At 37.7% G+C, this 56,748-nt stretch carries 67 protein-coding genes, 3 pseudogenes, 1 riboswitch and 1 other annotated feature (2 of these 72 running past the window's edge); of the genes and pseudogenes, 5 read left to right on the plus strand and 65 right to left on the minus strand.

Going from position 1 to position 56,748, the window contains the following annotated elements:
- Both H8700_RS04005 and H8700_RS04010 read right to left on the minus strand, forming a co-directional pair.
- On the minus strand, positions 1 to 132 hold the 5' portion of the coding sequence (locus H8700_RS04005; protein ID WP_249303313.1) for a hypothetical protein. It extends 108 nt beyond the left edge of the window; only the first 132 of its 240 coding nucleotides appear in the window; the start codon lies at positions 130 to 132; its stop codon lies off the left edge, out of view.
- Between the two features lie 152 nt (positions 133 to 284).
- Positions 285 to 1,628, minus strand: a complete 1,344-nt coding sequence (locus H8700_RS04010; RefSeq protein WP_249303320.1) for an MATE family efflux transporter — start codon at positions 1,626 to 1,628, stop codon at positions 285 to 287.
- A 343-nt stretch (positions 1,629 to 1,971) separates the two neighbouring features.
- Between H8700_RS04010 and H8700_RS04015 the strand changes: the two genes are divergently transcribed.
- On the plus strand, positions 1,972 to 3,240 hold the full coding sequence (locus H8700_RS04015; RefSeq protein WP_249303329.1) for a glycoside hydrolase family 27 protein: 1,269 nt from the start codon (positions 1,972 to 1,974) through the stop codon (positions 3,238 to 3,240).
- A 187-nt stretch (positions 3,241 to 3,427) separates the two neighbouring features.
- Here the strand turns inward: H8700_RS04015 and H8700_RS04020 are convergent, their stop codons facing one another.
- From H8700_RS04020 to H8700_RS04040, 5 genes are all read right to left on the minus strand, one after another.
- The gene (locus H8700_RS04020) at positions 3,428 to 5,296 is read right to left on the minus strand and encodes an ABC transporter ATP-binding protein (protein ID WP_249303334.1); all 1,869 of its coding nucleotides are present in this window, start codon (positions 5,294 to 5,296) and stop codon (positions 3,428 to 3,430) included.
- Positions 5,289 to 7,235, minus strand: coding sequence for an ABC transporter ATP-binding protein (locus tag H8700_RS04025; RefSeq protein WP_249303338.1), 1,947 nt, complete (start codon positions 7,233 to 7,235; stop codon positions 5,289 to 5,291). The genes H8700_RS04020 and H8700_RS04025 overlap by 8 nt, the downstream gene beginning before the upstream one ends.
- Positions 7,236 to 7,293: 58 nt before the next feature.
- Positions 7,294 to 7,656, minus strand: coding sequence for a hypothetical protein (locus H8700_RS04030; protein ID WP_249303346.1), 363 nt, complete (start codon positions 7,654 to 7,656; stop codon positions 7,294 to 7,296).
- A 99-nt stretch (positions 7,657 to 7,755) separates the two neighbouring features.
- Positions 7,756 to 8,769 (minus strand): bile acid:sodium symporter family protein, encoded by a 1,014-nt coding sequence (locus H8700_RS04035; RefSeq protein WP_249303349.1) that lies wholly within the window; start codon positions 8,767 to 8,769, stop codon positions 7,756 to 7,758.
- Between the two features lie 97 nt (positions 8,770 to 8,866).
- Positions 8,867 to 9,114: a binding site (T-box leader), on the minus strand.
- Positions 9,115 to 9,292: 178 nt separating this feature from the next.
- The gene (locus H8700_RS04040) at positions 9,293 to 9,835 is read right to left on the minus strand and encodes a histidine phosphatase family protein (RefSeq protein WP_249303353.1); all 543 of its coding nucleotides are present in this window, start codon (positions 9,833 to 9,835) and stop codon (positions 9,293 to 9,295) included.
- A 235-nt stretch (positions 9,836 to 10,070) separates the two neighbouring features.
- On the opposite strand from H8700_RS04040, the gene H8700_RS04045 reads away from it, so the two are divergent.
- On the plus strand, positions 10,071 to 10,589 hold the full coding sequence (locus H8700_RS04045; protein WP_249303356.1) for a DUF6273 domain-containing protein: 519 nt from the start codon (positions 10,071 to 10,073) through the stop codon (positions 10,587 to 10,589).
- A 5-nt stretch (positions 10,590 to 10,594) separates the two neighbouring features.
- Here the strand turns inward: H8700_RS04045 and H8700_RS04050 are convergent, their stop codons facing one another.
- The 13 genes from H8700_RS04050 to H8700_RS04110 all read right to left on the minus strand — a co-directional run bounded on the left by H8700_RS04050 (position 10,595) and on the right by H8700_RS04110 (position 20,769).
- Positions 10,595 to 10,912, minus strand: coding sequence for a hypothetical protein (locus H8700_RS04050; protein WP_249303359.1), 318 nt, complete (start codon positions 10,910 to 10,912; stop codon positions 10,595 to 10,597).
- Positions 10,913 to 11,161: 249 nt separating this feature from the next.
- Positions 11,162 to 11,515 carry a DUF2500 domain-containing protein gene (locus H8700_RS04055; RefSeq protein WP_249303362.1) on the minus strand — a complete coding sequence of 118 codons (354 nt, stop codon included), beginning with the start codon at positions 11,513 to 11,515 and terminating at the stop codon, positions 11,162 to 11,164.
- A gap of 88 nt (positions 11,516 to 11,603) precedes the next feature.
- The gene (locus tag H8700_RS04060) at positions 11,604 to 12,773 is read right to left on the minus strand and encodes a glycerate kinase family protein (RefSeq protein ID WP_249303365.1); all 1,170 of its coding nucleotides are present in this window, start codon (positions 12,771 to 12,773) and stop codon (positions 11,604 to 11,606) included.
- The gene (locus H8700_RS04065; RefSeq protein ID WP_249303370.1) at positions 12,770 to 13,189 is read right to left on the minus strand and encodes a GNAT family N-acetyltransferase; all 420 of its coding nucleotides are present in this window, start codon (positions 13,187 to 13,189) and stop codon (positions 12,770 to 12,772) included. Before H8700_RS04065 ends, H8700_RS04060 begins: the two co-directional genes overlap by 4 nt.
- Before the next feature lie 175 nt (positions 13,190 to 13,364).
- Positions 13,365 to 13,760 (minus strand): arsenate reductase/protein-tyrosine-phosphatase family protein, encoded by a 396-nt coding sequence (locus tag H8700_RS04070; RefSeq protein ID WP_249303384.1) that lies wholly within the window; start codon positions 13,758 to 13,760, stop codon positions 13,365 to 13,367.
- Complete coding sequence (locus tag H8700_RS12610; protein WP_249303387.1) at positions 13,753 to 14,463, minus strand: S24/S26 family peptidase; 711 nt, start codon at positions 14,461 to 14,463, stop codon at positions 13,753 to 13,755. The genes H8700_RS04070 and H8700_RS12610 overlap by 8 nt, the downstream gene beginning before the upstream one ends.
- A gap of 388 nt (positions 14,464 to 14,851) precedes the next feature.
- Positions 14,852 to 17,704 carry a leucine-rich repeat domain-containing protein gene (locus tag H8700_RS04080; RefSeq protein ID WP_249303394.1) on the minus strand — a complete coding sequence of 951 codons (2,853 nt, stop codon included), beginning with the start codon at positions 17,702 to 17,704 and terminating at the stop codon, positions 14,852 to 14,854.
- Between the two features lie 279 nt (positions 17,705 to 17,983).
- A complete protein-coding gene (locus H8700_RS04085) occupies positions 17,984 to 18,772 on the minus strand; it encodes a LytR/AlgR family response regulator transcription factor (RefSeq protein ID WP_249303405.1) in 789 nt (262 codons plus the stop codon).
- A 165-nt stretch (positions 18,773 to 18,937) separates the two neighbouring features.
- A complete protein-coding gene (locus H8700_RS04090; protein WP_249303412.1) occupies positions 18,938 to 19,171 on the minus strand; it encodes a helix-turn-helix domain-containing protein in 234 nt (77 codons plus the stop codon).
- Positions 19,172 to 19,399: 228 nt separating this feature from the next.
- A complete protein-coding gene (locus tag H8700_RS04095) occupies positions 19,400 to 19,606 on the minus strand; it encodes a hypothetical protein (RefSeq protein WP_249303414.1) in 207 nt (68 codons plus the stop codon).
- A gap of 34 nt (positions 19,607 to 19,640) precedes the next feature.
- Complete coding sequence (locus tag H8700_RS04100) at positions 19,641 to 19,808, minus strand: hypothetical protein (RefSeq protein ID WP_249303700.1); 168 nt, start codon at positions 19,806 to 19,808, stop codon at positions 19,641 to 19,643.
- 143 nt (positions 19,809 to 19,951) lie between these two features.
- Entirely contained in the window at positions 19,952 to 20,401 is a 450-nt protein-coding gene (locus tag H8700_RS04105; protein WP_249303423.1) for a hypothetical protein, read from the minus strand.
- 50 nt (positions 20,402 to 20,451) lie between these two features.
- The gene (locus tag H8700_RS04110) at positions 20,452 to 20,769 is read right to left on the minus strand and encodes a DUF2651 family protein (RefSeq protein ID WP_081733101.1); all 318 of its coding nucleotides are present in this window, start codon (positions 20,767 to 20,769) and stop codon (positions 20,452 to 20,454) included.
- 310 nt (positions 20,770 to 21,079) lie between these two features.
- Here H8700_RS04110 and H8700_RS04115 point away from each other — a divergent pair, with 310 nt between their 5' ends.
- Positions 21,080 to 21,316 carry a DUF6061 family protein gene (locus H8700_RS04115; RefSeq protein WP_055057071.1) on the plus strand — a complete coding sequence of 79 codons (237 nt, stop codon included), beginning with the start codon at positions 21,080 to 21,082 and terminating at the stop codon, positions 21,314 to 21,316.
- Between the two features lie 203 nt (positions 21,317 to 21,519).
- Here the strand turns inward: H8700_RS04115 and H8700_RS04120 are convergent, their stop codons facing one another.
- The 28 genes and pseudogenes from H8700_RS04120 to H8700_RS04255 form a co-directional block, all read right to left on the minus strand.
- On the minus strand, positions 21,520 to 22,296 hold the full coding sequence (locus H8700_RS04120) for a protein-ADP-ribose hydrolase (RefSeq protein ID WP_072522433.1): 777 nt from the start codon (positions 22,294 to 22,296) through the stop codon (positions 21,520 to 21,522).
- Positions 22,293 to 23,237, minus strand: a complete 945-nt coding sequence (locus H8700_RS04125) for an SIR2 family NAD-dependent protein deacylase (RefSeq protein WP_072522434.1) — start codon at positions 23,235 to 23,237, stop codon at positions 22,293 to 22,295. Before H8700_RS04125 ends, H8700_RS04120 begins: the two co-directional genes overlap by 4 nt.
- Positions 23,234 to 23,848: a 4Fe-4S binding protein gene (locus tag H8700_RS04130; RefSeq protein WP_118498512.1), complete on the minus strand. Its 615-nt coding sequence runs from the start codon at positions 23,846 to 23,848 to the stop codon at positions 23,234 to 23,236. Before H8700_RS04130 ends, H8700_RS04125 begins: the two co-directional genes overlap by 4 nt.
- 99 nt (positions 23,849 to 23,947) lie before the next feature.
- Positions 23,948 to 24,059, minus strand: a riboswitch (FMN riboswitch).
- Between the two features lie 20 nt (positions 24,060 to 24,079).
- Positions 24,080 to 24,475 (minus strand): pyridoxamine 5'-phosphate oxidase family protein, encoded by a 396-nt coding sequence (locus tag H8700_RS04135; RefSeq protein WP_004844992.1) that lies wholly within the window; start codon positions 24,473 to 24,475, stop codon positions 24,080 to 24,082.
- 211 nt (positions 24,476 to 24,686) lie between these two features.
- Positions 24,687 to 25,121 carry an Rrf2 family transcriptional regulator gene (locus H8700_RS04140; protein ID WP_249303429.1) on the minus strand — a complete coding sequence of 145 codons (435 nt, stop codon included), beginning with the start codon at positions 25,119 to 25,121 and terminating at the stop codon, positions 24,687 to 24,689.
- Positions 25,122 to 25,275: 154 nt separating this feature from the next.
- Positions 25,276 to 25,902: pseudogene (locus H8700_RS04145) on the minus strand (DUF6040 family protein); the annotation flags it as partial.
- A 5-nt stretch (positions 25,903 to 25,907) separates the two neighbouring features.
- Positions 25,908 to 26,428, minus strand: a pseudogene (locus H8700_RS12285) (PDDEXK nuclease domain-containing protein).
- A gap of 615 nt (positions 26,429 to 27,043) precedes the next feature.
- Complete coding sequence (locus H8700_RS04155; protein ID WP_249303694.1) at positions 27,044 to 27,592, minus strand: hypothetical protein; 549 nt, start codon at positions 27,590 to 27,592, stop codon at positions 27,044 to 27,046.
- Between the two features lie 124 nt (positions 27,593 to 27,716).
- Positions 27,717 to 28,532 (minus strand): HipA domain-containing protein, encoded by an 816-nt coding sequence (locus tag H8700_RS04160; RefSeq protein ID WP_249303437.1) that lies wholly within the window; start codon positions 28,530 to 28,532, stop codon positions 27,717 to 27,719.
- A gap of 4 nt (positions 28,533 to 28,536) precedes the next feature.
- A complete protein-coding gene (locus tag H8700_RS04165) occupies positions 28,537 to 29,085 on the minus strand; it encodes a helix-turn-helix domain-containing protein (RefSeq protein WP_249303443.1) in 549 nt (182 codons plus the stop codon).
- Positions 29,086 to 29,518: 433 nt separating this feature from the next.
- Positions 29,519 to 29,767, minus strand: a complete 249-nt coding sequence (locus H8700_RS04170; protein ID WP_022142265.1) for a GNAT family N-acetyltransferase — start codon at positions 29,765 to 29,767, stop codon at positions 29,519 to 29,521.
- Between the two features lie 84 nt (positions 29,768 to 29,851).
- Entirely contained in the window at positions 29,852 to 30,706 is an 855-nt protein-coding gene (locus H8700_RS04175; RefSeq protein WP_249303454.1) for a carbon-nitrogen hydrolase family protein, read from the minus strand.
- A 30-nt stretch (positions 30,707 to 30,736) separates the two neighbouring features.
- Entirely contained in the window at positions 30,737 to 31,243 is a 507-nt protein-coding gene (locus H8700_RS04180; RefSeq protein ID WP_249303460.1) for a P-loop NTPase family protein, read from the minus strand.
- A 39-nt stretch (positions 31,244 to 31,282) separates the two neighbouring features.
- Positions 31,283 to 32,416 (minus strand): type II toxin-antitoxin system HipA family toxin, encoded by a 1,134-nt coding sequence (locus tag H8700_RS04185; RefSeq protein WP_249303463.1) that lies wholly within the window; start codon positions 32,414 to 32,416, stop codon positions 31,283 to 31,285.
- Complete coding sequence (locus H8700_RS04190) at positions 32,403 to 32,681, minus strand: helix-turn-helix domain-containing protein (protein ID WP_249303470.1); 279 nt, start codon at positions 32,679 to 32,681, stop codon at positions 32,403 to 32,405. The genes H8700_RS04185 and H8700_RS04190 overlap by 14 nt, the downstream gene beginning before the upstream one ends.
- Positions 32,682 to 33,103: 422 nt before the next feature.
- Positions 33,104 to 33,262 (minus strand): type II toxin-antitoxin system RelE/ParE family toxin, encoded by a 159-nt coding sequence (locus H8700_RS04195; RefSeq protein WP_249303714.1) that lies wholly within the window; start codon positions 33,260 to 33,262, stop codon positions 33,104 to 33,106.
- Positions 33,259 to 33,504 (minus strand): type II toxin-antitoxin system RelB/DinJ family antitoxin, encoded by a 246-nt coding sequence (locus H8700_RS04200; RefSeq protein ID WP_249303483.1) that lies wholly within the window; start codon positions 33,502 to 33,504, stop codon positions 33,259 to 33,261. Before H8700_RS04200 ends, H8700_RS04195 begins: the two co-directional genes overlap by 4 nt.
- Positions 33,505 to 33,615: 111 nt before the next feature.
- A complete protein-coding gene (locus H8700_RS04205) occupies positions 33,616 to 34,131 on the minus strand; it encodes a GNAT family N-acetyltransferase (RefSeq protein ID WP_249303495.1) in 516 nt (171 codons plus the stop codon).
- A 184-nt stretch (positions 34,132 to 34,315) separates the two neighbouring features.
- The gene (locus H8700_RS04210) at positions 34,316 to 35,233 is read right to left on the minus strand and encodes a nucleoside hydrolase (protein ID WP_249303507.1); all 918 of its coding nucleotides are present in this window, start codon (positions 35,231 to 35,233) and stop codon (positions 34,316 to 34,318) included.
- 14 nt (positions 35,234 to 35,247) lie between these two features.
- Positions 35,248 to 35,388, minus strand: a pseudogene (locus H8700_RS04215) (ketopantoate reductase family protein); the annotation flags it as partial.
- Positions 35,389 to 35,511: 123 nt separating this feature from the next.
- Positions 35,512 to 36,303 carry a class I SAM-dependent methyltransferase gene (locus H8700_RS04220; RefSeq protein WP_249303517.1) on the minus strand — a complete coding sequence of 264 codons (792 nt, stop codon included), beginning with the start codon at positions 36,301 to 36,303 and terminating at the stop codon, positions 35,512 to 35,514.
- 246 nt (positions 36,304 to 36,549) lie between these two features.
- Positions 36,550 to 37,194: an AAA family ATPase gene (locus tag H8700_RS04225; protein WP_249303528.1), complete on the minus strand. Its 645-nt coding sequence runs from the start codon at positions 37,192 to 37,194 to the stop codon at positions 36,550 to 36,552.
- A gap of 601 nt (positions 37,195 to 37,795) precedes the next feature.
- Positions 37,796 to 38,632: an alpha/beta hydrolase fold domain-containing protein gene (locus H8700_RS04230; protein ID WP_249303539.1), complete on the minus strand. Its 837-nt coding sequence runs from the start codon at positions 38,630 to 38,632 to the stop codon at positions 37,796 to 37,798.
- Positions 38,633 to 38,719: 87 nt separating this feature from the next.
- Complete coding sequence (locus H8700_RS04235; RefSeq protein ID WP_249303562.1) at positions 38,720 to 39,175, minus strand: GNAT family N-acetyltransferase; 456 nt, start codon at positions 39,173 to 39,175, stop codon at positions 38,720 to 38,722.
- A 276-nt stretch (positions 39,176 to 39,451) separates the two neighbouring features.
- Positions 39,452 to 40,213: a nucleoside phosphorylase gene (locus H8700_RS04240; RefSeq protein ID WP_249303572.1), complete on the minus strand. Its 762-nt coding sequence runs from the start codon at positions 40,211 to 40,213 to the stop codon at positions 39,452 to 39,454.
- A gap of 94 nt (positions 40,214 to 40,307) precedes the next feature.
- Positions 40,308 to 40,469 carry a Fic family protein gene (locus H8700_RS04245; protein ID WP_249303583.1) on the minus strand — a complete coding sequence of 54 codons (162 nt, stop codon included), beginning with the start codon at positions 40,467 to 40,469 and terminating at the stop codon, positions 40,308 to 40,310.
- Between the two features lie 281 nt (positions 40,470 to 40,750).
- Entirely contained in the window at positions 40,751 to 41,185 is a 435-nt protein-coding gene (locus H8700_RS04250; protein WP_249303592.1) for an NUDIX hydrolase, read from the minus strand.
- Between the two features lie 43 nt (positions 41,186 to 41,228).
- Positions 41,229 to 41,861: a GyrI-like domain-containing protein gene (locus tag H8700_RS04255; protein ID WP_249303608.1), complete on the minus strand. Its 633-nt coding sequence runs from the start codon at positions 41,859 to 41,861 to the stop codon at positions 41,229 to 41,231.
- Positions 41,862 to 42,195: 334 nt separating this feature from the next.
- On the opposite strand from H8700_RS04255, the gene H8700_RS04260 reads away from it, so the two are divergent.
- On the plus strand, positions 42,196 to 42,435 hold the full coding sequence (locus H8700_RS04260; RefSeq protein WP_118282254.1) for a DUF6061 family protein: 240 nt from the start codon (positions 42,196 to 42,198) through the stop codon (positions 42,433 to 42,435).
- A gap of 121 nt (positions 42,436 to 42,556) precedes the next feature.
- On the opposite strand, the gene H8700_RS12405 is transcribed toward H8700_RS04260, so the two are convergent.
- From H8700_RS12405 to H8700_RS04295, 8 genes are all read right to left on the minus strand, one after another.
- On the minus strand, positions 42,557 to 42,805 hold the full coding sequence (locus tag H8700_RS12405; RefSeq protein WP_334294467.1) for an HTH domain-containing protein: 249 nt from the start codon (positions 42,803 to 42,805) through the stop codon (positions 42,557 to 42,559).
- Between the two features lie 46 nt (positions 42,806 to 42,851).
- Positions 42,852 to 43,601: a DUF6033 family protein gene (locus H8700_RS04265; protein WP_249303615.1), complete on the minus strand. Its 750-nt coding sequence runs from the start codon at positions 43,599 to 43,601 to the stop codon at positions 42,852 to 42,854.
- A 37-nt stretch (positions 43,602 to 43,638) separates the two neighbouring features.
- On the minus strand, positions 43,639 to 44,589 hold the full coding sequence (locus H8700_RS04270) for a hypothetical protein (protein ID WP_249303623.1): 951 nt from the start codon (positions 44,587 to 44,589) through the stop codon (positions 43,639 to 43,641).
- A gap of 27 nt (positions 44,590 to 44,616) precedes the next feature.
- Positions 44,617 to 45,516, minus strand: coding sequence for a hypothetical protein (locus H8700_RS04275; RefSeq protein ID WP_118375749.1), 900 nt, complete (start codon positions 45,514 to 45,516; stop codon positions 44,617 to 44,619).
- Between the two features lie 29 nt (positions 45,517 to 45,545).
- Positions 45,546 to 46,301, minus strand: a complete 756-nt coding sequence (gene fliD / locus H8700_RS04280) for a flagellar filament capping protein FliD (protein WP_117465675.1) — start codon at positions 46,299 to 46,301, stop codon at positions 45,546 to 45,548.
- A gap of 21 nt (positions 46,302 to 46,322) precedes the next feature.
- On the minus strand, positions 46,323 to 47,099 hold the full coding sequence (locus H8700_RS04285) for a FlxA-like family protein (protein WP_249303629.1): 777 nt from the start codon (positions 47,097 to 47,099) through the stop codon (positions 46,323 to 46,325).
- A 200-nt stretch (positions 47,100 to 47,299) separates the two neighbouring features.
- On the minus strand, positions 47,300 to 48,670 hold the full coding sequence (locus H8700_RS04290; RefSeq protein WP_249303631.1) for a GHKL domain-containing protein: 1,371 nt from the start codon (positions 48,668 to 48,670) through the stop codon (positions 47,300 to 47,302).
- Positions 48,667 to 49,380 (minus strand): LytR/AlgR family response regulator transcription factor, encoded by a 714-nt coding sequence (locus tag H8700_RS04295; RefSeq protein ID WP_249303633.1) that lies wholly within the window; start codon positions 49,378 to 49,380, stop codon positions 48,667 to 48,669. Before H8700_RS04295 ends, H8700_RS04290 begins: the two co-directional genes overlap by 4 nt.
- 313 nt (positions 49,381 to 49,693) lie before the next feature.
- On the opposite strand from H8700_RS04295, the gene H8700_RS04300 reads away from it, so the two are divergent.
- A complete protein-coding gene (locus H8700_RS04300) occupies positions 49,694 to 49,864 on the plus strand; it encodes a winged helix-turn-helix transcriptional regulator (RefSeq protein ID WP_330606291.1) in 171 nt (56 codons plus the stop codon).
- 486 nt (positions 49,865 to 50,350) lie between these two features.
- On the opposite strand, the gene H8700_RS04305 is transcribed toward H8700_RS04300, so the two are convergent.
- The 9 genes from H8700_RS04305 to H8700_RS04345 all read right to left on the minus strand — a co-directional run.
- Complete coding sequence (locus H8700_RS04305; RefSeq protein ID WP_249303644.1) at positions 50,351 to 51,016, minus strand: hypothetical protein; 666 nt, start codon at positions 51,014 to 51,016, stop codon at positions 50,351 to 50,353.
- Entirely contained in the window at positions 51,016 to 51,750 is a 735-nt protein-coding gene (locus H8700_RS04310) for a hypothetical protein (RefSeq protein ID WP_249303656.1), read from the minus strand. Before H8700_RS04310 ends, H8700_RS04305 begins: the two co-directional genes overlap by 1 nt.
- Positions 51,751 to 51,892: 142 nt before the next feature.
- Positions 51,893 to 52,480 (minus strand): hypothetical protein, encoded by a 588-nt coding sequence (locus tag H8700_RS04315; RefSeq protein WP_055231201.1) that lies wholly within the window; start codon positions 52,478 to 52,480, stop codon positions 51,893 to 51,895.
- Between the two features lie 382 nt (positions 52,481 to 52,862).
- Positions 52,863 to 53,627, minus strand: a complete 765-nt coding sequence (locus H8700_RS04320) for a class I SAM-dependent methyltransferase (protein WP_249303659.1) — start codon at positions 53,625 to 53,627, stop codon at positions 52,863 to 52,865.
- A gap of 54 nt (positions 53,628 to 53,681) precedes the next feature.
- Positions 53,682 to 54,590 (minus strand): radical SAM mobile pair protein B, encoded by a 909-nt coding sequence (locus H8700_RS04325; protein ID WP_249303670.1) that lies wholly within the window; start codon positions 54,588 to 54,590, stop codon positions 53,682 to 53,684.
- Positions 54,578 to 55,267: a radical SAM mobile pair protein A gene (locus H8700_RS04330; protein WP_249303680.1), complete on the minus strand. Its 690-nt coding sequence runs from the start codon at positions 55,265 to 55,267 to the stop codon at positions 54,578 to 54,580. Before H8700_RS04330 ends, H8700_RS04325 begins: the two co-directional genes overlap by 13 nt.
- Positions 55,264 to 55,701: a radical SAM mobile pair system MarR family transcriptional regulator gene (locus H8700_RS04335; RefSeq protein WP_005608550.1), complete on the minus strand. Its 438-nt coding sequence runs from the start codon at positions 55,699 to 55,701 to the stop codon at positions 55,264 to 55,266. Before H8700_RS04335 ends, H8700_RS04330 begins: the two co-directional genes overlap by 4 nt.
- 115 nt (positions 55,702 to 55,816) lie before the next feature.
- Positions 55,817 to 56,335, minus strand: coding sequence for a ClbS/DfsB family four-helix bundle protein (locus tag H8700_RS04340; RefSeq protein ID WP_117849504.1), 519 nt, complete (start codon positions 56,333 to 56,335; stop codon positions 55,817 to 55,819).
- Positions 56,336 to 56,389: 54 nt separating this feature from the next.
- Positions 56,390 to 56,748, minus strand: partial view of a Type 1 glutamine amidotransferase-like domain-containing protein gene (locus H8700_RS04345; protein ID WP_071144650.1) — the 3' portion only. Its footprint extends 244 nt past the window's final position; the window shows 359 of its 603 coding nt (coding positions 245–603); its start codon lies off the right edge, out of view; the stop codon is at positions 56,390 to 56,392.

Here is a 56,748-nt window from a genome sequence, read left to right on the forward strand (position 1 = left end):
TAATCCTGATGCAAACAGTCCTGCATCCCAGCTTGATACATTACTCATAAATATTGCCGCAGCCATATAACGTGCTGCCATAAAAATAGCTGCGATCAGACAAAATATACTTCCGATTCCTTTGTTATTCATATGCTTTCTCCCCTTTTTTTAACACTTTAGCAGATCATACAACATCATGCTTGTGTGTTTTATCGTTGTATTTTTTCCAAACACAGATTATACGCATTGTGCTTTCTTGTCAACTCCTTTTATTCCATGAAAAGTGCAACGTCAGCACGTTTTCAGGCATCGGACTTCTTTTTCAGCCATGCAAATGCCACCAGGCAGATGATCACCGATACCAAAGAACCGGCTGCCGTAGCAAGTCCCATTGGCAGCAGCGTTGCCGGAAAAAGTGTTGACATCAGATAGGCTCCCGGTACACGCACCAGACTGATCGATACTATGTTATGTACAAAAGACAAAATAGATTTCTGGCACGCACAGAAATAGCCGCTAAAGCTAAAATGAATCCCCGCAAAAGCACAATCCCAGATATAACCCTGTAAATACTGTCCACCCAGCCGGATCACCTCTGCTCCGCCTGAACTGTTCGTATCGGTAAATAAAGAAACAACCGGTTCTGCCACAAATTGCATTACAATCGCTACCACAAAACCAAAACCTGCTGCAATGGCGATCGCATACCATAAGGTCTGTCTGGCTCTTTCCGGTTTCTTTGCACCGATATTTTGTGCGCCCAGGGCAGATACCGTTGACAACATAGACGATGGTACAAGAAAAAGGAAACTAATGATCTTTTCTACGATTCCCACTGCTGCTGCATCATTTAAACCTCGATGATTCGCAATAATCGTGATCAAAAGAAAGGAAATCTGGATCAGTCCATCCTGAAAAGCGATTGGAATACCGATCGACACGATTTTCTTCATGATCTGACTGTCCGGTTTAAAATCCGTCTTTGTCAAGGTAATGCTGCGTTTCTTTATGATCACAACAAGCGATATAACGACGCTGATCGCCTGCGAAACCGTTGTGCCAAGTGCAGCTCCGGCTGCTCCTAAATCGAAAAAGCCGATAAACAAATAATCAAACGCAATATTGGCAACACAGGCAACCGCAATAAAATACATCGGACTTTTGCTGTCGCCCATTCCACGAAAGATGGCACTGATAATATTATATGCCGTAATAAACGGAATACCGATAAAACAGATTGTCAGATACGTTACTGTCTCATCTACTGCTTCTGCCGGAGTTGACATGATCTGAACGATCGGATGTACAAAGAACAATAAAAGTGCCATCAATGCGATGGAAACTGCCATAAATAAAATCACTGTATTTCCCACACATTTTGCTACCTTTTTGTGTTCCTTGCTGCCAACTGCCTGTGCTATACTGACAGTTGTTCCCATCGCAAGTCCAACAATCATCACGGTCAGCATGTGCATAACCTGCGATCCGATCGATACTGCCGTGATACCGACAACACTGTCAAACTGTCCTATGATGAACAGGTCTGCCATGCCATATAAAGTCTGTAAAAAATACGACAATAAATATGGCATTGAAAACAAAATAACATTTCGAAACACACTGCCGGTTGTAAGATCTCGCTCCATGGTCACTTCTCCTTTTTCATCAATCTATTTAAAAATTTCTCTATACGCTAATAAAACTTTTTCAATAATATTATATTTCCGAAAATTGTTCAATACACAGATTCTCATGATGCATTTGCCATATAAAGTATCAAATATTGCTATTGCATCATATATAACACTTCTATCTTATAGATTATATAATTTTTCTGCTTTCTATCGCTTTACTTATAAGATTATTTTTTATTATACTATAATCAGTGATAAGCAATATCCGTTCTAACGCAAAAAACATCTGCCCTCAAAACTTCCAAAGGCAGATCAGATAAAAATAAGATAGGACAAAACAAAAGGAGATTACAAAATGATAGCACAAACACCACCAATGGGATGGAACAGTTGGGACTGTTATGGCGCTGCCGTAACCGAAAAAGACGTAAAAGCAAATGCCGATTATATGGCAAAGCACCTCAAACAATATGGATGGGAATACATTGTTGTAGATATCGAATGGTATCAGCCGACAGCCGCTTCTCATGCCTACGAACCATTTTCTGACTTATGTATGGATGAATATGGTCGTTTGCTGCCTGCCGTAAATCGTTTTCCAAGTGCCACAGACAATGCAGGATTCAAACCGCTTGCCGATTATGTACACAGTCTTGGTTTGAAATTTGGCATCCATATTATGCGTGGAATGCCACGTATGGCAGCGCACAAAAACCTTCCGATCAAAAACAGCACCTATACAGCAAGACAGGTTGCCAATCCAAACTCCATCTGTGAATGGAATCCTGATATGTACGGATTAAAATGTGACGATCAAACAGAAGGTTCTCTGGATTACTATAAAAGCCTTTTTGATCTATATGCAACGTGGGGCGTTGACTTTGTAAAAGTAGATGATATTGCAAGAGAATATCCTCATTGCCGACGCGAGATCGAGCTGATCAGCCAGGCAGTCAGAGAATGTTCCAGAGATATTGTATTAAGTCTTTCACCCGGTCCTGCTCCACTTCACGAAGCAGAACATTTGAAAAAATATGCCAATATGTGGCGCATCACCGATGACTTTTGGGATGACTGGAATTTATTGCTCAGTATGTTTGATCGTGCCGAAGAATGGTGTACCCATTCCGGTCCCGGACATTGGCCTGATGCCGATATGCTCCCGGTTGGTGCTTTGCGTGTCGTATATGAAGAAAATACATGGACAAAATTTACCAAAGCAGAACAGATCACGATGATGACACTTTGGTGCATGATGCGCTCTCCATTGATGATCGGTGCCGATCTTCCAAGAAATGATGCATTTACGCTTTCTTTATTAACAAATGCCAAGGTTCTTGCAATCGCAAAAGATACGTTTTGCGCTCATCAGCTTTACCGCACCCAAAACGAAATCGCATGGATCGCACCAGATAAAAAAGACAGTTCGGTCTATATCGCACTGTTTAATATAACAGACAAGTCACAAACATTGACCTTTGATCTGTCTGCTTATGATCTTGCAGAGTATACCGGTGCAAAAGAGCTATGGTCCGATACAAGCATTTCCGTTGCGGATTCACTTTCTTTTGAAGTGGATGCACACGGTGCCTGTGTATTTAAGCTGACAGCTCCAAAAGCATAACAATGCAGAGCCTATATATGGTCATGTTGGCTAATAAATTTTATATCTATCAGCACAAATAACCGCTCAGATTACTTCTGGCGGTTATTTGTGTGCATCTTTTTATCTATAATATTGTACTATGTATGTAGCAATGATACTACCTGCTGTCTTTTTCTTAAATCACATCCCTCTGATCCCCTTCATACTATTGATAATTTTGTGCCTGTGCATTCCACATCATCGCATAAATGCCATCTCTGTCAATCAGTTCTTCATGGCTCCCCTGTTCCTGCACCTGTCCGTCTTTTAGTACAACGATCCGTTCACAGAAACGGCAGCTTGACATTCTATGAGATATGTATACAGCCATTCTGTCCTGGATCAAGCGATCAAAGCCTGAATAAATCTCATACTCCGCCATAGGGTCTAACGCACTGGTTGGTTCATCCAAAATAATGAATGGTGCATTCTTATATAATGCACGTGCAATGGCAATTTTCTGTGCCTCACCGCCAGACACCTCAACACCTTTTATACCAACATTATACAACGGATTGTGGATTCCATGTTCCATTTTTCGGACACGATCCCAAATTCCGGCTTTCTCCAAAACCTCTTCTATTTTCTGTTCATCATACTCTTCACTTGCCGCAACATTTTCTGCCACCGTCATAGCAAACAGCTTGAAATCCTGAAATACCACACCAAACATTGCCAAATATTCTTCATAATCATATTCACGAATATCAATTCCATTTAGCAAAATCCGTCCCTGTGTCGGTTCATACAATCTGCATAACAGTAAGATCAGGGTTGTTTTTCCTGCACCATTTGGACCTACCAGAGCAATTTTCTCTCCATAATGAAATGTGAGATTAATATGCTTCAGACTATCCTTTTTACTTCCGGGATATTGAAAACTTACATCCTCAAAGGTAATCACCAGCTCCTGCGGTTTTAAGTCGGCTACAGACTTATCCCCTGTCTTTTTGTGATTTGGCAGTTGCAAATATTCATAATAGTGATGTAAATACTGCATATTGAGCAGCACTGTTTCAAAATGATCCACCATATATTGGCAGGCACCTCCCAGTGCTGTCAGTGCCGATACATATTTAACAACTTCCGCTCCTGTGATCATTCCATTGACACCTCTGACTCCGATCACCGTATAAGAAACCACCAGAAGCAATGCCTGCACGATCAGGTAACGAATTTTAATTTTTTCCTGAATATCCAGCTTTCGATCCTGAATGTCACATTTTTCGTTCCATACTTCTGTCATGTCGCGAAGCAGTAAATCCTTTAAAGCATATAGACGAATTTCCTTCCCTGTCGTGTATTTACTGAGAATTTCCCTGTAAAAATAATCATCCTTGCGAATTGCGTCCAGACTTTCCTCATAAATTTCATACTGCTTTTTGTTGCCCCTCTTGGATATCCACATAAAAAGGAACATAGAACACAGATTCAGCAGAAAAATAAGATATATGATCCACTTCGAGTTTAGAATTTGCATTGCACCATTTCCAACCAGGTGCTGTTTCTTTGTTAATATCGGGACGAGTACGATAAATGCATAGAAGATGGAGGCAACATCACCAATCAGCACTCCCAATTTATCGGAAAACCAATAAATGCCACCGCTCTCTTTCTCACCTTCTAATGCGGCAGTCAAAAGCTGCATACTCTCCTGCGATTCCAGTTCCTGATAATCCAGACTTGCCGCTTTGCCCGAAATGTCTGCCTTGATCCGATAACGGATACTATCGCGCATAGCATTTCCTGCCTTGTCCAAAATATGGTATAGAAGTGTCATAACAAAAGTAATTCCCAAAAGCTGATAAACCATGCTCATAATATTACTTTTCGCTTCCTGTGCCACTAATGCATTTAAGATATCACATCCATATACAATCCCCACATATGGCAGCCCCGCCATAATAATGTTTTTTCCAAGATTACATGGCAGGATCCATTTACATAATCTGTGATTGATCCCAATGACATGCATAAATTTCTTGAAAATTTTTCCTACAGATTCTTTTTCGTTACTGATCGCATGCTTACTCATCAGAATCACCACCTTTCTCATTATAATATTGACTTTGTATCTCAAACATTCTGGCATACGCACCGTTTTCTTTCATCAATTCATCGTGCGTGCCATCCTCTTTCACCTGACCGTTTTCGTAATAAATAATGCGGTTACAGAATTTGGTACTTGCCAGACGATGGGAAATAAAAATTGTCGTTTTTCCCTGTGATAACCGATGATACTGCTCATAAACCGCTGTCTCAGCCAACGGATCTAATGCACTGGTCGGCTCATCGAGCAATAAAAGCGGTGCATCCTTATATAAGGCTCTTGCCAGTAAGATACGTTGCAATTCTCCTCCTGAAAACGATACACCATCTTTGTCCAAAAAGTTGGTAACAGACGTCTTTTCTTTCCTTGGCAAAGAACAGATCTTTTCCTCAATATCCGCAAGCCGCATTGCTTGCCGCAGCTTCTGCTCGTCAATATCTTCCTGTTTCTCACAGGCGATGTTTTCTGCTACCGAAGTTGCCATCACCATCATATCCTGAAATACCGCACCCACCAGCTTACGGTACTCTGTCTCCGGATAATCAGAAATCTCCCTGCCATTAATAAGAATCTGCCCTTTATTCGGATGATAAAAGCCACACAAAAGTTTCACTAAAGTAGTCTTTCCGGCTCCATTTACACCCACCAGTGCAATATTTTCTCCTGCCTTCACTTTAAGATTCAGATTATGTATCACATCATGTTCTGCACCGGGATAACGAAAACATACATTTTTGAATTCAAGAGTGACACCTTTCTCCGTTTGATCTGTACCATCTTGGGGATAGATAGTTTTGGAAATTTCTTCTTGATCTGTATCATTTTTTTGATAGAGCGTTTTTGAAGTCTCTTCTTGATCCGCCTTTCTTTCCTGATTTTCTTTATCTGTATTATGTTTGGAATCCGGCAAGTCCATAAAACTGCGATAATCGTTAATGCCCCAGTTACAACGAATCATCTCGCTGTTAGCACGTACAAAGCCGTCTCCCATATTGCCACCATTTAACCACCCTGCAAATCCGGTAATAATTCCCAGATAAAATGTAAACGTGGTCGCATTTAATTCTCCCGCAAGAAATTGAGTCACCAGCACAGTATATGCAATGATGTCGCGCACGAACGACCAGATCGTGTCTGAAAGATGTGGCAGAAAATAATACATTTCCACGCGTTTCCATACCTTCATCCGCCTCTGAACTAATGTATTCATAACATCTACAAACCACTTTTCCATACGGTACAGACGAATATCTTTACCATCTGTAGCCGATGTACTTCTCTGGAAAAAATATTCCACTCTGGAATCCGTTTCCCAGATGGTTTCTCTGTATTTCCGGTAACCCTTTAGAGCAATTTTTCTCTCAATCATCACATTCATAATGCTCATGATCGCAAAAACCGGCAGAACCCACGGACATCTCGGAATCAGTATGATCGTATATACAATAATTCCTAATAAATTAAATGCAAAAGGGGTAAACATGTCCATAATACGGCTCCAGCCATTCCATTCCACGCAGTAACTATATTTTGCACCATCCGCCAGTCGTTTTCCTTCTACACTCTCCAGAATTTGATAATCCACCGTCATAATTTTACTGATTACCTTCTTCTGGACAGACTGAAACTGTACCTTGTAATTCTTCTTTTTTATCAGAAAATCATACTTCGCAGAAATGATTCCTATGATCATATTCCCAAGTACAAACACAAGCATTATACCAAAAAAGGTTAAAAAATCAGCTCTTTTTTCAACCAGACTGATCGCAACACTCGGAATGATCGCTGCAATAAACGGAGCTAAAAATCCAGCTACAGAACGAATTGCAATATACCATGGATATTTATGATCTAAGCTGTACATCTCATGAAACACAAACTTCCAATTACTAAAAACCGGATATTCTTTATTCATTTTTTCCATACCAAACCTGTAATCCTTTCTCAATCTTTCTTACCATATCAACTTTTGATTTAATAATTCAAATAATACAGTATACTATGCTAACTGTAAAGGATACACATTGCTTTTTGCCACGAATTGCATAAAAAAGTGCAAAGCCAGCGCTTTGCACTCCAAGAATTGCTAAAGCAATTCTTGTTGATATACCACTACTATACGAGCATTTTCCTATTCCATAAAAAAGTGCAAAGCCAGCGCTTTGCACTCCAAGAATTGCTAAAGCAATTCTTGTTGATATACCACTACTATACGAGCATTTTCCTATTCCATAAAAAAGTGCAAAGCCAGCGCTTTGCACTCCAAGAATTGCTAAAGCAATTCTTGTTGATATACCACTACTGTATGAGCAATTTCCTATTCCATAACAAAAAAGCCATTCCACATTTATGAAACGGCTTTTCTGATACTATTTTTCTTACATCTGAAACGTAATTACGCTAACCTGTCAAAATCTTAAATCAGCTACTGCTTTAAAAGCATTTTAGGCTTCGCTTTCCTGCTTCTTTTCTTTTAATCTGTCTTTTAATGCAAATGCACCGGCAAGTAACGTTCCTGAAATAGAATGCCATGTGCAGGATACCGCACAGATAATAGCAGATTCCGGAGCTGATGCAAACTGTGCTGTTGTCGTTGCAAGATTTGTAGCAAGTCCGGCATTTTGCATACCGACTTCGATTGAGATCGTTCTCTTCTTTGCTGTATTCATTCCGACAAGCTTTCCTGCACCATAACCAAGTAAATAACCAAGTCCGTTATGTAAAAGAACAGCAACAAAGATCACAACACCGGATTCAAAGAATTTAGAACCCTGTGAAGAAACAACGCCACCAACGACACAGGCAAGACCAAGAACAGCGATACCCGGCATAACCTTTTGTAATTCCATAAATAATTTCTTCTTACCAAATAAGTAATTTAATAAAAATCCAATTGCAACCGGCAAAATAACCGTTTCAACGATAGATACAAACATTGGAAGCGCACTGATCGAAATATGTGTTCCACTGGCAAGAAGTGATACCAAAAATGGGGTCATAAATGGGGAAAGGATTGTTGATACTGTTGTCATTCCAACCGAAAAGGCAACATCTCCGCCACAAAGATAAGACATGATGTTTGATGAAACACCGCCAGGACAACATCCGACTAAAATAAGTCCAAGTCCGATTGCATCGGGAAGTGCAAGTGCTTTGGTGATTCCTAATGCTAAGAACGGCATGATCAGATACTGGGCAATCGCTCCAACGCAGATATCAAAAGGTCTCTTTGCTAAGATTTTAAAATCCTGTGCTGTCAACGTAAGTCCCATGCTGAACATGATAATACCAATGATAATAGACTGGTTCGTAAATTTGTTTGCAACAAAATCAACAAACAACATATTGTTTACCCATGCCATCATACCGGGTACAAAGAATGTGATCACCGCAATCGCTATAACAACGATTGATGTGTAATCGGATAAAAATTTACTGACTTTTTGTAATGCTTTCATGATGTTCCTCCTTAATATCTGCTCACTAAAACTCTTCTAAGCGGCAGAGTGGTTTCAATTTATACGAAAAAAGTCCCTTTTCTAGTCGTTCGACTAAAAAAGGGACGAATATAATCCGCGTTACCACCCTGATTCTGTAAAATCATTACAGCTCTTCACATACCAACATATGCTATCCATATAACGGTGGAAACCGACAAAACTTACCGGCAATGCATCACTATCGCTTGCTTTCAGCCTGCTTCTTAGAGAGGATATCCTGATTTGTTCATTACCTGTTTACACCGACCACAGGCTCTCTGCAAATAAAACTTCATCAGACATTGTTCTCATCAACGAATTTTGGTGAACATTTTTTTGTATTTTCAATATTGTATTATAGTACGCTTTTTTGATATGTCAAGAGATTTTGTATTTTTTTTTGAATGGTATTTTACCTTTGTGATCAATGCTGGTTAATAGTAAATTTCATGAAATCGCCACATATTTTCCTTTCTCGAAATTTTAACGTTATTTGGCTTTCCTATGAAAAATCATAGCGTACCACTTCACAATTATCAATTCCCCATGCAGCATATTCCTCATTTGTCATATCATAAAAATACGATTGTACCACCCGTGCGATTCCGTTATGGGCAACCAAAATATATGTTTTTTGATCAGACTCTTTCCTGATATCGTCTAACAGATTATAAATTCTTTGTGCTAACCGGAACATAGATTCTCCGCCATCATAGCTGTCAAGAAATTGCATTTTTGCTTTTTGAAACTCTGCACCATCTCTTGGTGTTGACTCCCATTTTCCGAAATTCTGTTCTTTCAGTCTTGGCTCCATGCGTGCCGGTATTCCTGTGATCTTAGCGATGTGTTTTGCCGTATCCGCTGCACGCATAAGCGGTGAATATAAGATTTCATCTGCCTCTAACTTATCTGCTAAGATCTTTTCGCCTGTTTGCATTGCCTGCTCATGCCCTTTCTTAGTCAAAGCGATATCTGTCGCACCACAAATCTTATTTTCCACATTCCAGATCGTCTGTCCGTGTCTTACAAAATAGAAATGTCCCATCTTTTTTCCTCTTTTCTTTTATCAACCAAAACGCTGTCCGTTCTGCCTAAGCAGTTTCTTATCACTATTGATGATATCATAAAATCAATATTTGTAAATATATCGCACTTTTGAAAAAACAATATAGATACATTGCTATCGATCATTTATTCCTAAAACAAAAAATCTCACAATATGAATATTTTCCTATCCAAAAAATGAAAATAACACTGAAAAAAATTTGGAGGATATCATCATGAGACAGACAAAAAAGAAAAAATCAGGTGTTATTTTAATAGTATTAGTAGTGGCGATCCTTGCAGCGATCGCAGGAATTGCATGGTATCTGTACAACAAAAACAATGCACAGGAAGAAGCAGCAGGACATTATATTGAACAGAAAGTGGAAAAGATCGAGTATACGGATATTGCAAAAGCAAAAGCCGGTGATACGGTTGCTTTTGGAAAATATGATGATGAAAAAATTGCCTGGAAAGTTTTAGAAAAGAAAGATAATGAACTGATCCTGCTTTCCGATCATTGTATCGCAAAACATGCTTATCATGACAAAAACAAGGCTGTTACCTGGGAAACCTGTGCGCTTAGAAAATGGTTAAATGAATTTTTTTATCAAAAAACATTTTCTGATAAAGAGAAAGCACAGATCATAAAGACAAAAGTCGTCAATGAAGACAATGACGCTTTTGATACATATGAAACACTAAACCGGGTTTTTCCCATTTCTTTTTCATGGGACATGAGATCGGAAACCTGACTCCATTATTCCAAAGCCGGTATCCAGTAACTTAACACGATAATAAAGCATACAGTGCTCGGAATAAAGTACAAAAAATTCACAAACTTCTGCCTCGCTTTTACAGTTGCAAAGCAAAGCAGATTAGCAATCAAAAGCGGAACAAAACCAATTGTCAATGCCATTCCCGCAATATCCCATGCTTCCATTGGCAACATTGCATCAGGATTTGTTACTGTAACATTATGCGTAAAATATGGAATAGCAAAATAGATCAGACAAATAACTCCAACAATATTTAATGCAATTATGAACCATAATAAAATGTTCTTCGTTTGTTTCATTTTCTTCTCCTCCACAACTTCAGATTGAGATTTTACCTGTTTTAAGAGATTTAATAACTATTAAATTTTGTCATTAAATTTTTTGCAAAGCTTTGATAACACATTATAACACAAAATGTAACCATCACCTAAATCATTATACAAAAGAATTGCCCTTTTCAATATTTAATTTTCCAAAAACTTAATTACGCTAAAAAACAATCACACACAAAGGAGCAGAAAACGCAAATACGTTTGCTGCTCCTTTTGTTATTGTTCAAATCCAAGATATCTGCTACCCTGAAATGTCAGCTTTCCTTCATCACCTTCCACTAACATACCATACTCAGAGTCGTCAACCGATAATTCCATTCTGTCTCCGCTTTCTACCTGAAACGTCACATAATATGTTGTATCCGTACTCATCCCTGTCATTCCTCCGCTATTACCATGATAATGCGAATCTACTTCCATCCTTTTTGCTACGACCTTTGCCGGTACGGTTAATCTTGGTGAATGATTATTCTTATTCCATGTACTGATTCCATGAATCACTGTAAAAATAATAATTCCTGATGCAATACAAAACATAACTACAAAAATAAGTTGTAATAAACCAAACATATTCTTCTTTCCCCTTATCTTACGCTGTTGTTATAAAATAGTATAATACTTTCTACTAAAAAAAGATACCTAAATTTATTTGCAATGACTACCAATTGACAAAATACTGCTTTACAAGCTTTTGCAAATGAGCAGTTGCATTCCTTTTTTCCATTGCATGAATCTGTTCCTGTTCAGATAAGATATCCTTCACGGCAAGACAGTCATCAAACAAACCACTCTGTTTGCATTGTATCACATCATCTCCAAAGCAGCCGGCTATTGCCAGAACCCTTTTATGATATTTCTTTGCAAGGGATGCGACACCTGCAGGTGTTTTTCCCATTAATGTCTGTGCATCCAGTCTGCCTTCTCCGGTGATCACAAGATCAGCCTGTGTAATCTTTTCTTCTAATCCGATCTCATCTAATACAATGTCAATCCCCGGTCGCAGCATACCATTTAAAAACATCATAAAAGCATATCCTATGCCACCTGCCGCTCCTGCTCCCGGTGTATTTCTATTCCCCTTGGGGTGTATTCGTTTTTTGTCCTGCCAGGCAGTATCTTCTACGAGATTTGCAAATTGCTCCATTGCACTGTCCATCTTATCTGTCTCTTTTTCTGTAGCACCCTTTTGAGGACCATATATCCTGCTGCAGCCTGATACACCAACCAACGGATTCTTTACATCACAGGCAATTTGAAATTGACACTTCAAAAGATTCTCTGATACATCTTCTGTTCTAATATTAACTATCTTTTCTAATCCTTTTGCACCGAAAGGGACTTCCTTTCCCGATACGTCATAAAAATGATAGCCCAATGCCTGTAACATCCCAACTCCGGCATCGTTTGTTGCACTTCCTCCGATTCCGATAATAAATCTGGTACATCCCTGACGAATCGCATTCTGTATCAATTCTCCGACACCATACGTCGTTGTATGCAAAGGATTCCGCTTTTCTTCCGGCACAAGCGGCAGTCCGGCAGCCTGTGCCATTTCAATCACAGCAGTCTTTTCTAAATTACGCTCATACCACAGATACGATGCTTTAATCGGATTTCCAAGCGGTCCGGTTACCATGCAAGTGCGTTTTGTCACTTTTTGCTGATAGGTTAATGCCTCCAGAGTTCCCTCTCCTCCATCCGCAACCGGATATACTTTTATATTCCATGCAGGATAAATGTTTTGTATTGCCTTTTTAATTGCATTTCCAGCTTCTAACGAAGTCATGCTGCCTTTGAAAGAATCCATTGCAATGATAATTTCTTTCATCTTTTCTTCACCTTCGGACTTTTATATATTACAAAAAATAAATTTCTACCGATATATTTTATCCTATATGCAAAGCTAAAACAACTGCATTTTCTATAATACCGAAAGTGCGAAACATGGCCGAGATCCTTATACCCTAATTTCTTAAGCAATTCGATACCGGCTATATTCTCGCATTCTGTAAAACTGATAAACTCCCATTCCGGAGCCATCTTATTGAGATGCTCATGCAAAACGGTTAGAGCCTCAAAAGCATATCCTTGTCGATGATATTTATAAGAAAAAGTATATCCTAAGGAAATTGTATTATCCTTTGGCTTAACAATTATTTCACCAATCATTTCTTTTGTTTCTTTTAGAGCTACTGCAATCATACAAGGCGAATCGATTGATATTGCATCATTTCTATTTCTCATCTTCGTTAAGACCAAATTTATTACATATTTCTTCTGCCTCAATATCTTCGGCAGTGACTTTCCACGTAATATCCATATAGACTTCTTCTATTCCTTTTTTTGACAGCCCACTTAACAATGAAATATAATGCAAGCAAAACAATTAGTGCTTTGGCATAATTTTGTGTTCTGTTCACTATGTTAATTCTTCTTTCAGTTTTATAATATGCTCTTCAATCTTTTTAATTGTAATTACAAATTCATCATCACTCTTTTCCGTTGGATCTTCAAGCCCCCAATTATCATCAAATGCTCTTCCAATAAATGGGCATCCTACATTACATCCCATAGAAATAGCAATATCAGGTTTTGGAATATCTAAAATTAGTTTAGAATACTGAGTCTGCTCCATATCAATACCATACATTTCTTTCATAATACGCACTGCGTCCTGATTAATTGATGATTTTATTTCTGTTCCTGCAGAATAGCTTTCAAATACATCTGATGCCAAATGTTTTCCGAGAGCCTCCGCAATCTGGCTTCTACATGAATTATGAACACATATAAATGCTATTTTCTTTTTACTCATAATATGGACACCTTTCCTTTATACACTGTTCATTCCTCTTAGAATACTCACACCGTATATTTTCATATTCCAAAACAACGTCATAATTACTATGCCAAATGCTTTGACGATCATCAGACTGCCAAGATGCTCCTGCAAGAAGATACGGACAAATCCATCCTTTTCCTGCATCTGCTTGTGCAGCTTCTTTAGCTGCTTTCTGAAAATATAAGTAAGCAACACCAGAAGTATTCCACCAGGCACAAGGATATAGGCAAACCTCGGTTCCATAATAAGGATCACCACAAGGGCTCCTGCCATCTTCGTTATCATTCCGGCTACGCCCGGAACAATCGTGGCAAGTCCCTCTGACACTACAACGGTATCCTATGTCACCGGTCTTACACTGCTTTCCTTTGTGGGTAAAATCGGTCATAACACCAAGAACATCTGTCTTTTTGATTCCACGCTCTATCCCAATGCAGTTATCGCCAAGGATATCATAGGAATCTTCATATACCTTGATAATTCTGTGAAGCACATACTGGTCTGTGCCTCTTATATACAATACTACATCCCATAACTTACAGCTTTCGCCCTGCTTCATCTCACGCACCGTAAAAGGATCCCGTCCCTGCTTTAACAGTGGCAACATACTCACTCCTACATTTTTGTAAGTAAGAGTGTGATATTTCCGTAGATATTCCTCATAAGCTGTCTTCACGATTCCTCCTGTTTCTTAAGTCTGTTCATTCCTTCATAAGCCACCCTCGCCGCCTCGATATCCATGTTGCAGCCAAGCCGGTAGACCGGCACTACTGACAGTATATGGTCTATGATGGCTTATACGCATAAATTGATACGTTTTCTCCATTATCTTCGTAATTGAAAATCTCCATAATATTCTGCCGCATATACCTGTATACTTCCAAACAGGCAAAGGAACCAAATACATACTGCTGTTAGAAAACGGCAGACACCACTCTAGTAAGATGTGGTACTGCCGCCTCTATAACATCATAATGCTGCAACATCTTGATGCATGGGGTTTGCCCTATAAATCCTCCCTGATTTGCCAACTTTGGTGTGATATCACCAACCCTCTTTTTGCATCAATATTTCAAAATTCGGACTTTCTTATTCAGTCCCTTTTTATAAAGCATCTTCTTGTATGCTTTATATTTACTTGTGGGAACTTTGATCACTGTCTTTTTGCCGATACGGCTAAAAGCATATTTCGCTACTGATTTTGAAGTCAGTTTCTCTGATTTAATCGTAATCTTCTTCAACTTCCTGCAGCCATAAAAAGCATTTTTTTCTATCTTTGTAACATTCTTTCCTATTACAATACTTGTTATATTTGTACACTTGGCAAACGCATTCTTTCCAATTGTAACAATGTTTGAGCCAATCACTACCTTTGTAATTTTCTTATTGTTCTTAAAGGCATTGTCCGCAATGGATGTTACTTTATAAGATACTCCATCAACCTTAACCTTTGCCGGAATGGTAGCCGTTCCTTTTGCAGTACTCTTTGGAGCAGTGTACTGTACTGTCGGTGTTTTGCCCTTGCCACTCGTAACTATGTAAGTCGAACCATCGTTGCCCTTTATCTTCGTACCTTTTTTCGGTACAGACGGCTTATCGTTTTCTTCAGGCTGCTCTGTTGCTCCCGGCTTGTCGGTTGTTCCCGGCTTATCGGTTGTTCCCGATGATGTACCGCCACCAGATGTACCATCACTTGATGAGCCTCCACTTGAGGCACCGCCACTGGATGAAGAACCACCTCCTGACGATGAACCACCTCCTGTAGCTGGAATGATAATGCTTGACTTATCGGTAATCTCCGTCTTCGCCGCATTATCCGCAAAGTACTTGCCGCAGCCTGCATTCTCACATACATAGTATGCTATATTGCCTGCCACAGTCGCTGTCGCATCCTTTGCTGCTACTTCTCTTAACAGATGACCCGGATGCGTGATCACAGATCCTTTGGTCACTAATACGGTACAGTCCTTACAATAGACATCGCCACTGTATCCATCCTCGGTACAGGTAACATCTTTCTTACCTCTCACTTCCGTATCCGTATGGTCACATACGCTTCTTGTGATCATAATACTTACACTTTCTGTCTCGTAATTACCCTTGTCAGCTCCTGTATAAACTGCTGTTGCTGTCACAGCCACACCATCTGTAAGTACTTTATCCTTATCGTTATCAGACCAGTTCCAGCCATCCGGAAGTGTAATATCGCCAACCTTTTTTGTGCTGTGTGCCGGAGTCATCGCAGCTTCCGGCATATTTAGTGCCTTAGCTGCTTTTTCAATCGTAAAATTTATCTCAATAGAAACTATGTTATCTCCTTTGCCTAATGTAAGCTTTGCTTTGTATGTACCGGCATTTTTCGGTGCTGTTGTACTATAAGTAGATGGTGTGCCATTTGTTACCGTTGCATAGGTAATGGCATTTTCAGGAATTGTCTCTATACCCGTGTTTCCAGAATCTATTGCTGTTCCGGCTTTCTTTTCTGTTCCATCATAGACAATTTTTTCATCTGATGTTGCTGCCGGCCGTGTAAGTTTTACGGTGTAGGTTGCACCACACTCGTTACAAGTTGCCTTAATAGCATTACCATTTTCTACAGGCTCATAAGCAAAAGAATGTTCTTCATATATTGACGTACTCTGATTGGAATATACCTTTGTTGAACTGCCCGGTTTTCCTTCACAGCCGTCATATTTATCTACCTGATAAACTCTTTTTGTGCTATCAAGAACAGGATATGTATCACCATTTCCGCCAAGTGCCTGCCCCCATACAGAACCACTGTAAGTTGCGGCATCTTCACCTTCACCTACTGTACAACCTTGTGAGAGAAGATACGCAATTTCACCGCTTGCGAATTGTGCGGCGGTTTTGCCGCCATTTTCATCTTCTGTGTCTGCGAGGTGATAGCAATTTTTGATTGGCCCATAATAGTATCCACATATACCGCTTATATCAGTATCTGAGCTAGTAGCAGTAACGGTTCCTATGTTATAACAGTTTGAAATTGGTGCAATACTACAGCCACACACACCACCCACAGAAGCTACTGAGCCGGTAGCGGTAACAGTTCCTGTGTTATAACAGTTTGTGATTGTGCCACCATTGTATCCACATATACCGCCTATAGTAGCAGATGACTCATCAATACCGGTAAGATTCCCTGCATTATAACAGTTTGTGATTGTGCCGTCATTGCGTCCACACACACCGCCCACAAAATTATTTCCTTTAAAATAGGAATCAACAACTCCAACATTTTTTATGTTGCCATCGGCTTCGGAACTTCCGAATAATCCAATACGTATTGAATTACCATTAAAGTACAAACCACTTACGGTTTTATTATTTCCGTCAAACGTTCCTGAATACTGTGTTATATTATTTTCCATACAATCTGCAATCGGTGTCCAGGTTATAAAATCACTTCCGTTGGAAACATTACCCTCTGTATCGTATTGTAAGGAATCAAGAAGATTTTCATTTACTGTGATGTTGGCTGTCAGAATTGCATTGGCTAATTTGTTTTGTTCAACTCCATCAAGAGTGCCGTTTACAAGTCCTGCAAACCAGTACAGCTGACCTGCATTGCTGATTTCGTAAACATTCTCTTTCATGCTGTCATCGTCAATGTCATATTTGTCAGTTGTTTCAACAGCAGGCTGATATACGGTTGCATTGCATTTCGGGCAGTTTCCGAAACCGTTGCTGTTGAAAGTTATTTCAACCCCCTCATGCTTACACTCTTCCTCTTCCGTGGATTGCTGTTCAGTCTTTCCAGCACTATCATTTGCCTGCACTGCAATTTCTGAATCATTTTCCTCTGCTCCTGCCTGAATCGGTGCCACACCGAATACCATGCAGACAGATAGCATTACCGCCAGACCTCTTTTTATCCAGCGTATCTTTTTTCTCATAGACTGCCTCCTTTCTTATATCTGTGGATTAAACTGCTTTTGGCTCGCAGCCGTATAGCAGTTCGTGTATCCTATCATCTGCGTCTATCTTATATGTCATTGATAGAAAATTCTCTATCATATATTTGGAAATATTTTACCATACCCCCTTATTTTACTCAAGGTTCATGTGGCAATTTGTTCAATTTCGCATAAAATTTCTCATGAAAAATGCCATCTCACCTCTTTTTTTTGATGAAATGACATTTTTCAGTCTATTTATGCAGTTCGTCACAGCATTTATTCCTGCTTTAACAGGTAATTCTTCCATATCTGTGACAACTCATCCTGTTTCTGTGCACAGTGTATCTCATCCAACAGGAATAACATACATCCGCAGTGTCCCGAAAATGTCGGGAAACAGATAATCTTAAGCTCGGTATCTATCTCCGGACTATAAGCCATAATCTCAAGACGTTCTCCATACAACGTTGCCCGCTCGTAAGTACACAGCCATTTATCGTCCATATTGGAGAAGATACTGCCAAAGCTGTTACCGATGAGTCCACTTAGAGGTACTCTCTCCACTTCTGCCAGCTTCTCGTTACCATAGCGGAATATCCAGTCCACAGCATGCCTGTCCTCATTGAATATCATCTCGATATCTGTAACGGCAAACGGCATCTGGTCAAAGCTCTGGTAAAATGCATGATACTCTTCCGGTGTCTTAGGAGTGTTCGGCAGGGCAAAAGTTGCTATAAGCTTTCTCTGCTTCTCCTGCAGCTGTGCAAGGATTTCCTTTCTCCTGCGTGTTGCATAGTTGAGTTCTTCTCCATTGATAAGTGTCAGCGTATCTTCTAATGCATGGATTGCCATGATACACACCAGATAGGTACGATGCACTTTCAGAAAATATTCCCCAACCTGTGCCTCCATTGCCTCTAAGGTGCTTCTGGTCTTATATACGCTTCCGCTTGTCACATGAATGTAACAGTCATTCACCGATGCCTTGATATATAGTATATCTGCGACATTGATTACCACCTGCTTATGATTTGCCTTGATTTCCAGTGTTTTCTTAAACTGCATGATAACTGTTACTCCTTGTGTCTTACGGATTTGCTAATATTTTACTGTATTTTGGGCGTTATGGCAATGAGGAGTTCGTTGATATTTGACATTTTTTGTTAAAATAGTCTGGCTTTGCTGTTATCTATGTATTCTTATGCATTATTTTTCCTCTCAGATCATATTTTAATATGGTGTCACGGTCTTATCCCCCTTCAGTATGTAATCCGTACTCACTCGATAAATTTCACTAAACATCAACAGCGAGTCAATCGACATTCCCTTCACTCCCCGCTCTATCCGGCTGATCGTTCCCGGCTCAAGTCCAACTGCCTCCGCTACCTGCTCCTGTGTCTTTTCTGCCTGTTTTCTTAATGTCTTTAATCTCTTACCGCTTGCTTCCATGTCATAAATTATCATAATTCTTCATCCTTTCCAGCCATCTCGATAGCCAGAATTAATATGGTGAAAATTATCTTTGAATTTTCCGCTCCCTGATTCACGCAAAAAGACGCAAAGGAAAGCCAGTTATCTACTGGTTATCTTTCCCCTGCGTCTCTGGTACTTCCATAATTGCTGATGTGCCCTTATCAGGTGGGCTGTTCATTTAATTGTAATTTTGTTTCTATGTAACAGATCCCAGATCTGTCAGATACAGAACACACCTTTGCCGGCACGCTTCCGTATCATGCCTTCTGTATATTTCTTCAACATCATTACCCGTTTGCAGCGATTGCATTTGATCGTAATGCCCTGCAGGACGATCCGGTCATCGTCCTGACACAATGTGTAATCCATCATCCTCGCATTACACTCTCTGCAATGCAACTGCACTGTACTCCAATTCTTCTCCAATTCAGTTCAACTCCTCTACCATACAAAATTGCTATTACCAACACGCAACATTTGTACTTGCACCAGCTGTCTTAGAACCTCTCTCTACTGTATAGATGTTGCTGCCTTTAATCTTAGCTCCCTTCGGTTCGTGGGCATGAATCTTGGCTTTCTCCTTGGTGTGAATGACCATCGGTTTGTCATCAACCTTTCTAATTTTCAATTTTCTCACCTCCTACTTTGAAAAATAAAATAAGCCGCTAGGGAGCAAAAATTACTCCTTAACGGCTATGTAAAATCATTCAATATTCAATTATTAAAAGCAACATGAAACTGGAATTTTCGCATATGTCGCAATTTAAATTATCAAATAATATAATTAACTACACCATATATAAAATGGCATATAGTAAAAATTGAGATTGGAACAATAGAAATATGATTCTTTCTATCAATAGCAAAAAATAAAAAAGCCATACATGATGGTATCGTTAATCCAAGAATAACGACTGCATTGGTTATTCCCCAATAATAGAATAACCAACTTACAAAATATGTCACGCAACAACAAATCATCGCAATTATTATCTTTGTGAAATTTAGTTTTTTTCTCTCGGGGTTTATAAATACACATAATGCACATATCATTAGTACTTGGCAAATTGAACCTATTGCATCTATTACTACGGTAACCGACTCTGTTCTAAGTATATCATTAGGTGCAGGAACAGCAAACCATATGAAATTTGGTATCATAATAATCAAAAAGACTATTATCCCCCAAATATCAAACCCAATCTTATATTTTTTCAACATAATATTCACTCCATGAAATTCAAATTTTCATGTGTTCGACAAACTGGAAGTTATCTTTTTCCTAATGGCAATGCTATTAAATTTCCCAATAATGCAATAACAGCATATCCAACTACATAAACCCATGCACTTGAGTTATAAAATATAAATATAGATGGCGCAAACATTATTGCTACAATCAAAATATACCAGAAGTTAAAACCATTCCTAATCCCATAAAAAACAGAGGTTATTAAACATATTAGAGGAATAATTACTAACATAACAATCATTGCACTTCCTGTGTTTTTTATAAACCAAGGAACGATATAAAAATCTATCAGCAACAGTAGGTAGAAAACCATGTTCTTTTTTAATTTATCCATCATATCATCATCCTTTCAAATTCCGATTGAGATTTCACCTGTTTTAAGAGATTTAATAACTGTTATATTTTGTTATTAAATTCTCTGTAAACCCTTGAAAACACTGGATTTGTCGCAGGTGAGCTTTCCCTTATTGTTTCCCTTGTGTTATATCGTCCCGCCAGTGTTTACAAACTCTGATAAGGGAAAATACAAGGGCAAGAAAATCATATAAAACAGTATAACACAAAATAAAAGTGACATGGTGAACTGATTGAAATGCTTCTGATTTTTGTAACTGATGATTTATTGATCGATAAGGAGATAAGATACGATGAGAACAATATTTGCAGAATATAATCCACAATGCAACAGTATTGATGTTTATACCAGTGCCGGCTATATGCTTCGCATTGACTGCTGGGAAGCTGAGAAGGACTTAAAAACCACGCCTGGATCAGACTGTGCATTAAATACACTTGCTATTGACGAACCACTGGAATATGCAAGATTATATCTTGATGGAAATTTACAGATGTGGGTTGATGCAGAAGATTCACTTGAACTTTAATATTTCCTGTTAAAAATTGAGTAGGAGGCAGTGACTAACCGCCGTCCTCTCAGTGGACAGCCCCCAATTGGTGAACTGTCCACTTTTTTTAATAATATTCTCGTTCTTCCCACCAGTCGTTCACTTAACATCGGATTCCAATATAAATCACATTCTCAGGCAGTAACAGTACAATAAGATTTATCGGATATTTCAACAAACGCTTATAACAATCCACTGTATATTTTTAAATCTTCATCTTTAAACACATTAAAGATTACCTTTTTTATTCTGCTGTCTTTGTTAAGATACTGCTTTACAGTGTTCGTTGCAATCTCGGCAGCTCGTTGCTGTGGAAAACGGAATACACCTGTAGACAAACAACAGAATGCAATAGATTCCACACCAGTATCAGCTGCAAGCTTTAGGCACTCTGTGTAGCAGTTTGCCAACAGGTCTTCATCTTCTTTTGTGACTTTCCATTGTATAATAGGTCCTACCGTATGAAGAATATATTTTGTCGGAAGATTGTATCCCGATGTTATCTTTGCTTTGCCGGTCTCTTCTTCATGCCCCTGCTTTGCCATAATTTCATGCATTTTCAGACGAAGTTCCATTCCAGCATAAGTATGAATAAAGTTATCAATACAGGCATGCATCGGTGAAAAACAACCAAGCATCTGTGAGTTACACGCATTCACGATCGCATCACATTTCAAAGTGGTAATATCCCCCTGCCAGATATATAATCTCGAATCGGATTTTACAGGTGCAAGCGTGTCAACATCTGTGATTCCACGCTCTATATTTCTTTCTGTAAGATACTCATCCTGTATTTTCAAAAAATCATTACTGATTGGTCTTGGCGGTCTGACATTCATAAGTGAGCGGAGCAGATTTTCCTGCCCCTGCTTATCCGTAGGAATGTTCTGTCTGCCAAACGGTATTTCTTCTTTTAAAAGATACTGAATCAGATATTCTCTTCGCTCATCCTGTGTCATAATACCAGCCCCCTTATATCAGTAATTGCCTTTGCCATATCACCGCCAATACCGATTGCACGTTCCCCGAAGCTTTCCGGAACTACCGCTTCATCCATATTCAGGCGTATCAAACTATAAGACGAGTTCTCCCTCACCATCTTTTCAAAAGGGAAACGTATAATAATCGGCGTATTAAATCCAACTCCAAGTTCCAAAAGAACAACTTTTTTATCTTTATGCTGTTCCAGAAACCCCGCATACCTGTCGGCTGCCTCATGCCACGCTTCATCTTCCACAAAATAATTATCACAACGGAGATTCATAGCCATATTGCCGCCACACACCGGACATTTTGGTACAAGTTCTGATGGAATCAGGCAGTCTCTTCTTGCTTTATCCATTTTACGAAACAGGTCTTTTGCATCGTAAGTCTTTGGATGACAGGCTTTCTGGCACTGGATTTTCCCATAATCTCCCTGTGTTGCAAATATTCTTTTTTCATCGAATCCCGCTTTATAAAACTGATGATCCACATTGGTTGTAAGTACAAAATATTCTTTGTTCTTTACAATATCATAAAGCTCTGTATAAAGCGGCAATGCCGGAGGATCAAAGCGGTTCATCAATGCATGTTTTGACCAGTATCCCCACTTTGCCTCCTCAGACGGATATGGATAAAATCCGGCTGCATACATATCTGTCATGTAGTACTCACCGTATTTTTTTATAAATTCTGCAAAATTGTCTGTAAACCTTTTACCACCATATTGGATTCCCGCAGCTGTCGATGCCCCGGCTCCTGCCCCGATTATAACACAGTCTGTATTTCTTATATTCTTTGCTGCCCTGTCAATCTGGTCTTCATATGCATCCTTTTGGAATACATAATCCCTTGCCGGAGTACTACATAAAAAGTTTCTCCAGTCAGCATGCCCTTTTCTGATTTTCTTAAAAATCATAATGAACCTCTTTTCTCAATACACTGCTTCGGACAAATTTCTGCACATCTTCCGCAATGCAGACAATGATTCTGGTTGATAGTAACCGGAACTGAAGATATATCAATGCATTTTTGCGGACATACAGAGTAACACAGTTTGCATCCAATACATTCTTTTCCAATAAAATACCCTGTCTGAACTGCCTCGGTTTTTCCAATTGTTATAGTATCCCTCACAATATTTGATGGATTGCTGATATCAAAATACTCTCCCTGTGCCTCATACAGCCGAAACACTTCGATTGCGTCTTTCGTATCTCCCGGATAGATTTTCTTCATATATGGATTTTTTTCAAACATAATATCAAGATTCTTTTTTTCGATGTTCTTTATTTTTCCACGCAGAGACACCGCAATTTTGTCTTTTGTTGCGGATATTGCCACATACTGCTGCTCCATTAACTGGTCATAAAATGCTTTTCCCTTTGCTGTAAGGAAATACACACCTTCTTCATCATAGTACATCATATCTATGATTCTTGTCTGAGGATGTCCATCTGAACCTATCGTTGCAACTGTTGTTGAATGAATTTCATCCACCAGAAGTTTAAGATAATCCATTTTTGTCATTTCAAAGTCTCTCCTTTCAGTATCGGTGTAAGTTTTTTATATGTCATCATGGCAATTAAAACAGCCCGCAGGACGGGATTTCCTGCGGGACTTGTTTTATCATATCTTCTCTCATCCGGACTTTACCGTCGGTTATGGAATTGCACCATATCAGCTTTTGCTCGCAGACTATACTGCCGGTCAGGAATTACACCTTGCCCCGAAGACTGTAATTTTTTCTGTTAATTATCTTTAAAATTCATAAGGTGGATTTCCAGAGAAATCTGCGATTAAACCATGCGGATTTTCAAGATAGAACACCTCAAAAATAGGATTATCTGCTGTCTGGTACTGTCCCTTAACGATAGGATTGTTCATGCATCCTTCCTTTACACTCTTGTTGTCCTCAAATACTGCTTTGCCATGAAGGCGAATCCATGCGTATTCAGGGGAAGATACTGATACTTCTACTTCAGGATTTGCTAACATATCCTTGTAAACATCCTTTGTGTTGTTAGTACAGAACCAAAGCTTTCCGTCCTGCTCAAAACAGAACATGAATGGACGGCATTTTGCCTTTCCATCTCTTCCGACGGTTGCTAAATACTGAACCGGGTTTTTCTGTAAAAATTCTACTACTTTCTGCATTTTAAATTACCTCCTTGATATATTGTAACAACGATTGTTACATCTTGCAGCTATACAATATCACCAGTTTAATGTAATGTCAATAGTTACATCAAACTTTTTGTAACTTTTTTTGTTACAACTCCTTTTGAAGATTTTACATTGATTATGAAAAACGAAAAGGCTCCGGAAATTGTGATAATATAATCACGCATCCGAAGCCTTCTGTAGACTACTCTTCCTCTGTATACACTGCAATATCTTTTTTCACATCAGCAAGTGTCATTTCTGAAAGTTTTTCCTCCATGGCCCTCTGTACTTCTAACAGTCTCTTATCAAGAACATGGTGAATATTCTTTCCTACCGGACATTTCTGATTGGGATTCTCATGAAAATGAAACAGTTCTTCTTCTGGTGCACATTCCACTGCTTTATACACATCAAGGAATGTAATCTGCTCCAATGGTCTGGTAATTGTCACACCGCCTGTACCTCTTGCAACTTCAATAAGACCAGCAGCCTTTAATTGTTGCAATATTTTACGAACAATCACCGGATTAGTTCCAATGCTTGCTGCCATAAAATCACTAGTCATCTTCTGATCCGAAAATGTATCTATACAGGCAAACATATGGATTGCCATTGTAAATCTGCTTGAAATCTGCATTATAAACACCTCTCTTTGACAGTAATCATATCAAAAAACAGATGTAATTTCAATGGTTACATTGTTGTTGAAAACTTAATATAAATACAATCAATAGTCTGCTTTAGAAAAAACAGGAAGATACTTTACAAAATCTTCCTGTTTTCTTTTTGTTTTAGTAATATCCTCGTTCCTCCCGCCAGTCTTTCACATAACATCGGATTCCGATATAGACCACGTGCACAAGAAGTAACAGTAGAATAAGGTTCATCGAAATGATTGATTTTATCCATTCTCCAAAGTAAATTACAATAGCTGTACTCGTTATCGCCACTATGATACTAAGGATATCCCAGCAATATTTCCGGTAGATTTTTCCCACCTGATAACCAATCCCAACTATCAGTAATCCAGTTATTATGAATAAAATTCCCATAACAATAACTGCGATCAGCCAGTACATAAGCCCGGAAAGGATACGGTTAGGTATTCCGCCACTTAACTGTCCGAAAGAATCTGCCCCTATGACAAACTCCCGAAACAATCTTCCCATTCCTTTTCCTAACACACCGAAAAAGGTGATACAATCGTTAAGGAAAACTGGCGAAAGAATAGCAGTAAACAGTGTTGTTGTTAAGCTGTACCATGCCAGTAGGAACAGGATACTTTCATAACCAGTTGTCATATTTTTATATTTCTTTTCCAACTGACTTTTGCGGTTATCGCATTTCTCTTTTGCTTTTTGGTAAACAGTACGGTCACATTTTTCGCATTTCTCATAAGGCACTTTTTTCTCAACAGCTACCTCTACAGTCTTTTGATGCGTCTGTGCATAGCGTTTTGCCTGTTCTGCTTTTTCGTTCTTGACATAAAAAGTCTGTCGTTATCATGTAGTACGGAATATCTTGCTATATCCTCATCAGTTTCAGCACAAAGTAATATTCCCAATGTAGGATTATCTCCCTCTTTACATTTCAATTCATCATACATCCTAACATACATATCAATCTGTCCCACATCCTGATGTGTAATCTTCCCCATTTTAAATCAATAAGCACATAACATTTCAGTTCAATATTATAAAAAACAAGATCAATAAAATAGTCTTCTGTCTCAGTAACGATATGCTGCTGTCTGGAAACAAAGGCAAATCCCTTTCCCATCTCCATAAGAAAGTCTCTGATATGTGTTAAAATAGCAGACTCCAAATCACTTTCTATATAGGAATCTTCATTTTTGAATCCTAGAAACTCAGCAACAATCGGACTTTTCAAAAGCTCAAATTTATTTTTTTGAGTTTCCGATGTTTTCTGAAGCATTTCATTCATGACTTCTTCTTTCTTTGGCGACTACATTAATCTGTAATAATACTGTATGCTGATATTTCTATCTAAAGTTCTTGAGCTCCAACTTTCCTGTGCTGCTTCATTCATATACCACAATCTGTTCATCTGGAAAAGCAAGATAGAATTAACGAAAATATTGCAGATTTCTTTTTGAAAAACTTTTTCCATATTCTTTTGTGAGTTCATCCGCTAATGCTCAATTAAAGCCTGACCATATTTTGCTCTTTCTTTTCCTGCTCAAACAATATTCCTTCTTATATAGCAGTCTCCATCGACTGCTATATACGCATTAGAGATGTCTCCATCGAAATGCTGTTCTAGCAAGGGATTTTTCCCTTGAACCCTTTGTTTATTATATGTAGTGGCACTTTTTGCCCCCACTTTTTATGTTCTAATTTCATGTAATCTTGTTTAGATTCCAGATTTCAAAAAACGGAGGTGCAAAATGGAACCATTTTTGAATCCCGGTGGCGCTTTTCGCCCATAAATAGTGAAAGTGGAGGCACTTTCTGCCCCCACTCAAGATATGTTGCTAAAATACTGTTTAGATTTATCATACATACAAACTGTAATTGATTGCCATATTCCATTCTTGAGTTATACTCGCTTATAAATAATTGGTTCGTCATATCCAAAAGTTTTCTTTCCATTAACTTCCATGCTTTCAGATACCTCCAGACAACTATCAGAAAACTTTTCCCAAAGCTTAAATGTCATTACTGGTGAAAACTGGCTTGTACTGCCTCCTTCCCAGATTCCATCTTTTTCATGATAGAGTGCCGGAGTGAATTTTTCAGATTTTTTCAATTCAGTGTAGTCAGCGTTTTTCATAGAATCATATGAAAACGTACTTTTATCTTCTCCTTCTGGTATTTCATAAGAATACAACACAATTCCATCTTCTTCCTCTGTAATAAGGAAAAGATGCGGTGAAGCATGGCGTTTCCCATTTGTCTCATAGTAGCTTTCTTCAACAACAAATTTACCATTAAAATCTTTAGGAAGGTTCAAAATTTTCTCATTACAGATTGTATTAATGTGTTCTGCATAAGGATATGTTTTCCCTTCTCTCTGCATATTATCAAACTGCTCTTTGTTATTAAAGTGTCCTGTCATCATATTAATAAAATTATCGAGCTTCATCATGCTTTTTACCTCCAAATTCCGATTTGTTAAGTTTACTTCAATTTCCATCTTCTTGCCCTTCGGACAAGAAGCATCCCTCGCTCTAAAGAGCTCGGTCAATTCTGATTTCTATCACTTTTTTTCTTTACATTGTCGAAAATAAATAAGTATATTTTCGCATCTGTGCAAATATAATCATTTCTACACGGTTTCGGATTTCGTCCGAATAGTTTTCCGCATCAGCAAGCAATTCTGTTACATCTTTTTTTGTAAACTGAAATTTTAAATTCGTTTTATATAATGCTTCAGAAATATCCAATTGTTCATCAAATTCACCACATATTGTTTTTGACTGAACACTATCCATAAGTGCATAAACATCTCCCGACAAAGGATAATCCATAGTTGTATCCGACAGCAATCCCGCACCATTATCAAAAATCGGACAATACGCGTAGTCCCCTTTTCCATTCATCAGAACTGCAATATTGTGTGTGTGACGATCTTCATTCAGAAAAAACGCATCAATCGTCAGCAACTTATTTATATAACTACCAAAATTCCGAAGTCCTGTCATGCGTTCTACCTGTTGCACTAAAAACTGTAAGCGTTCTTTATGTTTCGGTATTCTATACAAAGATTTGTATAGACTTTCTCCGAAAAAATTCCTGAACAACCGCTCCAGCGTAATAATCTGCCAGTCTTCACTTAGAAAATTTTTACTCTTCACGCCATTATAAATTACCGTGCCGTATTTTATTTTTTCCAGATTATAGCATACAAACTCATTTTCAGTCAGAGTTGACTTTTTCAAAAGATGGGAAATCATATACTCTGCCAGTCCTTCATAACCTGTATAGTCTGCTTTATACCATATTCCTTCATTCTCCCATTTTAGCTGGTTTCCCTTTGAAGACTGTCGGTCATTTGTCCTGATATTCTGCTCGAATAATTCTATCATGCATCTACCTCTCTATGCGAATCCAAAAATCATCTTCCGCCATTCGTCCTGCCGTCTTCTCTATAATCATGATTGGATCATAAAATGGCAGTCCCAGATCCTTCAATATCAATTTCATCTTATCTCTGCTTTCCGGAAAACATCTTGACTCCAGAAACTCCAAATAATCATTATAATCCGGATCGTCTATAGTACCGAAAGCACGGAACATAATCTTATCCGTATAATTCCTTATTTTCACTTTTCGTTCCTGCTCATTCACATCAATCAAAGTGCATACGTCCTGCTCATACATATACCATATTCTAAGCGGCCACACTTTTTCCGGCACCTTCACTTCCTGCTCATATTCCGGATATTTTTGTAGCATTTTCAGAAATGGAACAATTGGTCCACGAATCACTTCTTTACTTCTCTCCCAGCGTTCTATGGTCGGCTTTGAACAATTGATAAATTCTGCAAACTCTTTCTGCGTCAAATGTAATTCTTTTCGAATCTGTTTAATTTCCCTTGCAGTTGTGTATTCCGGCGTTACAAATAATCTTTCTTTCATAAACTCACCTTCCAGTTTTATGATTACCGACTTTTTCTTTATTAAATCATGAATTCGCAACACAAGAGAGTTTACTTTCTTGTGCAGAATTCATGAACGACAAAATCTTCAAGCGCGAAGTGCGTCAAGCATGTAATGCTTGGATTTTGGAGTTATTATATCATGAATTCGCAACACAAGAGAGTTTACTTTCTTGTGCAGAATTCATGAACGACAAAATCTTCAAGCGCGAAGTGCGTCAAGCATGTAATGCTTGGATTTTGGAGTTATTATATCACAAAATCTAATATACGCAAATAAAAACCATTATTTTAATTGCATTTCTTTTTTAAAAACAATTAAAATAATGGTTTTCTAAACTTACAGAAAACATGTATGACAATTCCAATATGCAATATAAACTGTGTTTCATATCAATATACTTACAATATTCTTATTGAATAACCGATGTTGTCCACTTGCCAAATGCCTGAGAATCCATGCTTGAAACATAGCCGAGATCCTTATACCCTAATTTCATCATTTTTCTACGTTCAATTAAATTTAAATTTTTTTCAAAGTCTTTTGCCTGCCCTCTCTGATATCTGGCACATATTTCGTTATTTCTGTAATCAAATATTACATGTGCATCATTTTGCGATACATTGCGCAGATGTAGTCTTTTCGTGTCAATGGAAATCATCTATTTGTCCTCTATAATTCAAGCTTTCACTGACTTCACCAACTCCCAAACTATCCAGTTCTCAAAACCAGAATTTGAACCCTTTTATATATGATTCCTCTCTGATATTATACCATACACTTCTGGGCGTCGATTTTTGCACCCCCATACCTCACGATGACGATACTCTCGCAACATATCTACATCCAATTCAGCCACGTATACACCCTCTCCCTCGTCAGCTTCAAATACACATGTATCTCGCGAGTCAGGAAGCTCTGGAAGATATACGACACCATCGAACAGGGTAGAATGTCCATTGCAATCCGGATGAGGGGCCGGATAATTGCATGTGGCTATAGCTAACATATTTTCATATGCTCTTCCCCTGAGTTGTGCGAGACGGTTCAGTTCCATTGGGCAGGCATTTGGAACTAGAAGTAGCTCCGCTCCTTTCAACATCATAACTCGAGCACTTTCCGGAAATTCCCGGTCATAGCAAATCATTGATCCGACTTTTATAACTCCTTCTTTCGTATCCAATTCTGTCACAAAGAAATCATCTCCTGCATCCAGAACACTTTCATCATCTTCTTCCCCAAAATTACAAATATGGACTTTTGAATAACAATACTGTATTTTGCCATGTCTGTCGAAAAGGCAAACTGTATTTCTCGGTTTCGGCTCATGTTGCTCCAAAAAAGTGATAGCTATAGCCATATCCAACTCTGCAGCAAGTTCTGCAAACCTTTTCACAAAAGAGCCATACCTAGGAATAGCACATTCCCGTAGGCTTGCCTCTTCATGTGGAAAGACGTATCCGCAGCTCCACATTTCTGGAAAAATTGCAATATCTGCCCCCTTTTCTTTTGCCTGAAAACAAGCCTTGATTCCCTTTTCCATATTCCCTTTCAGACTTCCTGTTGGAAGAAGCTGTAATAATGCAATTGTAAGTTTCATATATTCCTCCATATCATTGTAGAAACCAACTCACTGAGGGCTATTTTTCATAACAAATTCATAGGCTTCTTTTGAATGTTTAAATATTTTTACCTTCTCACCAAAAATGCTCAATTCCTGCAATAATCCTCTTTTCATTTGGTTAAATTCCAAAACCCATTTAATATTACACCATAAAAAATTCCATGTTGGTTTTGAATTATAAGACTCTCTTCCACTTCTTTGGTTAATCCATCGTTTAAATACTCTTATCATTCTTATAATTGTGTATTCGTCTAATACAATAATATAATCACAGCATCCAAAGCTCTCTTTCAGAATTTTTCTTGGAGATCCTTCTACAATCCAATTATTTTCATTTATTATATCATAAAAATATTTGTCTCGTTCCTCCGGATTTCTTTTAACATCTCCGTTCAAAGTTCTTTTCCAGACAATATTGTCTTTTTCATAATACGGAATACCATATTTCCTTGAAATTCTGTTTGCAAGTGTTGTTTTTCCACTTGCAACCGAACCGATAATGTCTATTTTCATACTAAATCCCCCTAAATCCCGATTTATACTCTGTTTTCTCTACAAAAGATACCTCCCCAGCATCCGGTTCACGCAATCCTTAATCTGGTTCATAATCCTTTTACATTCCGTTCTCTCCATCCCGGCGGCAACACCAACTGCCAGAATCTCTTTTTCTCCCGGATTCCGCCCATTTCCATCAACAGTAGTCGTATGTTCTCCGTAATAAGTATTGCTGTAAGTGAGATCGTATGCCGGACTCAACCGCCAACGATTCTCTGCTTCATGGTATAGATATGTGAAATTTTTAGAATGATCATCACGGTTATGGGCAAAAACATTAAAGCACATCCGTCGAAACATATTGTTCACATCTTCTAAGTAATCCCTGGTTAAAATCTTCGTCAACTTCATCAAACTGTGGTAATCAAGACTTGGCTGTTCAAAATCCAATTCCAGAAGGGCGGCAGCAGTCAACATATGAATTCGTTTTTGAGCGCCATTATCTATTATTCTGTCAAATCGTTTCGTTCCAAAATACCCCTCACATTTGTCTGACGGAAATAATCTGGTTTCACTCATGGTAATACCGCATTGTTTAGCACAACAGGAATAATCATATTCCATCTTTCCGGCATTTCTTCCATCTACATGGGCTGGAAATTTAATAATCCACTCTTCCCCATCAATGGTTGTCATAATTTTGGGTCTGGCTCCACCGCTGGTACCTCCCAAACGGTATAATTCATCCAGCTTATCGGAATATTCTGTATTCAACAATTTCTGGCATTGCTCCGCAAGTTCATCCAGATTACTGTGTCCTTGTTTCTCCTGAATTTCCTTTTCCGGATAATAGGTAAGTGCCCCCATTCCTGATGTTCCAACGATAGCCAGCCGGTCCAGGACCGTAAGCTTATCCGGATTTTGTCCATTTGCACGCAACAGCCGGTTCAACAACAAGCTTCCCCAGTTATCCGGTAAACTGTCTGTAAACACACCAAAAAGTCCATCAAAATAGTCTTTGTTTGGAACAAAAACCTGATTTTTTAGCGGAAGTGAAAATGGACTGATCGAGAATCCATGTTCCAACCACTCTTCGCTATATTGAAATGCCGCTTTATGATTTGCGGTCATAGCCAGCGTTCCAACGAGCCTCCCATCATAAAGAACCTGCAATGCACTATTTGTTTTCATTGATAACCTCCTGAATATTCTTATATGGCACCTGCGTAAAAATACTCCTAAGTTCATCTGCAATGTCCAAGGCCATCGCAATCTTTGTCAGGGATATCAGTGATATCTGTCCGGTCGCTTCAAATCTTTTGATAGAACCATAACTTACACCACTCATAGATGATAGCTTCTCTTGGGAAATAGAACGTCGTTTTCGGATATTTCTTATCCTTTGTGCCAGCTTCCGGTCCAGTTCTTCCGCTGTTTCCCATATCAGTTGTTCCATTCATTTTTCACCACTTTCATTTATAGATAATATATTATCCAAAGCGGCTTAATTTATACCATTTTAGATAATATTTTAACTATTATTAGTTTACCATTTTTCTTTTTAAATAACAATAAAAATGTTGTATTTATAATGTTAACACGAATGGTATATCCATTGATATAATAATTTTTGTAATCGCCACGCCAACAATCATAAGCGCAATCATACAGCTCACTTCTTCCTCTTGTAAGCCAGAAAAAAGGATGCCTCTTTCAAAAAGCACCCTCCAATAAACATAAAGATTCTGTTAATTGTCTTTTGAACTTGATTTTTCAATGGTATTCGTTATAGTTCAGCTTTGTAGTATACTAATCCTCAGCGGAATTTTGAAAATTTTGTTCTCTGAAGATTACTAAGTTTATTTTGCAATAACCTAATTATAAATTAAACAAGTCACTATGCGTACCTGTACGAGCAAGTCCATTTACAAGTTTTGTTACAATACTTTTGAGTAATGAAATATCCAATCCTCGACGCTTAGCAAGTTTATAATCTTTCTTAAACTGGGTTGTATTTTTAATCTCATACTTTGTCATTTATCAAGATCTGCAAAGAGTTCATCCACGTCATGATAACCTTTAGCATTAGGATTCTTTGCAATCCTTTCTGCCTCCAACATAGCAGAGACGGTTTCTTTATTTGGAGTTCCTTCTGTAATTTTGAAAGGAATTCCTCTTTCACGCAAAGATTGTCTGACAAAAATATTAAAAGCAGTACTTAGGTTCATACCAAGTTCTTCATATAATTTCTCAGCAGCAGCCTTTAAATTACTATCCATGCGAATACTAGCACGAATATTTCAATATAATAGGTGAGTTGCAAAACGAGATGGTGAGATTAGTAGTATCATTCTTCTTTAATGAGCCACCCCAAGCAAGTATTTATTTTATCAGACAAATTTCTCCTCTGTAACCAATGTTGTCCACTTGCCGAATGCCTGAGAATCCATGCTTGGGACATAGCCGAGATCCTTATACCCTAATTTCTTAAGCAATTCGATACTAGCTATATTCTGGCATTCTGTAAAACTAATAAACTCCCACTCCGGAGCCATCTTATGAAGATACTCATGCAAAACGGTCAGAGCCTCAAAAGCATATCCTTGTCGATGATATTTATAAGAAAAAGTATATCCTAAGGAAATTGTCTTATCCTTTGGTTTAACAATTATTTCACCAATCATTTCGTTTGTTTCTTTTAGGGCTACTGCAATCATACAAGGCGAATCGATTGATATTTCATCATTTTTTCTACGTTCAATTAGATTTAGAATTTCTTCAAAGTCTTTTGCCTGGCCTCTCTGATATTTGGCACATATTTCGTTATTTCTGTAATCAAACATTGCATGTACATCATTTTGCGATACATTGCGCAGATGTAATCTTTTCGTGTCAATGGAAATCATCTATTTACCCTCCATAATTCAAGCTTTCGCTGACTTATAACGCATAACGCTTTGTAATCCCGCATAGAAACATATGAAAGTCTTTCCTTTTTATGTTGCAAGTTTATAATCGTAAACCTTGTGTTTGATTTACAATAATAGACCTGTATTGTCAAGAAAATCCTGTGTATAAGTTTTCTATATTTTATCCGTACAATATTTGAAGCTTGCTGATAAAATCCTCAATAATAAAGCGTGAATTGATCGATGTGTATACTCTGATCTGCGGACTGTTCTCCGGATAGCGATAAGAGGTATCCTCCTGTACCTCCGGTGCTTTGCAGTACATAAAGCTGCCGCAATTTGGTTCCAGGGTCACTCCTACCGCCGGGGAGTCTCCAAGCGACCAGCTCTCTCCCGCCGACCACGAGGCGTTTTCTGTTTCATAAAATGATATAAGATTTTTGTACAATAATCTGCCGATCTCGCCATAAGGAGCGATCCGTCGTTGTATTTCTCCAAAACCAATATGCATGGTTCCGTAAACATTGTTGGGAATCAGCCATATATCTCCTCCACAGTGAAGCACTGTATTGGCCGCCTCCACATCATTTCCAAAATTAAATTCCCATCCCGGCTTCTCACAACCAATGGGATTGCCTCCAATGCATACTACTGTCATTCTATCCACAATTTCGGACTTTGCCCGGATGGCTTCCGCCACATTTGTAACTGCCCCAATACATAAAACAAACAACGGCTTGTCGTCCTCCTTCATGGTCTCCTCGATGATAAACTGCGCCGCCTCTGTCATGGGTTCCCCCTGATGCTCTGACATTTTGCCGGTCTGTCCCCGAAGCACCGGCACATCTGCCCCCATTGCCTCTGTTACACGACAGATCATCTCATAGCTCTGTTCCATGCTTCCCTCTGCCACAAAATGTTCCGCACATATTCCCTTGACCTCAAGCATTTTACTCATCAATGCCTGTGCGATTGCAAAAGGATCATCCGCCTCACAGGCGGCATCCGTATCAATGATCACTCGTCTTTTACGGTATTCCTGCACATGATAATGCAGGGAAGCTTTTCTCTGTTCCAGTGTAATTTTACCTGATGACATTTCCTACTCCTTTATCATTTTGCCCATGTTGTTTTATCCCGTTCTCCCTGATAATCCAAAAGTCCGTCGTTTTTCTCCGCCAACGCTTTGATCATATGATAGGTGTATTCATTATAAGGAGTTGGGATTCCAAGCTCTTCTCCCATGCGCATCATTTCTTTCAATAAATTGGAAATGGATTTCCCTCTACAAAGGAATCAACACAATTATTACATCCAAATCTTTTTTTAATTTTTTCGCTGTTGCATACAATCAAATTTTTATTTTTGCACAACCTTTTATATTTTTTCCAAATCCAAAATAGAAACATAATGCAATATATCAAATTCTTCCGGCAGTGATTGCATATATTTCCAATGTTCCTGCTCCCATTTCTGAATCTCACTTTCCTTCAGCCCACTCGCTCCAATTCCTCGACAAGCTTTCATCCTTCCATGCCATGCTTCTCTTGTAAAATGTACTGGCAAATCATATGTTAGCATATTTGCAGCCTTAAACATACTTTCGCACCAAGGTGGCTCTTGCAATTCATATCTTGTCATTCTTCCACCAGTCCATGCAGGATTATATTTCAAAACAAGATTTTCGCTTGTTTTGGCAATCTCACTCTCTTCTGGTAGCCATGCCATAAATAAAATTGAAAAATGACCATAATCCTTTAACATATGATGAAGTTTAGGCAAAACAACCGATTTATCAAAATACATAAAACATTGACACGCTGTAATCACATCAAATGTTTTATCTAGAAAATCAACATCCTCTGCCGATGCAATAATATAATCAATGTTCATCCCCGCATTTTTGCTAAGTTTCTCTGCATATAAAATCTGATTCTCCGAAATATCTGCCCCTGTCCATTTTGCTCCGTAGGAATACATATTTCTTGGAAGCACACCCGTCCCTGTTCCCAGATCCAGTGCATTTTGGTCCTTAATTCCTAACGATAATTCCGCTAATTTTGCATAAAATTCTTTTGGATAAATATCACGGTACTTTGCATAGTCTTCAGAGGTTTTCCCCCAGTCAAATGCTCTTCCATGATCAATGTTTTTATTGATTATTTCCATAACGTTTCGTCTCCCATGTAAAACCTAACTTTTCTGTAACATTTTGGTTTTATCATACTCAATCACTCGATGGATCAAATAGATGGTTTCCGTAAAACTGGAAGTTGTCAATAGCGTTTAACAGAATTAAGATTCTTTTTATTCCTTTATTCTGCCTTATTAAGATGCCACAAATCAAGAATACTTCTCAATTTGTGGCACTAATTCATTAAACAAAATGTGCTATAATCGAATGTCTTTCTTCAACTATATTAAACCTAAATGTTTTTCGACACAAGTTAATGTACTCTCAACTGTACTATCCACAGTTCTCTCTATCCAAAAGAAAGAACTGCTTTTAATCTCCTCTATGCGATTTACATTGAGTTCATATAAGGTAATATTCACAGTTTGTTTGGCTTTTTCTATATCAGTCGCTGAATTTAAGTACTGAAAAAATCCCTGATGATCTGGTCGATTACCATATTCATCAACAAGATTAGATGGGTCTTTTATGAGAAAAACAACTCTCGCTGGTTCAGAAAAAGCGAGTGCCTGAGCAACTGTAAGATGACAATCGCACAAAACTTTCTTATTTTCTGATAAACGAATCAAATCAAGAAGAACAAACTCTAACTGTTCACGAGTATTATTCAACAGCCAATTCTTATATTCTTCAACCGTTCTTCCAAAAAATTCATCTGCACTGTTAAAATACGTATTCATCGCAGGCTGAAATAATGGGTTCGACATTTTTTTGTGCTCGTCGAATCTCTCATCAACATCAAATAGTTCAAATCCATACTTTTCCGCCAATGCACGTGAAACGGTTGTCTTTCCTCCACAAGGTGTTCCCGTTATAAAATAAACATTTTTTAAGTACTCTTTGATTGCATTATCTTGAAATATCATTGCACAATCTCCTTTATTAAATAGTTTTTCGGGTTCTGCCTATACATAAAACTATTTAACATAGTTCTATGAACTCAGATATTTCTTAATTTTAAGAACATCATCATATTCATTTTACCTCCAACTTCCGATTTGTACATATTCTATCACACATTCATCTTTCCCACAATCACTTGTTTTTCACCTATCCACTGAGGAAACTAATATTCGGATACTATATCTTGTTCTTTCCGCTCTCTTATTATACATCATCTGGTATAACACAGATTGCTTTCCTCAATGCACCTTCAAAATCCCCCCTATAAATAGATGCAATCCCTCACCAGAAACAACCACATCACAAGTAATCACTTACCACTGCTTCTGTTCACCCCGTCAAAAGATATATTCATTCGTACATTTTCCATTGCATCTCTGTTTTCCTACAGCAATGTAAGCATTGCTGTTTACACCAGAACCACATCTCTGTGCAACCTTGCATCAAAGATGTGAAGTTTGATTCCTCAATGGGATTCATTATAGTTCAGCTTTGTAAGACAATAATCCTCAATGGGATCAAGAAAATTTTGTCCATTGAGGATTACATGTGTAAGTCAAGCTGTTACTTAGTCTTTTTTATGAAATCTTGAATAATAGTTAGAACAGTTTCAGAAAAATATATATTTCCTCCATGTTCGTCCCAATCCTTTATCTCATAATACTCCACGCTGTGATTTTTCTCTTCCAATTTTTCATATAAAGTTCTGCTATTTTCAACAGAAACAACGGGATCGTTTATACAATGAAACATCAATACAGGTGGCAATACTATATCCTCACTAATTAAAGATGTACATGATGCTTTATATGCAATTTCTTCATTTCCCTCAATACTATCAATTCCCAAAAGAACTGTTGAGGGGCGAACAGACATCCAAGGTGGTAATGGCTCATTGGAACAAATCAAAATATCAGAGGATGCACTCTCTAAAATAACTCCTTTTACATTCGGCATTTCAATCATTCCACAAGCGTTATGTAACACTGCCATCATAGCTAAATGCCCCCCTGAAGAATGTCCCATAAGGTAAGCTTCTTTTATATCAAACGGAAGGTTAAATTTTGTTATTTTTTCTACAACGCACTCCATCGCATTTTTAATATCCTCTATCTGCGCTGGAAAAATTGCAATATCAGACTCACGAACCTCAATTGATACAATTGCAGCCCCCTTTTTCGCTAACTCTACGAGTTTTGGAATATCATTATACATTTCTTGTTTGTGCCATGCTGCACCAGTAATATAAAAAATAACTGGATATTTCTTTTCAAGTCCTTTTTTACTATATGGCATAATAACTTGCAAATGGCGTTTACAATTTCCATAATCAAAATATTCCCAATTTGGGGAATACAGCCATTCCAAATCATCAAATTTAACTGCTATTTCTTTCTTCATTATGTTCTCCTATATACTTTCACTATACTGCTATTTCAATTTTTAATTCACTGCATACTCTCTTTTACTATTTATTAACCCCAAATATTATAACCAAGTTTCCATTTCTCCTGAATCACCAAATCCAAATTTTTCATATAAATGTCGTCCTGCTGATGATGGCTTTAGTTTTATATTGTGTACCCCCTTATTTTGCAACCATTTAATCAGCTCCTCCATTATCTTTGAAGCATAACCACTTCTCCTCTTTTCCGGTACACAATATACATCAATTATATAGCCATACATTGGAGTTTTAAAAAAGCAAAATGGAACATCTTCTTTGATCACAGCACCTCCGCACGCAATAACGGTATCATTTTCATATATTAAATAATGACAACCTTTCCCATCCTGATATAGTTCTTTATATTTCTCGTATATCTTTTTTTCAGCATTATCCTGTAATAAAGATATTGAACCTACTTCTATAAACATTTCCATTTTCATTTTAATTACGACATCTAAATCTTTGATTTTAGCTTTTTTTATTTTCATCCCCATTTACACCTCCTATTTGCATTACTTTTGTCATTCTACCATCAATACCATATTCTAACAACTCACCCATTTCTTTCTGATTACATTTTCTTCATCATAGCCGAATCATAAATGCCAATTCTTCCTCTTTTAAGCCAAAAAAAGGATGCCTCTTTCAAAAAGCACCCTCCTGTAAAACATAAATATTCTGTTAGTTGTCTTTTGAACTTGAGACTATAAAAATCAAATTTTATTCTTGTGGTTATATTCTCTATGTTAATTTAAAAGTTTCCAATATTTCTATTCCGCAATATAGTAAGCCAGTTCAAGAGCAATATCAAAGTGTCCTGCGTCATGCTGTGTATGCTTGACTTGATCTTTCTTCATCCGTTCATCCCATTTAGGTGCATCTAACAAATCACCACAAGTAAAAAAGAAGTAGGCATTAAGTTTTCTATAATCACATACAGCTTGAACAGCGCTGCATTCCATTTCGACAGAAATGCAGCCATCGGCTTTACGTTTTTCAAAATTCGCTCTCGTTTCTCTATGTACTGCATCTGTTGTCCATGTTTTTCCTTTCACATAAGGCAAACCAACTGTTTCCATAAACTTCGCTACTACATCTGCATTTTGGATTTTAATATAATCTGAAGCAGGTGCATAATGATATGAAGTTCCTTCATCACGGTAAGCCTCAGTAGGCACCATAACCTTTCCACGTGCAATCTCTTTATTCAAGCATCCCGAACCGCCAAAAACAACATATTTATCTGTGTTAATAATCGACATAGTATCTTCTATATCTGCCACACATGCCGGTGCTCCAACATAAGACATATATACAGCAAAATACCTATTCTTATACTCAAATCCATAAACAGGATTCACTCCATTAGATGAAAATATATCGCCAATTTTTTTACACTCAAAATTTTCTAAAACATATTTTAAAATCACATGAGAAAATGTAAGAATACAGGCATCTACCTTAACCGCATTATCGTTACGATTAACCTTAATTATTTCTTCCGATAAATTATCAAATGTATCTGTTATCATTTTTTAACCTCCAAGCCAGCAAATATTTATATTAATGCTTATTGTATCATATATTTGTCCGTTGAGCATTACATATATATAATAATCTTATACATTATTTTTGTTGACTGATAATCCATTGCAATATATCCTCTGCTCCTATTTTACCAGAGGCTGAATCAAGCATCCCATCATCACGAATACCATTACTACCGCCAGTAGTCTCAATCAGCCTTTTATGAAGTAAAATGACCTGCCCTTTGCTTAATCTTATCATTTGGCAAGTACCTCATAAGCTTCCATATTCTGCTTAATAAGGCGTTCTGATATAGCAAACACGTCCTCCGTGGATGCGATTTAAAATAAACCCATATAACCAATCAAGAAAATTAGTAATAGGAAGAATATTATCCATTCATACAATTTTAGTTTTATTTTTTCCATTAATTATCGCCCCACGAATTCAAAGTTTCTGTTCCCTAAAATTTGTTTATCGGGATTTCCCAAATCGCCAAACAACGATTTACCAAACTCTCATCTCAGTTACAAAACAGAATTTTATAAAAAACCTCTTTTCTGTGCCTCTTCTATCAATTTGGGCTGAATCAATGGATAGGTCCAATCATCCACTAACTCATCTGTAAAAATAATTTTTTCTATTTCACTGTGAATTTCTTCAAACAAAAAAATATCCGCAACATATAACATTCCGTAGGATTCATCGTTTTCATTTTTATTTACTCTAGTCTTCCCTTTGACAGAATATACGCAAATAGGCTTAATATTAAAATCAATTGCTCCCGTTTCTTCTCTTAGTTCGCGCTTTGCAGTGTCTAGGATCAATTCTCCTTCTTCTCTATGCCCGCCCGGTATTTCATAAGTATCTCTTTCTTTATGTTTACAAAACACCCATTTTCCATCAGCCTTAGAAATAATTACAGCAAATTTTAATAAACTGTCATCTACCTCATCATAAAAATTAACTTCCGGCATTTTCTCCTCCATAAATTCAAATAAGTCTCAACAACAAGGAAATTTACAATTTCTTTATAGGATGTCTAATAACCGTTTTCCATTTCTCTGGAGTAACCTTTCTCGCATCAGACAGATATATTTCATGGTGTAATCTTTCTGCATTCATATCATTAACATATCCATTCTGTTCTAAATACGCATCCATAAGCGCAACAGTCGCAGGTTCATCATCAAATGCTCCTAAATGCATAATCTGAACACACACACCTTCCTCAATAGTCATAAACTCTGCCGATGAACAATCCAACTTTTTCTTATTTGTCGCGGTTTCAACTGCCCATTCGAAATCTTCTTTCGTTATGAAATCAGGCAATCGTATAACGGAAATCCAGTTAAATGTAGACTTATCCGTATAATCTACACCATCTGTATTTTCTTGCCACCAGAAGCCCTCAAGTGGTGGAACTACATATTCAAAAAATCCTTTGATTTTGTAATCTGTTTTATAACTCATTTTCAGAGTATACGCAACAGCATATAACACACTTATTGCCTGCTGATATGCTCCACCTTCGTCATTTGGATCACCTTTTCCTCTAACTGCAATATAATTTGCTTTAGGAACAATTACAATCTCTGGTTTATTTTTAGGCATATAAAATTCTTTGTATTCTTTCTTAAAATCAAAAGCCATTGCTACCTCCGTAAATTTCGATTTTCTTAATTCAACAAACTGGAATTGAGATTTCACCTGTTTTAAGAGATTTAATAACTGTTATATTTTGTTATTAAATTCTCCACAAGCCCTTGAAAACACTGGATTTATCGCAGGTGAGCTTTTCCTTATTGTTTCCCTTGTGTTATATCGTCCCATCAGTGTTTACGAACTCTGATAAGGGCAAATACAAGGGCAAGAAAAATCTATAAAACAGTATAACACAAAATAAAAGTGACATGGTGAACTGATTGAAATGCTTCTGATTTTTGTAACTGATAATTGATTGAATGATAAGGAGAGATAAGATACGATGAGAACAATATTTGCAGAATACAATCCACAGCGCAATAGTATTGATGTTTACAGCTCTGCTGGCTATATGCTCCGCATTGATTGCTGGGAAGCTGAAAAGAATTTAAAAACTACACCCGGATCAGACTGTGCATTAAACGCACTTGCTATTGATGAACCACTTGAATATGTACGATTATATTTGGACGGGAATATGCAGATGTGGGTAGATGCAGAAGATTCATTAGAACTATGGTGATTTTTTGACGGTGTGAAATTTTTTCTGTAAATTCAGATCTTCTATGATAATTGATGCGGCTTAACAGCAGTTTTCTGTTGTTAAGCCGTTGCTTATTTAATAGCAAAAATAAGCCGGTATGTCAAGAGCACCCAGAAAATCTGAACGTACATTTACTCTTGATCATCCGGCTTATTTTCAACAGCACTAAGATTACCTTTTTTAATATTGTTTGGGATACTCCCTCCATAACAGTCACAGCAATTTTATACTTTACTTCGATTTCAATCTTTTCTGGTGGATTGACTAAAAGCCTGTCAATATCATTTTCCTCAACACCAGCCATTTTTGCTATCGTTAGCTTGGATATGCCATAATAGGAAACAAGCACTTCCAACTAATGCATTGATTTGATATTTTCCTTTTACCGAACCCTCTTATGCCTTAATATCAAAACTTGATCTATCAGGTGCAGAAATACTCACAGATTCTGCTACAAGGCTCTGTGTCATACTTTTTACATCATTACCAGTTACGGATAAGGTATAATCACCCGTTTCTTTTCCTTCTGCCGATTTTTCTGCACGTTTCTTTGCAGCTTTTTCTTCCTCTGCTTTTTTAGCAGCTCTTTTTTCTTTTACCTTTTCCTCTTTTTCTCTGTTCTCTTTTGCTTTTCGTTCAGCATTCTCTTTCGCTATTTTCCCATCTGGATCATTTGTACCAGATATTGCCACCGAAATATTTCCGTTTTCATCAACCTTATAACTCAGATTTGTCAAAGTGCCCAAACATCCATTCACCGCACTTTTTGCACAATCTGGAATGGCTGCTAAGTTTTCCTCCAGATACTTTGCTTTTTCCGGATCATTCATACACTTCTGTAAAAATGCACTTGAAACGGATACTGTTGTCGGAACCCCTTGCATTGAAGTCGTTCCCGTATTCATATAATGGTATTTTCCTTGCAAGTATTTTGAATAATCATTTACATTGCTATACCCCGTCTTAATCTGCTCTGTTTTTGTCACACCGGGACGTGATGTTTTTAATTCAACTGTACTTGTTGTCACGTTGCCGTCTTTTGTATTTGTACTATCCTTTTCACTATCTGTTTTTTTAACAGTATTCTTGTAATTTGAAGCATAATACAATGTGCAACTGCTGTTATTGATACCTGTAATTGCCATAATCCTACCTCCCTGTTATTGAAACTTAAAATAATTTCTAATATATTGAACGACTTGGATATTTAATTTCCGTTGATGTAAATTCATCTTCTGCCGAAACATTGATATGCCCACTGCTGTCAATAGCATACTCTTTACCATAAACGGAAAACGTATCTCCTTCTTTATACCCGATTTCTATCCAGTTTATATCATTTAACTGTTTTATCTTGGCGTCAACATTTATGGTCTTTCCTGATTCCTGCAATAAATAAGTGTGTTTTCCTGCTCCCGTATCTATAGAAAAGAATCCCGGAGAAATCCCGACTTTCTCACAGACTGACAGTACTTCCTCATTACTGTAGAGATAACCCCACACACTCTTTCCCTGTGCCAGATCAGATAAAATATTACTTGCTTTGCGCATTTCCCACTTATAATTTGTCCCTTTTTGATTTGTATTCTCTGCAAGCAACGATTCCGAGGCTGCCCAGCCTATCCTTCCATTGTTGACCGTCCATGTATATTTACCGCCACTTGATGTTGTCCATGAATAATAACTTTTATTACTTAATACCAAAGAATTATTTGCAGCACAAATGCCTGACATGGTGCTTGTATTCATTTTCGGTACTGCATAATTAGGTACTACCTGTCTGCTCCCATTAAGGTCAAAGGAAATAACCCCGTACTCCTTAAAATCAGAATTATATCCACAGGAAACATTCTCCCCAAAATTGATTGCATCCAAAATAGCACTTGAATTATTATAGTTTGCAAAATAATAAGCCAATTCACTGTTAGAAATATTCGCATTTTTATCTATCAGTGCAGCTATTGATTGCTTTGAAAAGCCTCGTGCAGCATCAGAAATACTTAAACTGTCCTGTTTTTTATTATTTCCTGCTCCAAGCAACATCTGTATTGCTTTTTGGTGTATTCCTGCCTCTGCCTGCTTTGAATATGTCAACAGCTGGTTTACTGTGTTTACATCTGTTACTGTCTTCATAGCTAGTCTCCAAACCCTTTTTCAACATTAAACGCCAAACATATGCTGCAATTTGTCCAGCATATTATTTACTCTGCCTTCAACAGCTTCTGGCTGATTCCTTAATTCATACCTGCTTCCATAGTAATCATTTAAACGGTCTTTCATCTCATTACAAAATAATTTTTGATCTGTTTTACCATTTAAAAACTGATTGCAGATACCACTTATCTCATTCTTCTCATTGGTATAAAAAGCTGTCTCATCTGAGATTATTTCCGACTTGTACTTATAAGATTCTGTTTTGCTTCCAATTCCAACAACCATGTAATCTGGTGTCATTCTCTCCATGATGGAATTACGTGCCGAATCATTAAAATGAACATATTCGTCAATCATGTCTGAAAAACCAGCTTGAAATTGCTCTGGAACATACATTTCATTTACTTTCCTTAGCCCAGCTTCACTTGCACTTAACAAAAATACAGATTCATAAGAAGTTCCTCTATATCCCTCCTGAGCATTCAAAGAATCTACATCTGCTGTCATTGCATTAATCTTCTCTTTTAAATCTTTCATTTCATCTTCTGTCAAATATTCAGAAGCATTTTCGTCCAGCCATTTTTCAAAAACCTCTGACTGATTTTCCGAACAGCCTTCAAACGCACTTTGTTCTCCAGAAATGGAAGTTGCTTTCAAATCTAATTTGAATAAATTTTCACATTTATATTCTGCTGGTATCTCTCTTATTGCTCCATTAATAGATGAAAAATGCATTGTATGAAAATCCGATACCTTATTACGAGCAGTCTCAACTAACTTTCTTGCTGAATCACTGATTTTCACATCATCCTCCGAAATAATATTCTGAGGAACAGTTGTTTTCTTCTCGACCTTATTTTTTATCATCTCAGGATTATTAATATACCTATTTCCTTGAACTTTCATAGCAACCTCCCTAAGTTAGTCCACACTTTCTATACTTCTTTATCTATCTTGCTCGATGTCAAAGAAGAATCCGTCTTAGAGTACGTACCATTATTTGTATAGGTTGCACTCGCCCGGTTTGCAGCATTCGATATACCAGTTGCTTTCTGCGATATTTTGCTTACAAAAGAATTATATCCTGTAAAGACCGTTTTCAGCGAACTGATATCTGCCTGCTTTAAAGCATCCTCATCTAATTCCAACTTGTTTCCTTTTCCTATGGTAATACCTATTTTGGCAAGCATATTACTGTTTTTGTCTGTCATTCCAGTCATCCATGAAGCATTTCGCAATACATCCTTTGTATTAGATTCTCCGGCTTCCTTAACTACATCATTATAATCTTCAACAAAAGATTTTACTGCCTTGGTAATTTTATCCCAGTCATAATCCTCTACCTCAATCTCTTCCCCCGTTTTTTCATCTTTCTTTTTTATTTTCTTTTTTTCCCAAAGAGATGAGTCATTCAAAGCATCTGCTGATTTTTTCAGAGAATCCGCACTTGTTTTCATCAAGGTAAGTTTTTGTGAAGTATCACCTTTTCCCGATAATTTTTCAGCATCCTGTTTTGCATAATATGCTTTCATAAGTTTTCCATAGCTTCCATTTTTGATTGCAGCATAATCAGAAAGCATATTTGTATTGCCTACTGATGAACTATCTGACGTTCCACTAAACAACGCTGAAAAATCTACATTGCTGTTATATTTACTTGTATAATCACTAAAACTTTTGATTTCTGACATAACACCAGCCTCCTTTCCGAACTATAAACGTATATCGATCGGTGTATATACTACCGACTGTCCACTTTCTGATGCTGGATTTTTTATTGTTTCTGCTGTTTCTGTTTTGACATCTGCATTCTCTGATGCATCTGTTGCCGTATCTGCATTTTCCTGTGTATTCTCTGCTTTCTGCGTTTGATCCTTCTTTGTTTCTGCTGCATCTGTACGGTTGTCTGCCTTTGCTGCTTCTTCTACTGATTTATTTGCATCTGCAAGTGTAGACATCTGTGCTGCTGTCGCAGACTGTGCCTTTGCCTGCAGCTCTGCCAGTTCTTCTTCCTTCTTCTCAGTATTTCCTTTTCCGGCATCCTGTTTGATTTCAGATTCAAGCACACCGGCTCTTCCTTCCATCTGTGTTGCCATACTACCCTGCACTTTTGCTCGCTTCATAGATGAATCTGCGGAAATCATTGCCCGCATACCTGCCTGTGACAAGCCTGTTCCTTTCTTTGCAGATGTATTTTTTGTACCAGCCACCATATCATCCATAGATGATTTTTTACTCTGCTGTTCCTTTCTCTGTTCAATCTGGTGCTGTCTTAACTGTTGATTGAGATTTGTAATTTCCTGTTGTATCTCCTGACGTTTCTTCATCTTATCCTCTAATGACAGTTCTTCATTTGATGATAAGTCCTGCAATTTCTGCTGTGCATTTGCAATCTGATTCTGAATATTTTTACTTACAGAATCATTCCCCTGTGTCATTCCCATTGTTCCTGTCTGCGTATTTGTCCCACTAAATCCATTGATCCTCATCGTATTGTCCTCCTTGAGTTTAAATTCTGAAATCCGTTTCCTTAAAAATCTGTACAACATGATTTCTCTTTACTGATTCTTTCGGCATATCTTTCTTTACAATAAACAGCGATGTTGTGAACCGCCCTTTTTTTGTTGTGAAGCAAATAAAAAACACTAAATATTCTGATGTTTCACAGATTACTTAGTGCTTTTTGTCCTTATTCTACCTGTAACATAATACTTAGAACCACTTCCTGATTCTCCTGTTCTAAAGATATATCTCCCATATACATCCTTGCAACCCTCCGGATATTATGCAGTCCAATTCCATGCTCCTTCCCGAATTTAGTTGTTTCCGGCAGATCACTGTCCTTATAATTTAACTCTCCCTCATATCTGTTCTTTATGGTTATCATAAAAATACTGTTTTTCCGAAAAGAAGAGAGACTGATATAAGGATTTTCTCCACTTACATTTTCCATGCAATTATTCAGTGCATTGTTTAAGATCACGCTTAAATCAAATGCATTTAGTTTCGTATCCCCCGGATAATGAAAATCTGATATAAAACGAATCTGCTTTTCCTTTGCTTCTCTTAACTTTTCCATCAGAATCACATCAATGACAGGACTCCCCGTTTTTATCTCAGGAGATATTTCATTCCACTCCTTTTTCAAATGCTCCATATATTCTGCTGCATCATCCATATGATTTTCTGCCACAAGATGTTCCAGCATCTGTATATGATTCCCCATGTCATGACGCAGGCTGCGGATATCCTGATACAGCTTTTCCACTTCCCCGATATGCTTTTTCATGTCACTGACCTGATTTAACACCAGCTCCTGCCCTGTCTGTTCTTCCTGTGCCACCTTCCAGTTTTGAAACATCGTAGTCATAACAAGAATTGCTATGATAGAAATAAAATAATGTACAAAGCTTAAAGCTCCATAAAATCCATAGGTATCTGTCAGGCTCTTTCCTGTATCTTTTTCATAAATATTCAAATAATATTGTAGAATGCCATACCCTGTAACTCCCACGAGAGAAGGTATGATAAGCATTACCAGCTCTTTGACGCTCATTTCATCATTTTTGTATACATATGCTTTATTGATCAGACCAATTGCAACTGCAAGGAAAACGATACAAAGCACAATATCCAGAATTCTCGTTCCAGCATAAAGTACATATTGCAGCCATTGTCTTCCTGCAATCGTATTTCCAAAAACCAGAGCTTTTGTGATAAAATCATCCATTCTGCCTGCCATTGCAACCGCAAGCCAACGGATAGAAAAAAATGTCACTGCAAGAAATATTTTCTGATAAATGTTTCTTCTGTCCTGTACATACATCACAAGAAATGCAGCCACAACTCCCAGCATATATGCAGAAAAATTGCCAATCTGCTGCGGTATCAGATACAGCACAGACATAATTCCAATATAAACAATACTGACCAGAGCAGCTTCCCTTTTCTTTTTCATATATGGATATACAAAAACACCAAAACAGATTCCTGTAATAATCAAAATTGCAATAACAGAAAACTTCGATGTGATCATCCAGCATCTTTCCACTAAACTCATCTGACTTCATTTCCTTTCCTCTGGTTATACTTCAGATATTGCTTCACAAACTCCGGATAATTCTGTTTTGCAATCAATGCAGTTCCATTTTTCATAGTTACACAAGTTGCATCATATTTTTCTACATATTTAAAATGCACAAGATAGGCTCTGTGTGTCCGGAAAAAATCTGTTCCTGCCATATCACTTAATTCCTGTAATTTACCATAGTATTCAATATCCGTACTTCGTGTATGGATAATAACTTTCCGATTATACACCTCGGCATACACAATATCACGCAGAAAAATCTTTATATGACTTCCGGCGGTCTGTACCATAATATACCTTTCGTCTTTTTCAAGTCTGGAACTCCTTTTTATGTTATGGACTGCCTTTGTCACAACCTCTTTCAATTTCTCATCGGAAAATGGCTTAACAAGATAATGAAATGCTCCGACATCAAATGCCTGAAAAACATACTCCTCTGCTGCTGTCACAAAAATGAGTATCATATCCTCATTGTCCTGACGAAGCATCTTTGCCGTTTCCATCCCATCCTTTCCCGGCATCTGAATATCCAGAAAAAGAATATCCGGCTTACTGCCACTTGCGATCAGTTCATTACCCGATAAATATTTCTCTATAACCGCATCTGGCAATAACTTTTTTATTTTTTCCTCCAGTATCTGAACCATAGATACTTCATCATCACAGATAGCAATTCGCATATTGTCACTTCCTTTTTGTCTGATAAATATATTTATTATATCGGACGAACAGATTATATCTGCCACAGTTGTTGTGAAATGACCTTTTTTTGTTGTGAAAAGGGCAGCAAACCATTATTGGTTCACTGCCCTGTCTTCTAATCATGTCTGCAATATTAAAGGAATGAAACAAACTCATTCATTGGTATACGCTGGGATTCATGTCTATTTGCATCTGCTTTCTCCTCCGTATATCCAAGCGCCAATATATTGATTGGTTCAAGTCCCAACGGAAGATGAAATTTCGAAAAGAATCCCAGCTATCACAGACAAAATGCTTGCCCAACAGTTACGCGAGCTTGAAAGTGATAACTTAATCATCAAAAAAATATATCCTGTAATTCCTCCCAAAACAGAATACAACTTAAGCGAGTTAGGCAAAACACTGATTCCTTTATTGGACTCTATGTGCGAATGGGGACAACAATTTATGGAGGATCATTAGCTAAATGCTCCCGCACATTCCAGCCCTTTCGCTCACTTATTCCCAACATTGAAGATATCAGTAAACCACCATTTCTTATCTTTCCCTTTAACTGTTCCGGTGTCTTCACATTAATACCTCCATATAGGATCTTACTTTATCTTCAATTTTAAACAACTTTGAATATTTCAAAAGTTTTCTAGGATTACTCTTTCCCTTAAAATATTCTTTGATTGCCTGACTGTATAACTGCATTTCTATCTTATCTTTATTTCGGATAAGATCACATATACATCGTTCTTTATCATAAAGGGACACATTTCCTCCTTATCCGTATATTCATTTGTTTTCCAAAAATAATCATTGGATACTTTACTATTTTCTACTGCTATATGTTTATCCGTGGGTAAACCTTTTTTCTTAAATTCATACCCTACAAGCTGCGTCTGCATTCCTACTGTATGGGTTTTTATCGTCTTTTCATTCTCCTTGCGTACAATATTTATTTTATGCTCTGGCTTCAAAAGAAGGTCTATCCTGATCCAAATAATCCGGCATCTCTCTCAATTCTGAACTTCCATTCTCTTTTACGAAATTATATTCGCTCCAATAAATAGAATAAAATTCATCTTTTTTTGCAAGTTCCGCTGGTGTCATCTCATAGCCCCAGCCATTTCCGAGATTAGATAATACCGTTACTCCCTGATACTGAATTTCAGCACCATAACCACCAGTAGTTAGAATTGGACAATTCAATGTTCCTCCTCCCGCCATTGCAAACTTCTTTTCAGCAAAATTACTGCTTTTTCCTTCTGCCTTCTCCAAAAAATCCAATAATGATAATTCTCCACATCCTTTGCATTTCGAATTGCCAGTTTGTTTTTTTATAGTATTTTTAGCCTGTTCATATAATTGCTTTCTATCAGGTGCAACATCTGATAGATATTCTGCCCGTAACCCAAGAACCTGTCTGGAAATATATTCGTACTCTGTCTTATTTGCTGTCGTAGCTGCTCGTCGTGCCAGTTCTTTAATTTCACTAACAAATTCCGCATGCGTTTTTGAACTTTTCCCTTTTGTTGGAATATAAGACCAATTCGGTTCTCCGTTACTGCATGAGGAAATTAATTGCTCTTTTCCAACAGTTCCTATACCTAACAATGATATACCCATTAACTCAACTCCTTATGTGACACTTCATAATCACCAAATATGTCATTAATTCTTGTTTCATATGCATACCACCGTGTAAATACAGACATATTTCCCAAGAAATTTTTAACTTTAGAAGTGTCTTCTGACTTCGGATAATAATCTTCCATTAAATCCCAGACATTACAAATTTCCCCTTCCGATCCGGTGCGTAACGTCTGAAACGGAACCTTTAAATCGTAATTATTCTCTCCGATTGTTATTTTCAGATTTCCATTAAATTTATTGTCCTCTGTAAAAGACGTTACCTGTTCCTTGAAAAACATCTTAAAATTCTCAGGCGGTATCGCTGATTCCTTTGCCAGACTGCTCCTGCCAGCCTGATTTCTAAATTCAAAATTCCATGTGCTGTTAAAATAAAAACCACCGTCTAATGTAAGGCTGAAATTTGCTTCGATTTTATCACATTCAATTTCACCTAATTTCCATTTATCAGTCATCTGCTGGACAGATTCCCTCAATGCCGCATTGGTTTCATTGCATTGATAGTAATAATCTGAATTATAATAAGTCCAGTCACTGTGGCTATCAGAATAGTATTTCTCATTCAATGATTTTCCTTCCTGATAGTTCGCCTGACTTGCTGCCCTTGCATTTTCTTTTGCAAATACCTCATACATCTCACTTACGATTTGTGTATTATCTGCTTCATTGGTTCCGGATGTCTGATGCTGACTTGTCCGATAGGTACGCATGGAAGTACAACATTCCTCAAAATAGGAAATAAGTTCATCCCTGTCACTACATTAAATTTTTGATAACAGTCACATACATATACCAGTGGTTCTGCCATACATTGCTCATTCCCATATAAGACACATTATTAAATCACACATTTTACGCTTTCATATCGAAGTTGCCTTGTGATATTATGTCTTCGTTTATACTGCCAGCCTTTTCTTCACTATTTAATGCTTTTCTCGCCTCACTAAATGCCTCATAATATGTCATTTTTAATGCTGAATGAACCTGTGACTCTGCTTTTGTTTCTTTTTCCTGCCAGCCTACTCCCCCTGTATAGGTCAAAACTTCTTCGCCATCTTCATTGTATACATGAATTGCCGAGCCTGTCCCTGTTCCCTGATATTTTGCCTCATAAGGTATTCCAAACAGCATACAGAGCCATTTTTTGTCTGCTTCCTCAACTTCTTTCATTGCTGACATATTACCTGAATTCATTGATTGACTAAACTTTCCAATTAAAGCAGCTCTATTCGGGGCTACTTTGCTTACTTCCGTCTTCCTCAAATTCATAAATGCATTTCCCATATATACATTGTCCTGTGCATCTTTTTTTGCCAGATCAACAATCTTCTCTTTTAAAGAATCCGTTAATTTCCATTTGTTTTTTTCAGAAGATTTAGAAACATTTTTATTCGATGTGTTCCACACTTTTGCTGTGCTATAATTATTTGATATTTCCATTTAATTGAATCACCTCTCTGTTCTGTCATTTATGTAATCATACAATTCCTTATATGACAGATCTCAAACTCTTTGAAATACAATGCTTCCCCGCATTTTCTATATCGTCATATTGATATTATTACTTTACTATCCACATTTACTATCCGCCACACCCTTCGGGAGTGGCAAAAATTTTTATAGTAGCATTTACACAAAACACATCTTATCTCCAAAGCATATTTTTGTCCCGACATATTTTGCTCTCTTTTGTCCAATTACACAACTATCGCAGATATAATCACAAGGCATTCCTTTACATAAACAATTAGTAAAAATCAAATTTGTCTCTCGGTTAAACACACCAGCTTACTGAAAGTTTCTTTTTCTTGATAAATGGGGATTAGTTTTCCTTTTTTCCAATCAGCAATAACCACCTATGGTCAAAGCATATTTGTCCCTCCTTGATATAGGGATTAAAACCTGTTTTATCTCCACCATTCAAATCGTATTCCATTTTATCAATAATATCTTTTTGAATATCCTCTGGTGTACTTGTCAAATCCATCCAACTTTGTAGATTTACAGGAACAAGTGTTGTTTCTTCAAGCTGAAGCTCAAAAGCATCCTCAAACAATGCTTCAAATTCTTCTCTGCTAAGTATTCTTGTATGTGAGTTATCACGCATCGTTTCAATAGCGTCATTAGTTTCACGCAATTCTTCTGTAGTCGCTACCATATCCCAAATAACAAGTTTTCCACTTTTTTTCAAAACTCGTTGCATCTCCCGAAAAGGCTTTTCAGGCTCAACAAAATGGTGCAATGAAAGTCTTGTAATCACAAGGTCAAATGTTTCATCTTCAAAAGGTAAGCATTCCGCATTCCCCGATACAAATGATATGTTCTGAATACCTTCTTGCTTTGCCAGTTTTTTTCCCTGCTCCAACATTGCTTCTGTCAAATCCAAACAAGTAATGTCCTTAACATAAGGAGCCACTGCTCTTCCACATATACAGGTTCCAGCAGCAACCTCCAATGCATGTTCATTGCCCTTTGCCTGAATACTACGAATCAAATAATCGGTATATTCTGCCTTAGACATATGATATGAAGCAAATTTCTCTGCTTGTGTACCAAATGATTTTTTCACTTCATTATAGTTATTCATAAACTTTTACCTCGCTGTAAACTTCAAATTTTCATGTGTTCGACAAACTTGAATTTAGCGATTTCTTTTTCCGGTATTCTCTGTCCCACGGATTTCCTCATGATAGAAATAATCTACGATCACCGGATGTCCCTGCGGGACTCTGCCATAAGGCATTTCATTATCCACAAAGGCACAATCATACTTCTTAGCCATTTTCTCAGCTTTTACTTCAAGTGCTTCAAAGTAGCTGCGGTTATGCTTGTTATAGATCTCGTCGTAAAGTGGTACAAGATCAGGATATTTTCCGGCGATATAATTCATAATTGTCTTTTTGAAACCGCCTCGAAGATTGAGATTTTCGAGCCAGAACAGATCGCACTGATCCTTTACCCGCTCAAAGATTGCTTCAAAATCCGTGATACCGGGAAATACCGGGGATACGAAACAGACTGTACGGATACCTGCCTCATATATCTGCTTCATAGCAGCGATACGGTGCTCAATGCTCGAAGCAGAGTCCATATCGTTCTTGAAATTTTCATCTAGTGTGTTGATCGACCATGAAACGGTTACACGTCCAAGCTTCTTCAGTAAATCAATATCTCGTACCACAAGATCCGACTTTGTGCAGATCAGAATATCTGCGTCACTGCCGATCAGCTGCTCCAGAAGTTTTCTGGTATTCCCGAATTGCTCCTCCTGTGGATTGTAGCCATCTGTCACAGAACCGATGACCACCCGCTGTCCGGCATATTTCTTCGGATTTTTAATTTCCGTCCAATGCTTCACATCAAGGAAAGTGCCCCATTTCTCCTTGTGCCCAGTAAAGCGCTTCATAAAAGAAGCATAGCAATACTTGCAGGCATGTGTGCAGCCCACATAGGGATTGACCGAGTAACCGCCTACCGGCAGATTAGACTTAGTCATGATGTTCTTTGTTTCCACCTCACGAATGAGGATTCCATTTATTACTTCTTCCATGATTTCTGTACCTCTAACACTTCATTAAATTCTTCCGGCATTTCCTGAATCATATTTTCATCCCCTATGATAGGGACAAGGTCTTCCTTCATAAACACCGGAATGCCGAGCTTATGTGCCTGGTTCGTCAGAGACCATGCCCATTCCGGCTCCGTATGAATCTTCCTGCTTTGAGCTCCGGTCATGGTGCCCACAACGATCCAATTGATTCCGGAAAGGTCAACTGTGCCGGGATCGTCGAATAACGGCTCAAAGGTAACATGGTAATGTTTTGCTCTGACGTTTTTCCGAAGGGCGTCGATACGCCACAGTTCTGCTTTCCTCGTCACCGTAACGCCAAACCATGCGTTTTCCAGATCGGTATCAAAATCCAGCAAATCAGGTCGCTTGGTAAGGAACAGGAACTGATGCTGTGGATTTTCACGGATCTTTGCAAATACCTCGTCTCTCCATTCCGGCATCCATCCGGAGAGATCGCTCATCCCGGTAAGAAGAAAGTTCTGCGGACGTTTCTTTTCCATCATCTTGAGCTTACCCGGAAAGAATTCAGGGTAAGCGAAGTCATCAATCATATGCCAGCGTTTCACGTTGTTGCGGGCATAACAATATGTACACCCCACTGTGCAGCCAATGACGATATTCATATTCTGAATCTGATTTTTGATACAAATACTCATGACTTCTGCCACTCCTCAAGATTCTTTCTGATGCGGTCGAGACATTTCTCAAACCGGGTAATTTCTTCCTCTGAAAAACCTTTGTAGTAAATACTGCCCATCTCATCAGATACAGAATCGTACTCGCCCTTTAAGGCATGTGCTTTCTCAGTCAGAAACAGGAGTGTTTTCCTTTTGTCCGTTTCAGACTGAACACGGCTTATCAGCCCTTGATTTTCCATTCTTTCCAGCATCGTAGTAAGAGATGTTATCGCTAATCCGCATTTAGTCGAGAGTGACCTGATTGAGATACCATCCTCTTGCCACAGCACATAAAGAATACGTCCCTGGGCTCCATTAAACGCATCAATATTCTTTTCACTGAGAATCTTCTCAAAAATCCGGTCTCCAAGCTGTTTTATTTTTGTGACAAGAAATCCTCCATTCATTTCCATACAAAAGCTCCTATATAGTAGTTTATTAAAAACATACTATATAGGAGCTTTATTGTCAAGAGTTTATATGTCTTAATAGGTAAATTCCGTTTTTTTCAATTCTCCAAATTGGAAGTTATAGTGCAATCTTTTTCCATTTTCTAATCTTGGTTCTAAAGGTTCCGAACGGAGCAACTGTATTAACATGTATGAATTTGTATACTTCCCAGACAGCTGTTTTAGTTGCTTCGTCAGCCCATTTTCTCATATGTGGTTTAAATAATTCTTCATCACTCAGAGAATCAATCATTGCATAAATAGAGTTGATATTCTCATTCAATCTGTCTTTCAATTCTTGCAGTGACAGCTGAGCATATGTATCTGTAAACCATTGATATAATTCGCCAAGCTGATTCCACTTAAAATTATCCGAAGGAGTATTGACAGGAATACCCTTTCTTTCGTCTGATTCCCATTTAATAACAAGAGTTGTCCAGCCAACCTGATAAGCAAGATTTTCTGCCGGAGTTCGATCGACCTCATCAATTCTCTTATCTTTTAAATGCTCCGGAATATCATTAAATTCTGAAATATACTTTGCAAAGCTTTTATTTATCTCGTTTTTAAGCTCGTCTTTATTCTCATATGTTCTCAATAGTCTATCTCCTCAGCTTCCGATTTTCCAGTTTCAAAAAAAGGATTTTTCAAATTAGTCTTTGCAAATAACCCTTGAACCTTCACCATCAATTACAATTCCCTGATGGTTGTTAATAGGGCATAGATTCAAATCCGAAAACTCAGTCATTATTTTCTCGGTAACTTTCTTAAATGGTGCTGTAAGATAATGCGGAAGAACATAGAAATCAATCAAATCAAGCCCTGCATCATCTTCTTGTGAGTAGTCCTCCGGCTTTTCATCCATTTGCTCGATATATTGGATGCTTGGAGCGCATATAATTGCGCCTGCCGACTCGCCGATCATCAATTTTCCATTTACCAATTCCTTTTTCAGCAACCCATCAGTTCTTGTTTTACGGAGTTGGTCCATAAGAAAGAAAGAATTTCCGC

Origin of the sequence: Jutongia hominis (genome assembly GCF_014384965.1) — a bacterium.
GTDB lineage: Bacteria > Bacillota > Clostridia > Lachnospirales > Lachnospiraceae > Butyribacter > Butyribacter hominis.

Excerpts from the sequence above, each read along its gene's own strand:
- H8700_RS04010 (WP_249303320.1), bottom strand. The coding sequence starts at position 1,628 with ATGGAGCGAGATCTTACAACCGGCAGTGTGTTTCGAAATGTTATTTTG.
- H8700_RS04015 (WP_249303329.1), top strand. The coding sequence starts at position 1,972 with ATGATAGCACAAACACCACCAATGGGATGGAACAGTTGGGACTGTTAT.
- H8700_RS04020 (WP_249303334.1), bottom strand. The coding sequence starts at position 5,296 with ATGAGTAAGCATGCGATCAGTAACGAAAAAGAATCTGTAGGAAAAATT.
- H8700_RS04025 (WP_249303338.1), bottom strand. The coding sequence starts at position 7,235 with ATGGAAAAAATGAATAAAGAATATCCGGTTTTTAGTAATTGGAAGTTT.
- H8700_RS04035 (WP_249303349.1), bottom strand. The coding sequence starts at position 8,769 with ATGAAAGCATTACAAAAAGTCAGTAAATTTTTATCCGATTACACATCA.
- H8700_RS04040 (WP_249303353.1), bottom strand. The coding sequence starts at position 9,835 with ATGGGACATTTCTATTTTGTAAGACACGGACAGACGATCTGGAATGTG.
- H8700_RS04045 (WP_249303356.1), top strand. The coding sequence starts at position 10,071 with ATGAGACAGACAAAAAAGAAAAAATCAGGTGTTATTTTAATAGTATTA.
- H8700_RS04050 (WP_249303359.1), bottom strand. The coding sequence starts at position 10,912 with ATGAAACAAACGAAGAACATTTTATTATGGTTCATAATTGCATTAAAT.
- H8700_RS04055 (WP_249303362.1), bottom strand. The coding sequence starts at position 11,515 with ATGTTTGGTTTATTACAACTTATTTTTGTAGTTATGTTTTGTATTGCA.
- H8700_RS04060 (WP_249303365.1), bottom strand. The coding sequence starts at position 12,773 with ATGAAAGAAATTATCATTGCAATGGATTCTTTCAAAGGCAGCATGACT.
- H8700_RS04065 (WP_249303370.1), bottom strand. The coding sequence starts at position 13,189 with ATGAGAAATAGAAATGATGCAATATCAATCGATTCGCCTTGTATGATT.
- H8700_RS04070 (WP_249303384.1), bottom strand. The coding sequence starts at position 13,760 with ATGAGTAAAAAGAAAATAGCATTTATATGTGTTCATAATTCATGTAGA.
- H8700_RS04080 (WP_249303394.1), bottom strand. The coding sequence starts at position 17,704 with ATGAGAAAAAAGATACGCTGGATAAAAAGAGGTCTGGCGGTAATGCTA.
- H8700_RS04085 (WP_249303405.1), bottom strand. The coding sequence starts at position 18,772 with ATGCAGTTTAAGAAAACACTGGAAATCAAGGCAAATCATAAGCAGGTG.
- H8700_RS04090 (WP_249303412.1), bottom strand. The coding sequence starts at position 19,171 with ATGATAATTTATGACATGGAAGCAAGCGGTAAGAGATTAAAGACATTA.
- H8700_RS04105 (WP_249303423.1), bottom strand. The coding sequence starts at position 20,401 with ATGTTGAAAAAATATAAGATTGGGTTTGATATTTGGGGGATAATAGTC.
- H8700_RS04110 (WP_081733101.1), bottom strand. The coding sequence starts at position 20,769 with ATGATGGATAAATTAAAAAAGAACATGGTTTTCTACCTACTGTTGCTG.
- H8700_RS04115 (WP_055057071.1), top strand. The coding sequence starts at position 21,080 with ATGAGAACAATATTTGCAGAATATAATCCACAATGCAACAGTATTGAT.
- H8700_RS04120 (WP_072522433.1), bottom strand. The coding sequence starts at position 22,296 with ATGACACAGGATGAGCGAAGAGAATATCTGATTCAGTATCTTTTAAAA.
- H8700_RS04125 (WP_072522434.1), bottom strand. The coding sequence starts at position 23,237 with ATGATTTTTAAGAAAATCAGAAAAGGGCATGCTGACTGGAGAAACTTT.
- H8700_RS04130 (WP_118498512.1), bottom strand. The coding sequence starts at position 23,848 with ATGACAAAAATGGATTATCTTAAACTTCTGGTGGATGAAATTCATTCA.
- H8700_RS04135 (WP_004844992.1), bottom strand. The coding sequence starts at position 24,475 with ATGCAGAAAGTAGTAGAATTTTTACAGAAAAACCCGGTTCAGTATTTA.
- H8700_RS04140 (WP_249303429.1), bottom strand. The coding sequence starts at position 25,121 with ATGCAGATTTCAAGCAGATTTACAATGGCAATCCATATGTTTGCCTGT.
- H8700_RS04155 (WP_249303694.1), bottom strand. The coding sequence starts at position 27,592 with ATGATGAAGCTCGATAATTTTATTAATATGATGACAGGACACTTTAAT.
- H8700_RS04160 (WP_249303437.1), bottom strand. The coding sequence starts at position 28,532 with ATGATAGAATTATTCGAGCAGAATATCAGGACAAATGACCGACAGTCT.
- H8700_RS04165 (WP_249303443.1), bottom strand. The coding sequence starts at position 29,085 with ATGAAAGAAAGATTATTTGTAACGCCGGAATACACAACTGCAAGGGAA.
- H8700_RS04170 (WP_022142265.1), bottom strand. The coding sequence starts at position 29,767 with ATGATTTCCATTGACACGAAAAGACTACATCTGCGCAATGTATCGCAA.
- H8700_RS04175 (WP_249303454.1), bottom strand. The coding sequence starts at position 30,706 with ATGAAACTTACAATTGCATTATTACAGCTTCTTCCAACAGGAAGTCTG.
- H8700_RS04180 (WP_249303460.1), bottom strand. The coding sequence starts at position 31,243 with ATGAAAATAGACATTATCGGTTCGGTTGCAAGTGGAAAAACAACACTT.
- H8700_RS04185 (WP_249303463.1), bottom strand. The coding sequence starts at position 32,416 with ATGAAAACAAATAGTGCATTGCAGGTTCTTTATGATGGGAGGCTCGTT.
- H8700_RS04190 (WP_249303470.1), bottom strand. The coding sequence starts at position 32,681 with ATGGAACAACTGATATGGGAAACAGCGGAAGAACTGGACCGGAAGCTG.
- H8700_RS04195 (WP_249303714.1), bottom strand. The coding sequence starts at position 33,262 with ATGACAAAGTATGAGATTAAAAATACAACCCAGTTTAAGAAAGATTAT.
- H8700_RS04200 (WP_249303483.1), bottom strand. The coding sequence starts at position 33,504 with ATGGATAGTAATTTAAAGGCTGCTGCTGAGAAATTATATGAAGAACTT.
- H8700_RS04205 (WP_249303495.1), bottom strand. The coding sequence starts at position 34,131 with ATGATTTCCATTGACACGAAAAGATTACATCTGCGCAATGTATCGCAA.
- H8700_RS04210 (WP_249303507.1), bottom strand. The coding sequence starts at position 35,233 with ATGTCATCAGGTAAAATTACACTGGAACAGAGAAAAGCTTCCCTGCAT.
- H8700_RS04220 (WP_249303517.1), bottom strand. The coding sequence starts at position 36,303 with ATGGAAATAATCAATAAAAACATTGATCATGGAAGAGCATTTGACTGG.
- H8700_RS04225 (WP_249303528.1), bottom strand. The coding sequence starts at position 37,194 with ATGATATTTCAAGATAATGCAATCAAAGAGTACTTAAAAAATGTTTAT.
- H8700_RS04230 (WP_249303539.1), bottom strand. The coding sequence starts at position 38,632 with ATGAAGAAAGAAATAGCAGTTAAATTTGATGATTTGGAATGGCTGTAT.
- H8700_RS04235 (WP_249303562.1), bottom strand. The coding sequence starts at position 39,175 with ATGGGGATGAAAATAAAAAAAGCTAAAATCAAAGATTTAGATGTCGTA.
- H8700_RS04240 (WP_249303572.1), bottom strand. The coding sequence starts at position 40,213 with ATGATAACAGATACATTTGATAATTTATCGGAAGAAATAATTAAGGTT.
- H8700_RS04245 (WP_249303583.1), bottom strand. The coding sequence starts at position 40,469 with ATGATAAGATTAAGCAAAGGGCAGGTCATTTTACTTCATAAAAGGCTG.
- H8700_RS04250 (WP_249303592.1), bottom strand. The coding sequence starts at position 41,185 with ATGCCGGAAGTTAATTTTTATGATGAGGTAGATGACAGTTTATTAAAA.
- H8700_RS04255 (WP_249303608.1), bottom strand. The coding sequence starts at position 41,861 with ATGGCTTTTGATTTTAAGAAAGAATACAAAGAATTTTATATGCCTAAA.
- H8700_RS04260 (WP_118282254.1), top strand. The coding sequence starts at position 42,196 with ATGAGAACAATATTTGCAGAATACAATCCACAGCGCAATAGTATTGAT.
- H8700_RS04265 (WP_249303615.1), bottom strand. The coding sequence starts at position 43,601 with ATGGCAATTACAGGTATCAATAACAGCAGTTGCACATTGTATTATGCT.
- H8700_RS04270 (WP_249303623.1), bottom strand. The coding sequence starts at position 44,589 with ATGAAGACAGTAACAGATGTAAACACAGTAAACCAGCTGTTGACATAT.
- H8700_RS04275 (WP_118375749.1), bottom strand. The coding sequence starts at position 45,516 with ATGAAAGTTCAAGGAAATAGGTATATTAATAATCCTGAGATGATAAAA.
- fliD (WP_117465675.1), bottom strand. The coding sequence starts at position 46,301 with ATGTCAGAAATCAAAAGTTTTAGTGATTATACAAGTAAATATAACAGC.
- H8700_RS04285 (WP_249303629.1), bottom strand. The coding sequence starts at position 47,099 with ATGAGGATCAATGGATTTAGTGGGACAAATACGCAGACAGGAACAATG.
- H8700_RS04290 (WP_249303631.1), bottom strand. The coding sequence starts at position 48,670 with ATGAGTTTAGTGGAAAGATGCTGGATGATCACATCGAAGTTTTCTGTT.
- H8700_RS04295 (WP_249303633.1), bottom strand. The coding sequence starts at position 49,380 with ATGCGAATTGCTATCTGTGATGATGAAGTATCTATGGTTCAGATACTG.
- H8700_RS04300 (WP_330606291.1), top strand. The coding sequence starts at position 49,694 with ATGCTTGCCCAACAGTTACGCGAGCTTGAAAGTGATAACTTAATCATC.
- H8700_RS04305 (WP_249303644.1), bottom strand. The coding sequence starts at position 51,016 with ATGGGTATATCATTGTTAGGTATAGGAACTGTTGGAAAAGAGCAATTA.
- H8700_RS04310 (WP_249303656.1), bottom strand. The coding sequence starts at position 51,750 with ATGCGTACCTATCGGACAAGTCAGCATCAGACATCCGGAACCAATGAA.
- H8700_RS04315 (WP_055231201.1), bottom strand. The coding sequence starts at position 52,480 with ATGGAAATATCAAATAATTATAGCACAGCAAAAGTGTGGAACACATCG.
- H8700_RS04320 (WP_249303659.1), bottom strand. The coding sequence starts at position 53,627 with ATGAATAACTATAATGAAGTGAAAAAATCATTTGGTACACAAGCAGAG.
- H8700_RS04325 (WP_249303670.1), bottom strand. The coding sequence starts at position 54,590 with ATGGAAGAAGTAATAAATGGAATCCTCATTCGTGAGGTGGAAACAAAG.
- H8700_RS04330 (WP_249303680.1), bottom strand. The coding sequence starts at position 55,267 with ATGAGTATTTGTATCAAAAATCAGATTCAGAATATGAATATCGTCATT.
- H8700_RS04335 (WP_005608550.1), bottom strand. The coding sequence starts at position 55,701 with ATGGAAATGAATGGAGGATTTCTTGTCACAAAAATAAAACAGCTTGGA.